Origin of the sequence: Nonomuraea endophytica (assembly GCF_014203235.1) — a bacterium.
Lineage (GTDB): Bacteria > Actinomycetota > Actinomycetes > Streptosporangiales > Streptosporangiaceae > Nonomuraea > Nonomuraea endophytica.
The window spans coordinates 2,735-59,809 of record NZ_JACHIN010000022.1 but is presented as its reverse complement, the minus strand read 5'-3'; the positions used below and the strand labels follow the sequence as shown (position 1 = coordinate 59,809).

Here is a 57,075-nt window from a genome sequence, read left to right as displayed (position 1 = left end):
AGGCCGAAACCTACCAGGGAAGCGGGAGGTTCGTTGAGCGCGTGGTCGAGGGTGATGCGGGCGGCCTCTTCGCCGTACTCGCCGGGGATGTCGAAGATGTAGGCCATCTCCACGCCGTGGTCCTCCCTGGAGGCTGTGGCGGCCAGGTCGAGGGCCTCGGTCACCTCGCGCATCGGCATGCCCATGATCGCGTGGGCGTACGGGGTCACCTGGAGTTCGGCGTAGCGGGCGTTCTGGGCCGACAGGTCGCGGGCCAGGCCCAGGACCAGGGTGGCGACGTCCTCCGGTTCGCGGACCAGGGCGTTGACCGCCTGGTAGACACGGGCGAAGTGGGGGAAGTCGGTGAAGGTGTAGAAGGCGCGGAGTTCCTCCTCGCTGGTGGGCACGCCGCTGCCGGGGTGGCGTCGCGACAGTTCCAGCACCGTGGGAACCGAGGCGGAGCCGACCAGATGGACGTGGAGTTCCACCTTGGGCAGGGCGTCGATGAAGGCGTCGATCGTCATGCGGATGACCATAAGTCGCCCTCAACGGGCAACGACAGGCTTTATCGCGAAATTTCACACAAGAATGTGAGCTTCTGAGGTGCGCGGCTGCGGCCCGGCATCTCACCCCGATAGGCTGCGGCCCGTGACCAACCCCCAGGTGTACGCCCGCGGCTTCGCGAGCCTCACCGCCCACACCGTGGACCCGCTGCTCAACCTCGTCCGCAAGAGCCGCGCCCCACGACTGCTCGACCTCGGCTGCGGCACCGGCGTGGTGACCGCGGCGGCCCTGGCGCTGGGCGCCGACGTCACCGCCGTCGACTCCGACCTGGACATGCTCGAATACACCGCCCGCGCCCACCCCCACGCCGCCGTACGGCTCGCCGCCCTGCCCGAACTCCCCTTCCCCGAGGGCGGCTTCGACGCGGTGGCCGGCAACTTCGTCATCCAGCACGCCCCCGACACCCCGGCCACCCTCGCCGAACTCCACCGCGTGCTGCGCCCCGGCGGCACCCTCGCCCTGAGCTGGTGGAAGCGCGATGAGATGCCCGCGACCACCCTGCTGGCCGACGCCGCCGCCTCCGTAGGACTCCCCAAGGTCCCGGACCCGCCGCGCGACTTCGACCGGTACACCAGCCCCGCGGCCTTCACCGCCCTGCTCAAGCGGAGCGGCTTCTCCGGCGGCGCGGTCGACACCATCCGCTGGCGCCACCGCGTCGACCTCGCCACCTGGTGGGACGACGTCACCGCCGCAGCCGGACCCCGCTTCGCGTTCATCCTCGAACAGGACGCGGCCACCGTGGAGCGCATCCGCCAGGCCTACCTCGCCCTGGCCGCCCCCTACGCCGAGCAGGGCTTCCCGGTCTGCGCCCACCTCGCCCACGCCACCCGCTAGCCGGAACACCGATGACTTTCCGCGCCCGAAGCGGTCTGCCTTGCAGATGAGCCACGACGCAAGGAGGTCGCTTCAGGTGCGAAAGATCGTGTTCCACATGCAGACCACCCTGGACAACCGCATCGCGAACGCCGCGGGTGGGTTCTGGGAGCCGTTTCCGTGGGGTGAGGAGGAGACCGCGTACATCACCGGGCAGTTCGCCCGTGCGGACACCTGGGCGCTCGGCAGGACGGCGTACGAGACGATCGTGCCCTGGTGGGACCGGGTCGCGCGCGGCGAGAACCCCGGGGACGCCCCGCTCACCGCCGCCGACCACGGCTTCGCCCGGCGGCAGCGGGCCATGGCCAAGATCGTCTTCTCCCGGACCCTGCGGTCCACGCCCGAACGCCTGGTCGTCGGCGGCGACCTCGTCGCCGAGCTCACGGCGCTGAAGCAGAAGGACCGCGGGGACGTCATCCTGTCCTGCGGCCCGGACACGCTCGCGCCGCTCGCCGCCGCCCCCGGGCTGATCGACGAGTACCTGTTCGCCGTCACCCCGGCCGTCCTGAGCTCGGGGCCGAGGATGTTCGACGGCCTGACCGCCGACCTCGGCCTGGAGCTCACCGAGACGCGGGTGTTCGACGGCGGCGCGATCGTCGCGCGCTACCGCGTCGTCAGCCCGCTCTAGTTGGCCTTCTCCAGGCGCTGGCGGGCCAGGCGCTCCTCGCGGCGGGCGACGTCGACGCGCTGCTGGCTCTCGTTCCGCTTCTTACGGGCCTTGGTGAGCTTCTTCTCCAGCCTGGCCACCTTCTCCGAGCGCTCGTCCAGCTCCTGTACGGCCAGCGCCAGCGTGTCCCGCCACTCCTGGTAGTCGGACTCGGCCTGGGCCAGTTCCCTGGCCCGGCGTTCCTCGGCCTCGCGCCGCTCCCGCTCCACCTCCTCCGGCGAGCGGGTGGCGCGGCGCGGCCTCGCGGAGGTACGGCCCAGGCCCGGACCGGCCGACGGCAGCCCGGATGGCCCGCCGAAACCACTGTAGCTGAGCGGCTTCACCAGGCGGCCCAGCCGTACGAGGCCGGCCGCCTCCTCGTCCACCACGGCCGCGTCGAGGGTCTGGTCGACCTCCATGGCCGCCGCGCCGGACAGGCCGCCCTGGCGCAGGAGGCGGGCGAGCCTGCCGGTCACCTCGCCGCGCCGCCTGGTCAGTTCGGCGAGCGCGTCGGCGTCGCCCTCGGCCCAGGCGGCGCGCAGGTCCTCCCCTACCGACAGGAGCTCGGCCAGCAGTTCGGGATGTTCCCTGCGGGCGCGGTTGACCGCCCCGGCCGAGACCGTGGGCTTGCGCAGCCCGGCGATCTCGCGCGCCAGCCGTACCTGACCGGACTCCTTCGCCGCGGCGGCCTCCGCGGTGCGTGCGGCGGTGAAGTCGGCAGGCGGGAGGCCATACAGGCGGTCCGCCACCTCGTCAAGATCCACACCTGTCAATTACCCCACATCGGGGGGTTTGTAGCGCATAGTGGAACCAGCCCTCTTAGCCGGGAGGCCCCCGTGTTCGAGCGTTTCACCGACCGTGCCCGCCGCGTGGTGGTTCTGGCCCAGGAAGAGGCCAGAATGCTCAATCACAACTACATCGGCACCGAGCATCTGCTGCTCGGGCTGATCCATGAGGGCGAGGGGATCGCCGCCCTGGTGCTGCGGGAGAACGGCATCGCGCTGCCCGAGGTCCGCATCGAGGTGGAGCAGATCATCGGGCACGGCCAGGCGTCGCCGTCGGGGCACATCCCGTTCACGCCGCGGGCCAAGAAGGTGCTGGAACTGTCGTTGCGCGAGGCGTTGCAGCTGCACCACAACTACATCGGCACGGAGCACATCCTGCTCGGCCTGATCAGGGAGGGCGAGGGGGTGGCCGCGCAGGTCCTGGTCAAGCAGGGCGCGAACCTGAGCGTGCTGCGGGGGAAGGTCGTGGAGAAGACCCGCGGGCGCGGGCCCGAGAGCCTGGCGGACCCGCTGATCGGGCCGAGGGCGACCCATCTGGAGGAACGGCTGACGCGCATCGAGGCCAGCCTGCGGCGGATCGAGCGGCACCTGGGCATCGCCCGTCCGGACGACCCGCCCACCGAGGGCCACAAGCCCGGCGGAGAGGACGACGAGGGCGAAGCCGCATCAGGCTGAGGCCGTTTAGAAATGCCGCCGGGCGTCAGGCTGAGGTCAGGGCGCCGACCGGGAGGCGGGACTCGACCACGCCGGGATCGTCGGTGTAGCCCAGCGTCGCGCCCAGGGAGACGAGCAGGCGGCGCATCCGGACGTTGTCGGAGAGCATCGTGGCCCGCACCTCGGCGTAGCCCTGGTCACGCGCCTCGGTCACCAGCATCCTGGCCAGCGCCGTGCCCAGACCGCGCCCCTGCCAGCGGTCCTCGACCAGGAAGGCCATCTCGGCGATGCCGGGATCCGGGGTGAACATCAGGTTGGCCATGGCCACGACCTGGCCGTCGTGCCCGGCCACGAGGGAGTGGCCGCGGGTGCGGTCGCACAGGCGCTCGAACATGCGCGGCGGCAGCGCCGGCATCGAGGTGAAGTAGCGGAACCTGCGCGCCTCCGGCGAGCACCGGTCGTGCAGGTCGCGTACGGCTTCGCGGTAGATGCCGGTGAGCGGCTTGACCGTGACCTGGGCGCCGTCGGCCAGCCGGATGCCCTGCTCGGCGGTGGCGTGGTCGGGGGCGGGCTGCGCCAGCCGTACGAAGGAGGCGGCCCGCGCCGCCTCGGTCAGCGTGAAGGGCAGGTCCGCGCGGCGCAGCCGTACGGCGCGCCGGGCGGCGACCGGCACCACCAGCCGCGTCGGGTCGGGGAGATCGCTCACCGCTTCACCATAGGTCCATCGGCCGTCGTCCGCGCGCAGCAGCTCGGCCAGCAGCTCGGGCAGGCGCCACGGCATCGAGCGCAGCCGGGAGGCCAGCAGCAGCGCCCTGGTGGGCTCGTCGGTCAGCTCGTGGGCGGTGGCGGGCACCACCTGGACCCGGCGCCCGCCGGCCGCTTCCAGGGCGGTGCGGACGGTCTCGGGTGTGGCGGAGATCTCGGCGACGAACTCGTCGACGGTCCCGTCGGCGTCGGTCTGCACGCTGAGGCCGAGGATGTTGCCGCCCCGGCCGGCCAGGGCTGCGGCCAGCGAGGCGAGACGTCCGGGACGTTCGTCGACCGTGGTGCGGATGCGCAGGAATGCCATGTCTTCCAGCATGCGGGGAGGCTGTTTCGGACAAGCTAACACTCTGTTTCGCTCACACCCCTTTTCGATGCAGCGTGTTACATCCTGGATGCTGGAAGATGGGGTGCTATGAACGCGCGTGTGCCACTATCTGATGACTTCGTCAATGGCGAGGTGTCTTTCTGGTATCGCTCCTCTGGCATACCGGAGCCTGGACCGCGCCTGGACGGCGACCTCCGGGCCGACGTGGTCATCGTCGGCGCCGGCCTCACCGGGTTGTGGACCGCGTACTACCTCAAGAAGGCCCGGCCCGCGCTCGACGTCGTGGTGCTGGAGCAGGAGTTCGCCGGGTTCGGCGCCTCGGGCCGCAACGGCGGCTGGCTGACCGGCGCACTGGCCGGTTCCCACGGCCGCTACGCCAAGACCCACGGCGAGGACGCCGCGCGGGCACTCCAGCGGGAGATGTACGCCACGATCGACGAGGTGATCGCGGTCTGCGCCAAGGAGGACGTGGACGCCGGCATCGTCAAGGGCGGCGAACTCACCGTGGCCCGCACCAGCGCCCAGGCCGGACGGCTGCGCGAGCTCGTCGCGGACGCGCGCGCGACCGGCCTGCGCGAGGAGGACCTGCGCGTGGTGGACCCGGCCGACCACCTGCGCGTGGCCGGCGCCGTGGGCGCGGTCTGGACGCCGCACTGCGCCCGCATCCAGCCCGCCAAGCTCGTGCGCGGCCTGGCGCGCGTGGTGCGCGACCTCGGCGTGCGCGTCTTCGAGCGCACCCCCGTCACCAGCATCCTGCCGCATCGGGCCATCACGCCGTACGGCACCGCCGAGGCCCAGCACGTGATCCGCGCGACCGAGGGCTTCACCTCCCAGCTCAAGGGCCTGCGCCGCCAGTGGCTCCCGATGAACAGCTCCATGATCGTCACCGAGCCGCTGCCCGCCGCGTTCTGGGACACGGTCGGCTGGCAGGGCGCCGAACTCCTGGGCGACCTGGCCCACTACTACATCTACGCCCAGCGCACCGAGGACGACCGCATCGCCTTCGGCGGCCGCGGCCGCCCCTACCTGTACGGCTCCCGCGTCGACGCCCGTGGCAACACCCACGACTGGACCGTCGAGGCGCTCTGGCAGCTGCTGATCGACTTCTTCCCCGCCGCCGCCTCGTCGAAGGTCGCCCACGCCTGGTCCGGCGTGCTGGGCGTGCCGCGCGACTGGTGCTCGACCGTCCACCTGGACCGTGACACCGGACTCGGCTGGGCCGGCGGCTACACCGGCCACGGGGTCACGACGACGAACCTGGCCGGCCGTACCCTGCGCGACCTGATCCTCGGCGCGGACACCGAGCTGACCGCGCTGCCGTGGGTGGGCAGGAAGGTGCGCGCGTGGGAACCGGAGCCGCTGCGGTGGGCGGGCGTGCACTCCATGTACCGCCTGTACCGTATGGCCGACCAGCGCGAGCGCTCCATGACCCGCACCTCGGCCCTGGCCCGCCTCGCCGACCTCATCACCGGCCACTGAAGGAGAACACTCCCCGATGACGACCCTCTTCCGCGGCGGGCGCGTGTTCACCGCGCTCGGCGGCTTCGCCGAGGCCGTGCTCGTGCGCGACGGCGTGATCGCCGCCGTGGGCGACGAGGCCGACCTGGTACGGCAGGCCCCCCGCCACGAGAGCGTGGACCTGGACGGCGGCCTGCTGGTGCCCGGCTTCACCGACGCGCACATCCACCCGGTCCAGGCCGGGCTGGAGCGCGCCAAGTGCGACCTGAGCGAGGTCTACGGCCTCGACGCCTACGTCGAGGAGATCAGCAGCTACGCCGCCGGCCATCCGGACAAGGAGTGGATCGACGGCGGTGGCTGGGACATGTCGGCCTTCCCCGGCGGCCTGCCCCACCGCGCGCAGCTCGACTTCCTCGACCGCCCCGCCTACCTGATCCAGCGCGACCACCACGCCGCCTGGGTCAACACCCGCGCCCTGGAACGGGCCGGGATCACCAAGGACACCCCCGACCCCGCCGACGGCCGCATCGAACGCGACCCCGACGGCACCCCGAGCGGCGTCCTGCACGAGGGCGCCATGGACCTCGTCGGCCTGCTGACCCCGCGCGCCACCGCCCAGGACGCCGACGACGCGCTCGTGGACGCGCAGGCGCACCTGTTCTCGCTGGGCATCACCGGCTGGCAGGACGCGATCGTCGGCTCGTACGCCGGCTCCGACGACCAGTTGCCGACCTACCTGTCGGCGGCCCGCTCAGGACGGCTCAAGGCCCGCGTGGTGGGCGCGCTGTGGTGGGACCGCACCCGTGGCGCCGAGCAGATCCCCGGCCTGGTGGAGCGCCGCGCCTCCGCCGAGGGGCTGGAGCGCTTCCGCGCCACCTCGGTGAAGATCATGCAGGACGGCATCACGGAGAACTTCACCGCCGCGACGCTGGAGCCGTACTGTCTGTGCGGCGGCACCGGCCTGTCCTACGTGGACCCGGGCAAGCTCAAGGAGTACGTGCGCGAACTGGACCGGCTCGGCTTCCAGGTGCACTTCCACGCCATCGGCGAGCGGGCGGTGCGCGAGGCGCTGGACAGCTTCGAGGGCACCGATCCGGCCAACCGCCACCACATCGCCCACCTGCAGGTCATCGAGCCGTCGGACGTGCCGCGCTTCGCCGCGCTCGGCGTCACCGCCAACCTGCAGCCGCTGTGGGCCACCCACCACGCCCAGATGGACGAGCTGACGCTGCCCTTCCTCGGCGAGCCGCGCTCGTCGTGGCAGTACCCCTTCGCCGACCTGCTCGGCCACGGCACCCGCTTCTGCGCGGGCAGCGACTGGCCGGTCTCCAGCGCCGACCCGCTGCAGGGCCTGCACGTGGCGGTCAACAGGACCGAGCCCGGCGGCTCGGTGCACGCCGACTACCCGACCGCGCGGACGCCGTTCCTGCCCGGCCAGCGCATCGGGCTGACCGAGGCGCTCATCGCTTACACGGCCGGATCGGCGTGGATCAACCGCTCCCCGGCCGGCGTCATCGAGCAGGGCCGTCCCGCCGACCTGGTGGTGCTCGACCGCGACCCGTTCACGCTGCCCGAGAGCGAGATCTGGACCACCCGCGTGCGCCGCACGTTCGTGGACGGCGAGCAGGTCTACTCCGGCTGAGCACGGGAGCGTTGTCCGCGCCTTCACCGAAGGTTCCCCTCGTGTCGTCGTCGCGGACACGGACGGTGTGAAGGATCGGGCTGCGCGTCCACAACCCCGGAGCGCGCACGCCGGGAACACACGGAAGCCCCCGCGAGGGCGCGGGGGCTTCCGTCGGACCGGGTAAACGTCTACCAGGGCGACTTGTTGTTGCGCAGGCGCTCGAGCGCCTCCTCCAGAATCGCCTTGCCGTCCTTGTCGCTCCGGCGCTCCTTCACATAGGCCAGGTGCGTCTTGTACGGCTCGTTCTTCGGAGGAGCGGGCGGGGCCGCCTCGTCCTGCCCGGCCGGGAGGCCACAGCGCGGGCAGTCCCAGTGCTCGGGAACGGCCGCGTCACTGGCGAAGCTGGGTCGCGTCTCATGCATGTTGGCGCACCAGAACGAGACCCGCACTCTGGGAGCTGCCTCGCCGCGCTCGGCCTCCCCCATCGGGCCGGCGCCGACACGGCTGCCACGGATCGCGTTGCCACTACCCACGGATGAACTCCTTGCTCGATCGCCCCGCGAGCGGCGGGGGGAGAATCACTGTCACGCGTCGCCGGGAAGCTCAGGGCTTGAGCAGCAGGCCGAGCGCGATGATGCAGACGAACCAGACCACGCCGGTGATGACGGTCAGCCGGTCGAGGTTGCGCTCCACCACGGACGAGCCGCCGAAGTTCGACGAGAAACCGCCGCCGAACATGTCAGACAGACCGCCACCCTTACCCTTGTGGAGCAGGACGAGCAGGATCATGAGAAGGCTCGCCAGGATGAGGGCGATGGAGATTCCGATTTCCACGGTATGCCTGTTCCTTCAATCCACTGTTACGCGTGACGATTCAAACTTGCTTCTAGAGGGTACGACCTGGTGTCAAGTCGCACCCCCTGAACGACCCAGTTAGCCGGACAATTCGCCGAATCGGCAGATCTTGACGTACTCCCCGGCGTCGATGCTGGCGCCGCCCACGAGCGCGCCGTCGACATCGGGCTGAGCCATGATCCCGGCGATGTTGCCTGACTTCACCGATCCTCCGTACAGGATACGGACCGCGGCGGCCACTTCGGCGTCGTAGAGCTCAGCGAGTCGTCCTCGCAGCGCTCCGCAGACCTCCTGCGCGTCCTGCGGGGTGGCCACCTCGCCGGTGCCGATCGCCCAGACCGGTTCGTAGGCCACCACTATCGATTTTGCCTGCTCCGGCGTGATTTTGCGCAGAGCGGCATCGAGTTGTGACACGGAATACGCCACCTGGCCGCCCGCCTGCCGCACCGGCAGGCCCTCGCCCACGCACAGGATCGGCGTGATCGAGTGCCGGTAGGCGGCCCTGACCTTGGCATTGACCAGCTCGTCGTCCTCGTTGTGGTACTCGCGCCGCTCGGAGTGGCCGACGGTGACGAACGTGCAGCCCAGCTTGGCGAGCATGGCGCCGGACACCTCGCCGGTGTAGGCGCCGCCGTCGTGCTGGCTGATGTCCTGCGCGCCGTACACGATGCGCAGCTTGTCGCCGTCGACGAGCGTCTGCACGCTGCGCATGTCGGTGAACGGCGGCAGCACGGCCACCTCCACCTTGTCGAAGTCCTTGTCGTTCAGGGCGAAGGCGAGCTTCTGCACCAGAGCGATGGCCTCAAGGTGGTTGAGGTTCATCTTCCAGTTGCCGGCGATGAGCGGCTTTCTCACTGAAGGGCCTCCAGCCCGGGAAGGGTCTTTCCTTCGAGGTACTCGAGGCTAGCGCCACCACCGGTCGAGATGTGGGAGAAGCCGTCCTCGGGCAGGCCCAACCTGCGCACCGCCGCGGCGGAGTCGCCACCGCCCACGACCGTGAAGGCCTGCGAGCGGATCAACGCCTCGGCCACCGCCCGTGTTCCCCCGGAGTATTCCTCGAACTCGAAGACGCCCATCGGGCCGTTCCAGAAGACGGTGCGCGCGTCGGCGAGCTTGGTCGCGAACAGCTCGCGGGTCTTCGGGCCGATGTCGAGCCCCTGGCGGTCGGCCGGGATCTCGGTGGCCGCCACGACCTCGTAGGGCGCGTCCTCGGCGAAGTGCGTGGCCGCCAGCACGTCCACCGGGAGCACCAGCTCCACGCCGCGCTTGATCGCCTCGGACAGGAAGCCGCGCACCTGGTCGAGCTGGTCCTCCTGCAGGAGCGACTGCCCGACCTCGTAGCCCTGCGCCTTGAGGAAGGTGTACGCCATGCCGCCGCCGATCAGCAGCCGGTCGACCTTCGTCAGCAGGTTGGCGATGACGCCGAGCTTGTCGGAGACCTTTGCGCCGCCCAGGATCACGACATAGGGGCGCTCGGGGTCCTCGGTGAGCCGCTTCAGCACCTCGACCTCGGCGGCCACCAGCCCGCCCATGACGTGCGGCAGCAGTTCCGGCACGTCGTAGACGCTGGCGTGCTTGCGGTGCACGGCGCCGAAGCCGTCGCCGACGTAGAGGTCGGCCAGGCCCGCCAGCTTCTGCGCGAAGGCGCGGCGGGCGGCGTCGTCCTTGGACTCCTCGCCCGGCTCGAACCGCAGGTTCTCCAGCAGCGCCACGTCGCCGTCCTTGAGGCCGTCGACGAGCTCCTCGTCCACGACCTTCCCGGAGAAGGCGACCTCGCGGCCCAGCAGCTCGCCCAGGCGGGCGGCGACGGGCTTCAGCGAGTACTTCTGGTTGGGCTCGCCCTTGGGGCGGCCCAGGTGGGCGCAGACGACGACCTTGGCGCCCTGCTCGGCCAGGGCCTTGATCGTCGGCACCGAGGCGCGGATGCGCCCGTCGTCGGTGATCGTCTCGCCGTCCAGCGGCACGTTGAGGTCGGCGCGCACCAGCACGCGCCGACCCCTGACGTCGGTCTCTGCGAAGGTCACAGGTCCTTGCCCACCAGCTCGATGAGGTCGGCCAGGCGGTTGGAGTAGCCCCACTCGTTGTCGTACCAGCCGATGACCTTGACCTGGTTGCCGATCACCTTGGTGAGCCCGGCGTCGAAGATGCAGGAGGCCGGGTCGGTGACGATGTCGCTGGAGACGATCTCGTCCTCGGTGTAGGTCAGGTAGCCCTTGAGCGGGCCCTCGGCGGCGGCCTTGTAGGCGGCCTTGACCTCGTCGACGGTGACGTCGCGACGGACCTCGACGGTGAGGTCGGTGGCCGAGCCCGTGGGGATCGGCACGCGCATCGCGAAGCCGTCGAGCTTGCCCTTCAGCTCGGGCAGCACCAGGCCGATCGCCTTGGCGGCGCCGGTCGAGGTGGGCACCACGTTGAGGGCGGCGGCGCGGGCGCGGCGCAGGTCGCCGTGCGGGCCGTCCTGCAGGTTCTGGTCCTGCGTGTAGGCGTGGATGGTGGTCATCAGGCCCTTCTCGATGCCGAAGGAGTCGTTGAGCACCTTCGCCAGCGGGGCCAGGCAGTTGGTCGTGCAGGAGGCGTTGGAGATGACCGTGTGGTTGGCCGGGTCGTAGGTGTCGTGGTTGACACCCATGACGACGGTCACGTCCTCGTTCTTCGCCGGGGCGGAGATGATGACCTTCTTCGCGCCGTTCTCGGCGTGCACCTTGGCCTTGTTGGCGTCGGTGAAGAAGCCGGTCGACTCGACCACGACGTCCACGCCCAGGTCGCCCCAGGGCAGCTTGGCCGGGTCGCGCTCGGCGAAGGCCTTGATGGTCTTCCCGTCGACGACGATCTCGTCGGCAGTGGCCTTCACCTCGTACGGCAGGCGGCCCAGGATGCTGTCGTACTTCAGCAGGTGGGCGAGCGTCGCGTTGTCCGTCAGGTCGTTGACGGCCACGATCTCGATGTCCTTGCCGCTGGCGGCGACCGCGCGCCAGAAGTTACGACCGATGCGGCCGAAGCCGTTGACGCCTACGCGGATGCTCACGGGAACCGATCTCCTCGAACGTGATGGCGGGCTGAAACCTCAATCACGAACCCTATCGGACCCAAATTGGTTTAGACCACTGCAACCCCCGGCCTGTGTATGACAGATCTGGAAGCGCACTTTGCGGCATTCAAGTAAAGTGCCCGACTCGTCGGAGTAAATTCGCGACATTCTCTGGGGGCTGAGATGTCACAACCACGATCCGGCCTGGTACGAGGGCTGTTCGCCGGGTTCGTCGCCATGCTGGTCGCCGGGGCCGCCTATAGCGCGGGCGCCTACGGCTTCGCCCTGCTGCCGTACGACGTGAGGTGGTTCACAGGCGACCAGCGCCTTTTCGCCCACACCGTCCTCGGCCTGGTCATCGCGGTGATCATCTGGCTGACCCTGTGGCTCACCCGCCCGCGCAGCCTCATCGTGCCCGTCCTGGCCGCCCTGTTCGCGTTCGGCGCCCGCACGATCGGCTCGGTGGGCTCCGGACTCGCCACCTCCGTCAAGTCGGGCTTTCCGCTCTCGTCCCTGGACGACCACGCCCTGACCATCGCCGGGGAGTTGCCCGAGCTTCTCCGCGCCTCCACAACCTTCTGGCAAGGCGTCGCAGTAGCCGCCACCCCAGCCTTCCTCCTCACGCTCCTCCGCGTCCTCCGCCTACGCCGCCACGACCGCGTCGCAGCCGCCCCCACGCCCACCACCCCCACACCCACCACCCCCAAAGCCGACCACCCCGGAACCCCCGCCACGCTCGCCCAGACCGCTACGTCCGCCCATCCGGGAGAGCCGACCACGCCCGCGCACTCCGCCTCGCCCACCCAGGACCTCTTCACCCCGCAGCCTGCCCCGGACCCCTTCTCGGCGCAGTCCGCGCAGGACCCGGCGACCTCCGAGTGGGCCGACGCCGCACGGGCGGTGGCGGACCCCGAGGCGTTCCGCCGACCTGGGGACGAGCCCGAACCCGCCCAGCGGCGTGCCGACAACCGTGAGCACACCCAGCGGCGTGGCGAGGAGCGTGAGCACACCCAGCGGCGTGCCGACAAGCCTGAGCACACCCAGCGGCCGGCCGAGGAGCGCGGGGCGTTCGAGCCGCTCCAGCCGCCCGCGCGCCGCCCGGTCCCCGACATGTTCGCCCCGCCTCGAGAGCCGGGAGAATCCTGATGCGTGCCCTGATCTTCGGCTTCCTCGCCATGGCCGTCAGCGCCACGGCCATCGCCAGCGCCAAGCTCTTCGGCGACCGCCTGCCCCCGGTCATCACGCAGACGGCCGACGGCCTGCCCTGGACCGCCGCCCTGACCCTGCTACCCGGTCTCGTGGTGGGCCTCACCCTGCGCACCGGCCGCCCCCGCAGCCGGCTGGTCCCGCTCCTGGCCCTCCTGTACGCAGCCGCCGCCATGGCCCTGGGCCTGATCATCGGCTCCGCACCCACGGCCTACGTGGTCTCCACCACCCCGGCCCAGGAACGCCTGATCACCCTGGACGCCATCCTCGGCGGTTTCCAGCAGGCGGCCATGGCCTACGCGGAGCCGATCCAGTATTCCTGGCCCTACTGGACGCTCACCACGATCCCCGCCCTGCTCGCCTTCACCCTGGTCGCCTTCAAGGTCCGCCGCACACGCGGAAACACCCTCGCCACCGTCACGAGCGCCCCAGAGGATCACAGCACCGCGGACCAACGCGGCGCCTTCGACCCCGTCCAGCCGCCGGAGCAGCGCGGAGCGTTCGAGCCGGTCCAACCACCCGAGAAGCGCGGCGCGTTCGACCCGGTCCAGCCGCCCCGCCCGGCCGGCGCCCCCTTCATGCCGCCCCAGGACCGACAGCCATAACCCACCGGCCATCAGCACCGTCGCCACGCGTGACAAGGTCGCCGCGGCCGCCGGTGAGCATGGCGCTCGTCACGGCGAGCAACCCCGTGGGCCCTCACGACCGGCCAGGACAGAGGCCCGCCCACGTCGGCGCGTGCGCGGTGGCGGGGCGGGAGCCGTAACGGACACAAGGCCCGAAACAGCCCGAAACAGCCCGAAACAGCAACAAACACGCAGACAGAAACCGCTACGAGCTAGAACAGGACGACTAGTTGGGTGGTCACTGGGCGAGCATGTCGGAGGTGAGGTTGGCCTCGGTGCTGGGGATGCCCAGGTCGGAGGCGCGTTTGTCGGCCATGGCCAGCAGCCGGCGGATACGGCCGGCGATCGCGTCCTTGGTCAGCGGCGGGTCGGCGATCTGTCCGAGTTCTTCGAGGGAGGCCTGCTTGTGCTCCACCCGCAGCCGCCCGGCGATCACCAGGTGGTCGGGCGCGTCGTCGCCCAGGATCTCCAGGGCCCGCTGCACCCGCGCCCCCGCCGCCACCGCCGCGCGGGCCGAGCGGCGCAGGTTGGCGTCGTCGAAGTTGGCCAGCCGGTTGGCGGTCGCGCGCACCTCGCGGCGCATGCGGCGTTCCTCCCAGGCCAGCACGCTGTCGTGCGCCCCGAGGCGGGTCAGCAGCGCGCTGATCGCGTCGCCGTCACGGACCACGACGCGGTCGACGCCGCGCACCTCGCGGGCCTTCGCGTGGATCTTGAGCCGGCGGGCCGAGCCGACCAGGGCCAGCGCCGCCTCCGGTCCCGGGCAGGTGACCTCCAGGGACATCGAACGCCCCGGCTCGGTCAGCGACCCGTGCGCCAGGAACGCCCCACGCCAGGCCGCCTCCGCGTCGCAGGCGGCCCCCGCCACCACCTGACGCGGCAGGCCGCGCACCGGCCGGCCGTGGTTGTCGATCAGCCCGGTCTGGCGGGCCAGCGCCTCGCCGTCGCGGTAGACGCGCACGACGTAGCGCGAGCCCTTGCGCAGGCCCGCCGGCGCGAGCACCAGCACCTCCGCCTTGTGCCCGAACACCTCGCCGATGTCCTTGATCAGCCGACGGGCGGTGGCGTTGGTGTCGAGCTCGGCCTCGATCACGATCCGCCCTCCCACCAGGTGCAGGCCGCTGGCGAACCGCAGCAGCGTCGAGACCTCCGCCTTGCGGCAGCACGGCTTCAGCACCGGCAGTCGGCTCAGTTCGTCCTTGACCACACCTGTCATCGCCATAAGCGTTAGTCCTCCCCCATTCAGACCGGCCTCACAGCAGTCTCTCGCACCTTTCGGGCCGCCGCCCCCGATAGGTGGCCTTGATCAGCGCTTCTGGAGGAAAATCTCGTCCAGGACGGAGGCAAGTCGGCGTGGGTCGTGCCTGGGCGAACCGTCGGAGGCCGCCACCTCGGCCATCACCAGCCGGCCGCCGAGCGCCGCCACCGCCTTCTCCAGGGCGTCGCGGTCGTCGACCACCCCGGTGTCGGCGAGTACGACATCTACCGAAAGATCGGGCGCGTGCTGCCGGAGCACCTCCAGGTGCTGCTGCGGCGAGAAGTCATCCGTCTCCCCCGGCTGGGGCGCCAGGTTGAGCGTGACCAGGCGGCGGGCCCGCGTCTCGTGCAGCGCCCTGGCGAGCTCCGGCACCATCAGGTGCGGCAGCACACTGGTGAACCACGACCCGGGCCCGAACACCACCCAGTCGGCCTCCCGCACCGCCGCGATCGCCTCGGGCCGCGCCGGAGGATCCTCGGGCACCAGCGAGACGGCCTGAACCCGCCCCGGCGTCAGCGCGCAGGCGACCTGCCCGCGCACGATCGAGATGTTCCCGTCGAGCTCCACCCGGGCCACGATGTCCAGCGGCACCGAAGCCATCGGCAGCACCCGGCCGTGCGCCTTGAGCAGCCTGCCCACCCAGTCGAGCCCGGCCACCGGATCGCCGAGCAGCTCCCACAGCGCCACGATCAGCAGATTGCCGACCGCGTGCCCGTGCAGGTCACCCTCGGAACGGAAGCGGTGCTGCACCACCTCGCTCCACGTGCCGCCCCACTCGTCGTCGCCGCACAGCGCCGCCAGCGCCATCCGCAGGTCGCCCGGCGGCAGCACGCCCAGCTCACGCCGCAGCCGCCCGCTGGACCCGCCGTCGTCGGCCACGGTCACCACCGCGGTCAGCTCGCCGGTCACCCCGCGCAGCGCCGACAGCGACGCGTAGAGCCCGTGCCCGCCGCCCAGCGCCACCACCCTCGGCCCGTCACGCCGCGGCCCGCCGCCCCGCCCGCCGCTCGCCGCCGGCACGGAGATCTGCCCCTCCATCCGGTACGGCACCGCCGCCCCATCCCCCAGCAACACCCCGAGCACATCGGAAGCAGCCAAAGACCCGGACCCGGCGAGCGGATACGCCGAACGGGCGCCGGAAGCCGCCGTGGAAGCGTGCCCCGCGCCCGGAAGTTCATCAGTCACTCGCGGCCCACATCCCGGTGGCTCACCTGGATCTCCATCCCGCGGTCGCGCAGCCGGGCGGCGACCTGCTCGGCCATGGCCACGCTGCGATGCTTGCCGCCCGTGCAGCCCACCGCCAGCGTCGCATAGCTCTTGCCCTCGCGCACGTAGCCGGCGGCGACGACCCCCAGCACCTCCTCGTACGCGTCGAGGAACTCCTTGGCACCCGGCTGGCTGAGCACATACTCACGCACCGGAGCGTCGAGCCCGTTCATCGGACGCAGGTCGGGCACCCAGTGCGGGTTGGGCAGGAACCGGCAGTCGACCACGAGGTCGGCGTCGACGGGCAGGCCGTACTTGAAGCCGAAGGAGAGCACGTTGACCCGCAGGCCGGGCCGGTCCTCCCCGCCGAAGTAGGCGACGATCTTGTTGCGCAGCTCGTGCACGTTGTGCGCGGAGGTGTCGATGACCAGGTCGGCGTTGGCCCGCACCTCGCGCAGGATGCCGCGTTCGCGGGCGATGCCGTCGACCAGGCGGCCCTCGCCCTGCAGCGGGTGGGGGCGGCGGACGTTCTCGAAGCGGCGGACCAGCTCCTCGTCGCTGGCCTCCAGGAACACCACCCGGACCCGGACGCCGCGGCCTTCGAGCTCCTCGATGGCGGCGTTGAGGTCGGTGGTGAAGGCCAGGCTGCGCACGTCGACGACGGCCGCCACCTTGTCGGCGGCGAGCTTGACCTTGCCGGCCTCCTCCGCCATGGCGAACAGCAACCCGGGCGGCAGGTTGTCGATCACGAACCAGCCCAGGTCTTCCAGTGCCTTGGCCGCTGTGCTGCGCCCCGCCCCCGACATGCCGGTGACGATCACGAACGCCGGCTCGGTGGTGCTCACTGTCCTTCCCCCTTCAGCCTCGACACGATCATCTCCGCGGTCGCCTCGCCGATGCCGGGGACCTCGCGGATCTCGGCCACCGTGGCTTCCTTGAGCTTCTTGACCGAGCCGAACCTCTTGAGCAGCGCCTGCTTGCGCGCCGGGCCGAGGCCGGGCACCGCGTCGAGCGCGCTCTCCTTCACGCTCTTGGACCTCTTGGCTCGATGGTAGGTGATGGCGAAGCGGTGTGCCTCGTCTCGCACCCGCTGCAGCAGGTAGAGGCCCTCACTTGAACGCGGCAGGATGACCGGCTGGTCGTCGGCGGGCAGCCAGACCTCCTCCAGCCGTTTGGCCAGGCCGCACACGGCCACGTCGTCCACGCCGAGCTCGTCGAGTGCCCGTTGCGCCGCCGCGGCCTGGGGGCCGGCGCCGTCGACCACGACGAGGTTGGGCGGGTAGGCGAACTTGCGCGGCCTGCCGGTCTCGGGGTCGATCGGGCCGGAGGCGACGCCCTCCTCGTCCTCGCCCGCCTCGGGCGTCAGCTCGCCGGTGTTGGAGCGCTCTTCGAGGTAGCGGCGGAACCGCCGCTTGATCACCTCGTAGATCGAGGCGACGTCACCTTCCTTGGTCTTCACCGCGAACCGGCGGTATTCGCTCTTTCTGGCCAGGCCGTCCTCGAAGACGACCATGGAGGCCACGACGTTCTCGCCCTGCAGGTGGGAGACGTCGTAGCACTCGATGCGCAGCGGCGCCTGGTCGAGGTCGAGCGCGTCGGCGATCTCCTGCAGCGCCTTGCTGCGGGTGGTCAGGTCGCTGGAGCGGCGGATCTTGTGCTGGGCCAGCGACTCCTTGGCGTTGCGCTCGACGGTCTCCATCAGCGACTTCTTGTCGCCCCGCTGCGGCACGCGCAGCTCGACCCGGGCGCCGCGCTGCTCACACAGCAGCTCGCTGACCGCCTCCGGCTCCGGCGGCAGCTCGGGGACCAGCACCTCACGCGGGATCTCGCCTTCGGAGTAGATCTGCAGCAGGAAGTGCTCGACCAGCTCGCCCGGCGTGGTCTCCTCGACCTTGTCGACCACCCACCCCCGCTGCCCGCGAATGCGCCCGCCACGCACGTAGAAGACCTGGACTGCCGCTTCGAGCGGATCCTCGGCCAGCGCGATCACGTCGGCGTCGGTGGCGTCGCCGAGCACCACGGCCTGCTTCTCCAGCGCCCGCTGCAGCGCCTGGATGTCGTCGCGCAGGCGCGCGGCCCGCTCGTATTCCTGCTCGGCGGCGGCCTGGCGCATGTCTTGCTCAAGGCGCTTGATCCAGCGGGTGGTGTTGCCGGCCATGAAGTCGCAGAAGTCTTCGGCCAGCTCGCGGTGCTGCTCGGGGGTGACCCGGCCGACGCACGGCGCCGAGCACTTGTCGATGTAGCCGAGCAGGCAGGGGCGGCCGATCTGGCCCGCCCGCTTGAACACCCCGGCCGAGCAGGTGCGCACAGGGAAGACGCGCAGCAGCAGGTCGACGGTCTCGCGGATGGCCCAGGCGTGGGAGTAGGGGCCGAAGTAGCGGGTGCCCTTCCGCTTGGCGCCCCGCATGACCTGCACGCGGGGGAAGTCGTCGCCCATGGTGACCGCGAGGTAGGGGTAGGACTTGTCGTCGCGGTACTTGACGTTGAAGCGCGGGTCGAACTCCTTGATCCAGGAGTATTCGAGCTGCAGCGCCTCCACCTCGGTGCTGACGACCGTCCAGTCGACGTCGGCGGCGGTGGTGAGCATCGTCTGGGTACGCGGGTGCAGCCCGGCGAAGTCCGCGAAGTAGGAATTGAGCCGCTGGCGCAGGCTCTTGGCCTTGCCCACGTAGATCACACGGCGGTGCGCGTCCCGGAACCGGTAGACCCCCGGGGAGTCGGGGATCGAGCCGGATCGGGGGCGGAAGCTGAGTGGGCTGGGCACGGATAGAAGCCTAGCCCGCCCGACCGACAACCTCATGCGGCCCGGGGTTCGCGACGACGGGACGGCCCGCCGTACACAATGCACGACGGGCCGCTCCGGCGCTGTCAGGCGAGCCTGATCTGATCGCCGTCGACCGTGACGTCCTTGGCAGGCAACGGCTGCGTCGCCGGCCCCTTGACCACCGCGCCGTCGGCGATGGCGAACTTGCTGCCGTGGCACGGGCAATTGATCGTCCCGTCGGAGACGGAACCGACGGTGCACCCGCTATGCGTACAGGACGCGCTGAAGGCCTTGAACTCGCCGGCCTTCGGCTGCGTCACCACGATCTTCTCGGACGCGAAGATCTTCCCACCGCCGACCGGCACGTCGGCCGTAGCGGCCAGCCCGCCCGCCGGCGGCGCGGCGGAACCCGACGTCGCGGGCGCGCTGGACGGCGCGGCGGAGTCCGAGGTCGCCGGTGCGCTGGAAGGCGCGGCCGCCGTGTCGGCGCCGCCACCGCCGCAGGCCGCCAGCGCGAGCGTCAGCCCGCCCGCGCCGACGCCGGCGATCATCGTTCTACGGCTCTGAAGGTCATCTCCCATGCGGGCCAGACAACCGCACGCGTGTGAGAATTACATGAATCAACTCGCGTCACGCGAGCTTGATCTGGTCTCCGTCCACCGTGATCTTCTTCTTGGGCAACGGCTTCGGCGCCGGGCCGCCGGTCACTGAACCGTCGGAGATGTCGTACTTGCTGCCGTGGCAGGGACAGTTGATCGTGCCGTCCGCGACGTCGGCGACCGTGCAGCCCGCGTGCGTGCACGTCGCGCTGAACGCCCTGAACTCCCCCGCGGTCGGCTGCGTCACCACGATCTTCTCGCTCTCGAAGACCTTGCCGCCGCCTTCGGGGATGTCGGCGGTGGCCGTCAGCGCCTTGCCGCCGGCGGCCGGCTTCTTGCTCTTCTTCGGCTCCGTGGCGCCGTAGCTCGGCGCCTCCGAACTGGGTGCGGCCGCGTCCTCCCCGGCTGGCTGTCCGTATCCCGCGCACGCGGTCAGCACCGCCGCGCCGGCGCCCAGCACCACGGCCCTGCGTGTCGTCTCCGCCATATCCGGTCCTCCCAGGTCGTTTGCTCACTTCAGGTACGGCCGGCGTACCGGCACCGGTTCAGCCTGAGGCGTGCGGATCCTGGGAACCACGCACAATTACCGGTTCAGACGATGATGATCCCGTCGCCCTGAACCTTGACCTGGTAGGCGGCCAGCGGCGCCGTGGCCGGCCCCTTCAGGCACTTGCCGTCGTTGGCGTCGAACTCGCTGCCGTGGCACGGGCAGGTCATGACGCCTTCCTTGGGCGAGGCGACCGCGCAGCCCTTGTGCGTGCACGCGGCGCTGAACGCCTTGTAGACGCCGGCCGTCGGCTGGGTCACCACGATCTTCCACCTGGAGATCACCTTGCCGCCGCCCACGGGGACGTCGGCCGCCTTGGCGATCTCCTTGCCCTTGATGCCGGGCGCCGCGCTCTCGGCCTCGCCGCCGCATCCGGCCAGCGCCACGCCGCACGCGGCCACGCCGGCCGCGCCCAGCACCGTCCGGCGGCCGATTTCCGGCATGGCGACATCGCGCTCAGAACTTGTCATTTCCCGACCCTTCCGCGTCGCCCGTGACCCCCAACAGGCCAGGTCGTTACCCGTCGCACCAATCTATTGGCCGCACAGGGCGGTCCCGTCAGCGGGTGGTAGGCGGACGGTCAGCGCCCGGCCCGACTCTGAACGCGAACACCGCGTCCCCTCCAGCGTCCGGTCGCCGGGCACCGGACCTCAACCCCAGCGACCCCCTAAGGAGTTGCCGTGACCGACATCATGAGCCCGCCACAGCCACCGGCCCCGCCGCGCGTGCGCTGGTGGCGCCGGCCCTGGATCGCCCCTCTTGTGGTGGTGGCGGTGGCGTTCATCGCGTTCTCGCTGCCCCCGTACGCGACCTTCGACGAGGCCGGCTCCAGGGTGCCGGCGCCGGACTTCTTCCCGCCGCACTTCCCCCTGCTGGCGTCGCACGTCATCTTCGGGTCCATCGCGATGATCACGTGCTGCCTGCAGATCTGGCCGTGGTTCAGGGGCCGCTATCCGAAGGTCCACCGCTACACGGGCCGCGTGTACGTGCTGGCCGGGGTGCTGCCCGCCGGGCTGCTGGGCCTGGTGGTGGGCGCGGCGACGCCGTTCGGGCACGTGGCGCGGGCGAGCAACGTCCTGCTGGCCCTGCTGTGGCTGGGGTGCACGCTGGCCGGCTGGCGCATGGCCAGGCAGCGGCGCTTCACCGACCACCGGCGCTGGATGATCCGCAGCTTCGCGCTGACCATGTCCATCATCACGAACCGGATCTGGGGCGGCCTGGTCGTGGCGTTCGTGCCCCTGGAGTCTCTGGGCAGCACGCCGCAGCAGATCGGCGAGACGGTCGCCGGTCTGACCACGTGGGTGGGGTGGGTGCTGCCGCTGCTGTTGGCCGAGTGGTGGCTGGAGCGCTCGGCCGCCAAGCGCCGCCGCCGTCCCGCCCCCGCCTGAACCACGGAAGGCGCCTCCGCGCCCAAATTACGGAAGGCCCCTGTGCGGCTCGCGCCGGCCGCACAGGGGAGGTTTCCCCGTCAGACGGACTTTCGTCGTCAGGCGGACAGGATCTTGCGCAGGAAGCGCCCGGTGTGGCTTTCCTCCACCGCGGCGACGTCTTCCGGCGTCCCCTCCGCCACCAGCGTGCCGCCCCTGGACCCGCCCTCCGGGCCCATGTCGATCACCCAGTCGGCCGTCTTGATGACGTCGAGGTTGTGCTCGATGACGATCACCGTGTTGCCGCCGTCGACCAGCCGTCCGAGGACCCCGAGCAGGCGGCGGATGTCCTCGAAGTGCAGACCGGTGGTCGGCTCGTCGAGGACGTAGATCGTCCGCCCGGTCTGGCGGCGCTGCAGCTCCGAGGCGAGCTTGACCCGCTGGGCCTCGCCGCCCGACAGCGTGGTGGCGGGCTGGCCGAGCCGGACGTAGCCGAGGCCGACGTCGTTGAGCGTCTGCAGGTGGCGCTTGATCGCCGGGATCGCGTCGAAGAACCCGAGGGCCTCCTCGATCGGCATGTCCAGCACCTCGGAGATGGTCTTGCCCTTGTAGTGGACTTCCAGCGTCTCGCGGTTGTAGCGGGCGCCGTGGCAGACCTCGCACGGCACGTAGACGTCCGGCAGGAAGTTCATCTCGATCTTGATGGTGCCGTCGCCCGCGCACGCCTCGCAGCGCCCGCCCTTGACGTTGAAGCTGAAGCGGCCCGGCTGGTAGCCGCGCACCTTGGCCTCGGTCGTGGCCGCGAACAGCTTGCGGACGTTGTCGAAGACCCCGGTGTAGGTGGCCGGGTTGGAGCGCGGGGTGCGCCCGATCGGCGACTGGTCGACGTGGACGACCTTGTCGACCTGGTCCATGCCGTTGATCCGGGCATGGCGGCCGGGCACCGTGCGGGCGCCGTTGAGCTCCTTGGCCAGGGCGTTGTAGAGGATGTCGTTGACCAGCGTCGACTTGCCCGAGCCGGAGACGCCGGTGACCGCGGTGAACACGCCGAGGGGGAAGTCGATGTCGACGCCCTTGAGGTTGTGCTCGCGGGCGCCCTTCACCGTGATCTGGCGCTTCTTGTCGCGCTTGCGGCGCTTGGGGGGAATGGCGATGGACCTGCGGCCGGACAGGTAGGCGCCGGTCATCGACTCCTCGCTGGACAGCAGGTCCTGGACGGTGCCGGAGACGACCACCTGCCCGCCGTGCTCGCCCGCGCCGGGACCGATGTCGACCACCCAGTCGGCGGCGGCGATCGTGTCTTCGTCGTGCTCGACGACGATGAGCGTGTTGCCCATGTCGCGCAGCCTGATGAGGGTGTCGAGCAGGCGCATGTTGTCGCGCTGGTGCAGGCCGATGGACGGCTCGTCCAGGACGTAGAGCACGCCGACCAGGCCGGAGCCGATCTGCGTGGCCAGGCGGATGCGCTGAGCCTCGCCGCCCGCGAGGGTGGCGGCGGCGCGGTCCATGGACAGGTAGTCGAGGCCGACGTCGAGCAGGAAGCCCATCCGGGCGTTGATCTCCTTGACCACCCGCTCGGCGATGTGCATGTCGCGGTCGGACAGCTTCAGCCCCGCCAGGAACTTCGCGCACTCTCCGATGGACATGCTCGCCACGTCGGCGATCGACATGTCGGCGACCGTGACGGCCAGCGTGACCGGCTTGAGGCGCTTGCCGTCGCAGGCCGGGCACGGGATCTCGCGCATGTAGCCCTCGAAGCGCTCGCGCGTGGCGTCGCTCTCGGCCTCGGCGTGGCGGCGCTGCACCCACGAGATGACGCCCTCGTAGGTGGTGTAGTAGGAGCGCTGGCGGCCGTAGCGGTTGCTGTAGCGGACGTGAACCTGCTCCTCGTGGCCGAACAACAGCGACTTCTGCGCCTTCTTCGGCAGCTTCTCCCAGGCCGTGTCGAGGGTGAAGCCCATGGTGTGGCCGAGCGCCTCGGTCAGGCGGATGAAGTATTCGCTGGTGTGGCCGCCCGACCACGGGTGCAGCGCGCCGTCGCCCAGCGTCTTCTCCGGGTCGGGCACGACCAGGTCGGGGTCGACCTCCATCTTCGTGCCCAGACCCGTGCACTCGGGGCAGGCGCCGAAGGGCGAGTTGAAGGAGAACGAGCGCGGCTCCAGCTCCTCGAACGACAGGTCGTCGTAGGGACAGTAGAGGTGCTCGGAATAGAAGCGCTCGCGGCCGGGGTCGCCTTCGGGCAGGTCGACGAACTCCAGCGTGATCGTGCCGCCGGACAGCTGCAGCGCGGTCTCGACCGAGTCGGTGAGCCTGCGCCGCGCCGAGTCCTTGACCGACAGGCGGTCGACGATGACCTCGATGTCGTGCTTCTCGTACTTCTTCAGCGTCGGCGGCTCTTCCAGCCTGATCACGGTGCCGTCGACGCGGGCCCGGGCGAAGCCCTTGGTCTGCAGCTCGCGGAAGAGCTCGGCGTATTCGCCCTTGCGGCCCCTGATGACCGGCGCGAGCACCTGGAAGCGGGTGCCCTCCTCCAGGTCCATCACGCGGTCGACGATCTGCTGCGGCATCTGCCGGGCGATCGGCCGCGCGCAGACCGGGCAGTGGGGCTTGCCGATGCGCGCCCACAGCAGGCGCAGGTAGTCGTAGACCTCGGTGATCGTGCCGACGGTCGAGCGGGGGTTTTTGCTGGTGGCCTTCTGGTCGATGGACACCGCGGGCGACAGGCCCTCGATGAAGTCGACGTCGGGCTTGTCCATCTGGCCGAGGAACTGGCGGGCGTAGGCCGACAGGGACTCGACGTAGCGCCGCTGGCCCTCAGCGAAGATCGTGTCGAAGGCCAGGCTGGACTTGCCCGATCCGGACAGGCCGGTGAAGACGATCAGCGAGTCTCGCGGCAGGTCCAGCGAGACGTCCTTGAGGTTGTGCTCACGTGCTCCACGCACGATCAGGCGGTCAGCCACGGCGATCCCGGAAGTCGATAAACGGATAGGTCCACGGGGATAGTAGATGGGGGCACCGACAATTTCGGTGGCCCGCTCCCCGGCCTCCGAAAATCCGTCCCTCTCAGACTACGGCCTCCCGCCGCGAGGGCAGGCGCTCTTTGGAGGTCAACCGCGCGACCTGCGCCTTTATGCCCGCGTACGGCGGCAGCCGCTGGTGAACAGACCCCCGCCCCTGCTGGAATAGCGGCCATGACGGTCATCCCCGCGCTCCATTCCGAGATCACGGCGGCCACCAACCGTCTCCTGGCCACCGCGGCCGGCCTGTCGCCCGCCGAGCTGTCCGCCCCGTCGAACCTGCCCGGCTGGACCCGCGGCCACGTCCTGGCCCACCTCGCCCGCAACGCCGACGGCCTGCTCAACCTGCTCGCCTGGGCCAGGACCGGGGTCGAGACGCCCCAGTACGCCTCGCTCGCCGACCGGATCGCCGGCATCGAGGACGGCGCCGGCCGTACCCCCGCGGAACATCTCGCCGACCTGGAGGACGGCGCGGTACGGCTCGCCCGCGCCATCCGCGAGCAGCCCGCGCAGGCGTGGAGCGGCATGGTCCGCGCGCTGCGCCCGCCCTGGCACCCCGCCTGGTACGTCCTGGTCAGGCGGGTCAGGGAGTTGGAGATCCACCACGCCGACCTGGGCGCGGGCTACGGCCCGGCCGACTGGCCGGCCGCGTTCGTCCGGCGCGAGCTGCACGACTGCCTGGCGAGCTGGCCGCACGATAAGAGCACGGTCGCCGAGATCACCCTTCTGGGCGACCCCCCGGACACCTGGCGCGACCTCGGAGGAACCGGGAGGAGTCTGCCCGCGGTGGCGGGCGGACCGGTGGACGTGCTCGCCTGGCTCACGGGTCGCTCGCGTGGCGAGGGGATTAGGGTGGTGCGCGAGGGGCACGCCGTTCCTGAGCCGCCGCCCTGGCTGAGCCTTCCGGCCCCGCCCGGCCTTCCGGCGGCGCCCCCCGACGACTATCCGTGATCGGGCCCCGAGGAGATCTCATGACCTACACCGGCGACGTCACGGTCGGCGGTCCTGCCGATGTGCGGCAGCTACCCGAGCTGAGCATCGCCAAGCTCGCCGTCGGCCCGTTCGACAACAACGCCTATCTCTTGCGCTGCGCCGCGACCGGCGACGGCCTGCTCATCGACGCGGCCGCCGAGGCCGACCGGCTGCTCGCGCTGGTCGACGAGCAGCCGATCAGCACGATCGTCACCACCCACCAGCACGGCGACCACTGGCAGGCGCTGGAGCAGGTGGCCAAGGTCACGGGCGCCCAGGTGATCGCCCACCCGCTCGACGCGCCCGCGCTGCCCGTCGAGCCGGCCCGCCTGGTCGAGCACGGCGACCGCATCACGGTCGGCGAGGTCACGCTGGAGGTCATCCACCTGCGCGGCCACACGCCGGGCTCGATCGCGCTGCTCTACGACGGCGGCGCGACGACCAAGCACCTGTTCACCGGTGACTCGCTGTTCCCCGGCGGCGTCGGCAACACCTGGGACGACGCCGAGCGCTTCACCCAGCTCTACACCGACGTGACCGAGCGGGTCTTCGACCGGCTGCCCGACGAGACCTGGGTCTACCCGGGCCACGGCAAGGACACCACGCTGGGCACCGAGCGCCCGTCGCTGCCGGAGTGGAAGGCCCGGGGGTGGTGAGCTGAGCTACGGGATCGGCCCGAGGATCCTGGCGATCCGGTCGGCGGCCTCGGCGGGGTTGGTGGTCGACTCCACCACCTCGCCCCAGGACCAGCGGTAATACCAGCCTTCGGCGATCGGAACGCAGTCGACCGTCTCGGTCAGCAGCCGGGCACCGGGGTCGCCGACCCGCAACGAGGGCGGGTCGGCACGCAGCGTGGCATCGAGGCCACGGAACTCCAGCTCCCTCGCCAGCTTGCCGAGGAAGTACGTGCGAGTGTGTTCGCGCGCCATGCCTCCATCAAAGCCGAAGACGCCCGGCTTGAGGAGGCTCAGTTGTCGACGCGGTGGGCTTCCTTGCGCTGCTCGCGCTTGTAGAAGAGCATCCGCAGCGGGATCGCCGCCACGAGCGCGATCTGCATGGTCGCGCCGATCTTGATCGGCAGGTCGCCACCCTGGGGGAAGGCCACCCAGAACGTCAGGAAAGCGACGTTGACCATGATCCAGCCGAGGACGACGGCGGCGAGCTGACCCTTGGGCTTCGGGTATTCCACACGGCTGACCATCAGCCAGGACACGCCGAGCACGGCCAGCAGCGACCAGACGTTCGCCTCGAACAGCATGACGATCGAGATGACGGTCATACAGCCCATGGGGATGGGCAGGCCCATGAAGTCGCCGCTCTTGGTCTTCACGCAGGCGAAGCGGGCCAGCCGTACGACACCGGCGATGAGCACGGAGGCGGCGGCGGTCAGCACCCACCAGATGGGCACGGTGCCGTTGAAGCCACCCCAGATCACCACCATGAAGGCGGGCGCGAAGCCGAAGCTGATGACGTCGGCGAGGTTGTCGAGCTCGGCGCCCATCGCCGAGGCGCGGAAGCGCCGCGCCACGAGACCGTCGAACAGGTCGCAGGTGGCACCGATGAGCAGCAGCACCACGGCAGTCGCGAAGAAGCCCGGCTGGATCACCAGGCCCTTGTTGGCCTGCAAGGAGGAGACGGCCGAGGTGGCCAGCACGCACACGGCCAGGAAGCCGCAGAGCGCGTTGCCCAGCGAAAGGGAGTCTGCGGCGGAAAGGCGGAATGCCTTGCCGACGGGCCCACGGGGGTCCTCGTCGTCGGCTTGCCAGCCGCCTGCGTCAGCCGTGGTCAATTCGGGTCACCCCCGCAACCGTCTTCTCACCCACGGAGACCGCGGGCGTGATGCCTTCGGGAAGGTAGATGTCCACGCGCGAGCCGAACCGGATCAGCCCGATCCGCTCGGTCTGGGTGACCTTGGCCCCCGCGCTCAGGTATGGCACGATCCTGCGCGCCACCGCGCCCGCGATCTGCACCATCTCGATGTCGCCGAGCGCGGTCTCGAAATGCCACACCACGCGCTCGTTCTGGTCGCTGTCCTTGTTGAATGCCGGCAGGAACCCACCCGCCACATGCTGCACGGAGGTGACGGTTCCCGCAAGGGGTGCCCGGTTGACGTGCACGTTCAGCGGACTCATGAAGATCGCCACCCGGGTCCGGCCGTCCGGCCACGGGTCGATGCTCTGCACCACGCCGTCGGCGGGCGACAGGACGCGCCCCTGACCGGGCGTCCGGTCGGGGTCGCGGAAGAACCAGAGCATCCCGCCGGTGAGTGCGGTCAGCGGCACGGCGGCCAGCGCCCAGCGCTTGTCCTTGCGGGTGAGCAGCGTGGTCGCGGCGGCTGCCGCCACGGTCGGGAGGAGCCACGGGGACACCCCGCGCGCGAGGCGCACGCGGGCGGTCTTAGCTGAATCGTCTGACACGGACAACCTTTGGAGTGGTGAACGAACCGGCGCTTTGCCGTGATGTTACAGAACTTGCAACTATGACACGACGCAACTAGACACAGCAAAGCGCCTAGAACGCCTTTTAGCTAGCCCCGCTCTGGCTTGCGCTCTTCACGCCCTTGCGCGCGTCGCTGCGGGACTTGAGCAGGCTGGCGACGGTGGTGACGACCATCGTGGCGCCGATGACCGCGAGCGAAAGCTGGATGGGCACGGTGGGCGCCCAGGAGACTTCGCTGGCGTGCAGAGCCTCCAGAACCAGCTTAACCCCGATGAAGCCGAGGATGAACGCCAGGCCGTAGCTGATGTAGACCAGGCGCTGGAGGAGCCCGCCGAGCAGGAAGTAGAGCTGGCGCAGGCCCATCAGGGCGAACGCGTTGGCGGTGAAGACGATGAACGGGTCCTTGGTGAGCCCGAAGATGGCGGGGATGGAGTCGAGCGCGAACAGCAGGTCGGTGGTGCCGATGGCGACCATGACGATGAGCATCGGGGTGACCATGCGGCGGCCGTGGATCTTGACCATGACCTTGGAGCCGACGTAGTCGGGGGTGGTCGGGAACGCCCTGCGCACCCACCGCAGCACCGCGTTCTCCTGGAAGTCCTCGTCGTCGCCCTTGAGGTGCTGGCGGACGATGTTGATCGCGGTGTAGACGAGGAAGGCGCCGAAGACGTAGAAGAGCCAGCTGAACCGTTCGAGGGCGGCCGCGCCGAGCGCGATGAAGATGCCGCGCATGACCAGCGCCATCAGGATGCCGACCAGCAGCACCTTGTGCTGGTACTGCTTCGGCACCGCGAAGCGGCTCATGATGATGAAGAAGATGAAGAGGTTGTCGACGCTCAGGCTGTATTCGGTGATGTAACCGGCGAAGAACTCACCGGCCTTGCCGCCCCCCTCGGTCACCCACAACAGCACGCCGAAAGCGATGGCGAGCGCGACGTAGAAGGAGACCCAGTACGTCGCCTGCCGCATGGAGAACTCGCGGGCTTCGCCCCTGTCGACGATCCACAGATCGATGGCGATGACCAGGAGGAGCCCGCCGATCACGGCGATCCAGGCCCACACGGGTACGGTCACGTTTTCCTACCTCCGGCACGCATGACTGACAGCCGGAGGTCTCTCCCGCCGGCCTTGATCGGCCGACCGGCAGCCCCGGGGGCCCCGTGGAGCGGGGCTACACCGTGATGACGAGGCTGCCGCGAAGGGATACTCCCCTCCCCTAACCAACGCAGTATAGGAGAACGCGGAGTCGCGACCTAATCTTCCCGGGGATCATCACACGTTGTAGACGCCCAGCACAGCGGCCACCGCGTCGTCGTCGCGGGGCAGCGCCGCGCCCCTTTCCGCGGCCGCCCGAGCCTGCCGCTCCGCCGCTCCGGGCTCCTCCAGCAGCGCCCGTACGGCCGCGCGCGCCGCCCCCACATCCCCGTACGGCACCAGCGTCCCGGCGCCCCCCAGCAGGTCAGGAATGCCGCCCACCTCGGTGGCCACCACGGGACGGCCGGCCATGAGCGCCTCGCTGAGGCTGAGCGGCTGCCCCTCCCAGCGGCTCGGCCAGAACACGACGTCGGCCGCGGCCAGCAGATCGGGCACGTCGTCGCGGTTGCCCAGCAGCCACACGGGCAGCTTCTCCTTCTCTATACGTTCCTGGAGCTCCCGCTTCAGCGGCCCCTCCCCCGCGATCGCGAACATCGGCTCCCGCGCGCCCCAGGGACCGGCCGCCACGTCCAGCAGGAACTCCAGCCCCTTCTGCTGCGCCAGCCGCGCGACCGTCAGCACCACGGGCCGCTCCCCGGCGCCGAGCTCCTCGCGCACCTGGGCGGCGGTGGGTGACGGCGGCCTGGGGACGGGCGCGGGCACCACGGCCGGGCGCACGTCCCCGGCGCCGAGCGCGGTCATCCGCTCGCCCAGGTCCGGTGAGACGACCAGCACCCGGTCGGCGCCCCGTGCCACGATCCGCTCCAGCACGCCGTAGACGGCGCCGACGAAGCCTCCGGCGGTGAGCGCGTTGTGCAGCGTCACCACCAGCGCCGGGCGTCCGGCTCTCCTCACCGCGGAAGTCCGGGCAGACCGGGGCCGGGACCGGCCGAGCCCGGCCAGGACGGCGAGGGCGCCCGCGCGCAGCCCGTGAGCGTGCACGACGTCGGCCTCGCGGGTGATGCGGCGGATCTGGGCGACCGCCGCCAGGTCGCGGGCCGGGTGCGGCCGGTCGGAGACGGCGACCGGGACGAACCGCGCCCCTGCCGCGCCGAACCCGAACGTCTCGCCGACGGCCGAGGGCGCGGCGACGACCACCTGGTGCCCGCGGCGTACCAGGCCTTCGGCCAGCATGAGCACGTGCCGCCCGGTCCCGCCGGACGTGGTTCCGAGCACGAAGACCACCCGCACGCCGCTTCTCCTCTCAACCATCCGCATTACCGGTCCGCTCGACGCCGCGTGGCCATCGCGGCCAGGGCGTGGGCGTCGTCGCGGTCCAGCAGCGCCGCCACCGCGGCCCCCGCCACGATCGCGACCGCCCCGCCCAGCACCGTGGCTCCCAGCCGGGGCCACAGTCCTTCGGCGCCGACCAGTCCCGCCGCCCACGCGCCCGCCAGGAATCCCGCCGCCCCTCCGGCCACCGCCGCGAACGCCGCCCTGACCAGCCCGGCGGCCGCCGCCCCGCCACGCGCCCGCAGCACCGCCACCAGCAGCCAGATCCCGCCCACGGTCATCCCCACGCTCATCCCGAGCGCCATCCCGGCGATCTCCCACCCGTCCGGCAGCACCAGCACGAACCCGGCCTGCGCCGCCATCACCACCAGCCAACCGGCCACGGTCCCGGCGGCCGCCTCCCGGCCCTTGCCCGCCGCGTACAGCACCCGGCTCAGGTGCGCGATCAGCCCGTACCCGATCAGGCCCGGCGCGAACAGCGCGATCGTCCGCGCGAACTGCGCGTGCGGCACCGCGGACTCCGACCCCAGCAGGAACACCTCCGCGCCCGGCCCGGACATCGCCGCCAGCGCCCCCGCCGCGAGCCCCGACACCAGCACGACCGCCCGCGTCGTGCGCGCGGCCAGGCCCGCGAAACCCGCCTCGTCGCCGCTCTCCGCCCGCGCGGACAGCCCGGGAAAAGCACTGGTCGCGATGGGTACGGCCAGCACCGCGTAAGGCACCAGGTAGATCGCCCACGCGTAGTTGTAGACCGCGATCGCCCCCACGCCGATCCCGTTGGACAGGTACAGCACCACGACCATGGCCGCCTGCTGGGCCAGCAACCCGGCGATCCCGGCGAACGCCAGCCCGCGCACCTGCGCGGCCACGCCGTCGGGGAAGCGCAGCGTGGGCCGCCACCGGAGCCCGAGCCGCAGAGCGGGCCCGGCGACGGTGAGCACGAGCGCGAGCACGCCCAGGCTGGTCCCGACGGCCAGCACGGTCTCGCCCGGGTCGAGCGGGCTGACCGGCGTGCTCGTGCCGCCGCTGACCGGGACGAAGACCAGGTAGGCGGCGATCACCACGATGCTGGACACCAGCGGCGCGACGGCGGGTCCGGCGAAGCGCTTGTGCGCCTGGAGGACGCCGTAGAGGACGACGGCCACGCCGTACAGGGGAATCTGGGGGGCGAAGACGACCAGCATGTCCGCGGTGACGGCCCGCACGGCCTCGACCTCGCACGGCGGGAGCGCGGAGCCGTAGAAGAGCCCGGCGATGGGGCCCGCCAGCAGCGCGACGGCGACGGCCAGCGGGACCAGCACGACCAGCACCCAGGTGAGCAGCGCCGAGGAGACGCGGCTCACGTAGGCGTGGGCTTCGACGGGTGAGGGCGCCACGGCCTGGGCGCCACGGGCGGCCTCGGGGGAGTCGGGTTCCTCCAGCGGCGGCTCGCCCCACGGGCGGGCGCGGGCGGCGGCGCCCGCGAGGACAGGGACGACCATTCCGGCCAGCGCTCCCCCGACCACCACCTCGAAGACGATGTTGGGGATCTGGTTGGCGGTGAAGTAGGCGGTGGACAGGCAGCCGGTGCCGACGGTCTGGGCGAAGACGTACTGCTTGGCGAAGCCGGTGATGCGCGCGAGGATCGTGATCGCGCCGATCAGAACCGCGCCGCCCGCGACGCCCCGCGCCAGCCGTCCGGTCACGGGGCGGGGCGGCGGCCGAGCATGTCGATGCGGTGGAGCACCGGGTTGCCCGCGATGACCTTGGTGAAGGAGACCTTCTCCGAGGCGGCGGTCAGGACGGCGACGGTGCCGAGCACGGCCAGCCGTCCCGGGCGGCCGAGCGTGGTGACGGCGGCCAGGCCGAGCAGGGCGCCCAGGGCGTTGGCCCCGGCGTCGCCGAGCATGGCGCGCTCGCCCAGGTCGTCGGGCAGCAGCGCGGCGGCGGCGCCCAGCGGGACCGCGGCCAGCGCCGCGCCCGCCGGGGAGCCGCGCAGCAGCGAGGCGGCCAGCAGCGGGCCGCCGGTCAGCAGCGCGACCTTGATGGCCCGGCCGGGCCGCAGGTCGAACAGGTTGGCCAGGTTGGCGGCGCCGGCGATGGTGGCGCCGTTGGCGAGCGTGTCGAGGGGGCCGCGGGAGACGAGCGCGGCGGCGGCCAGGCCGGTGGCGCCGATGCCGAGGATCTTGACCGCGCCGCTGGTCACCTCGCCCTTGGCCAGGGCGCTGAGGTGGCCCTTGAAGCCCTTGGACGAGGTGCTGCCGTAGAGGTCGTCGTAGGCGCCCAGCGCGCCGCTGCCGGCTCCGGCCAGGAGGGCGGCCAGCCGTACGCGGGGATCGAGGCCGGGGGCGAGCGCGGCGGCGGCGCCCGCGCCCGCCACGAACGCGGGGCCTTCGAGCAGGGTGATCGGCTCGCCGCGGTGGTTGCTCCTGGTCCAGGTGGCGGCGGCGCCGAGCCCGCCCGCCGCCACGACCTCGCCGGACGGCGTGGCCGTCTTCTCGGGAGCCTCGGCCACCCGCGAGGTGAAGGCGGAGTAGGCGGCGCGGGCGGCGACGGCGCCGAGCGCGGCTCCGGCGAGCGCGCACAGCAGGGCACGGGCCATGGTTCAGCTCCCTGACGAGGTGGGGACGGGGGTGGGACTGGGCACCGGCGGCTGGAAGTCGGTCACGCCGGTGCCGATGCCGTATTGGCCGGCCCGGCCGGCGATCTGCTCGCGCAGGGCGTAGACGCTGACGACGCGGCCGGCGGGCATGTCGAGGGTGTCGATGCTGGAGACCCGCTGGCCGATGTCGCCGGAGTCGCGCAGTTCGGTGATGACGCCGCCGGGGGCCACCGCGGTCGTGCTGCCCGCGATGAGCGCTCCCCTGCTCCCGGCGTCGAGGCCGGCGGCGAGGGAGACGAGCGCGCCCGCCTGCGCCTCGGCGCGCTCGCCCTCGAAGGGCTTGTCCGGCGCGAACACCACCGCGAGCGTGGCGCGCTTGTCGACGTCGCCTTCGACGCTGATGAAGCCGCCCTTCTCGAACGCGGCCAGCACGGCGGCGGTCTCGGTGTCGGCGGTGCCCGCCTGGGTGGGGTCGGCGGTGGTCAGCGTGGCGGCCAGGAGCTGGGCGACCTTGTCGTAGACGCTCGCGCCGGCGGTGTAGGTGAGGCCGGCGGGCTGGAGCTGGGTCGCCAGGCCGTCGAGGACGGCCTCGCTGTCGAGGGCGAGGAACTTGTCGGTGATCGTCACCCGCTGGCCGACGGTCGCGCCGGCCTGGTCGAGCACCTGCTGCTGCGCCTCGCGCAGGGTGGCGGTGGAGCCGGGCGTGTCGACCAGCAGCACCCGCTGGCCGCTGAGCCCGCCCGCCACCAGGGCCAGCACCGGGGTCATGTCCTTGACGAAGGAGTCGTTGCCGGCCTGGCGCCGGGCCAGGTCGTCCTTCTCGGCGCGCAGCTCGCTGTTGTTCTTGATCAGCCCGTCCGTGGTCTGCTTGGCCACCTGGATGGCCGGATTCTGCAGCAGCGTGGTGCCCATGACGATGCCGACCGCCAGCGCGAGAAAGATGGCGACGATGGAGACGAGGTGATAGCGAAAATCGATCACGAGAAAAGTCCGACCAGCCAGAAGATGAAGGCGTTCCAAAGGTCTTGCTGGCCGTTGAGCCAGGTCTGCCCGATGGGCGAGCTGAACAGGGCGACCCCCATCGTGACGAGCGCGGTGCCCACCAGCAGCAGCAGCTGCTGCGTGGAGATGCGGCTGCGGTAGAGCCGGCTCACGCCCTTGGCGTCGATGAGCTTGCTGCCGATGCGCAACCGGGTGAGGAAGGTGCTGGCCATGCCGGAGCGCCCCTTGTCGAGGAACTCCTCCAGCGTCCAGTGGGTGCCGACGGCGACGATGAGCTCGGCGCCCTTGTCGTCGGCCAGGAGCATGGCGATGTCCTCGCTGGTGCCGGTGGCGGGGAAGATGACGGCCTCGCGGCCGAGCTGGTGCACGCGCTCCAGGCCGGGCGCGCGGCCGTCGCGGTAGGCGTGCACGATGAGCTCGGCGCCGCAGGTGAGGGCCTTGGTGGAGACGGAGTCGAAGTCGCCGACGATCACGTCGGGCAGGTATCCGGCCTCCAGGAGCGCGTCCGCGCCGCCGTCGACGCCGACGAGGACGGGGCGGTATTCGCGGATGTACGGCCGGAGCGTGGCGATGTCCTCTTTGTAGTGGTATCCACGCACAACGATGAGAACGTGCCTGCCCTCGATGGGGGTGCGGATCTCCGGCACGCCGACTCCGTCGATGAGAAGCCTGCCCTCACCACGAACGTACTCCATCGTGTTGACGGCGAAAGCCTCAATCTGCACGGAAAGTCCGGCTCGTGCCTCGGCCATGGCGGCCTCGACGGTCTCCTCGGTCGCGACGTCGCCCTTGCCGACCATCTCCTCGCCGACGTAGACGATCCCGTCGCAGACGCGGACCGGTTCGCCGTCGGACACCCGCTCGAACAGCTCGGGCGTGGCGTTGTCGACGAACGGGATGCCGGCCTCGATCAGGATCTGCGGACCCAGGTTGGGGTAGCGCCCGCTGATGCCCGCCGCGACGTTGACCACGGCGGCGGCACCGCACGCGACGAGTGCCTCCGCGCTGACCCGGTCCACGTCAACATGGTCGATAATCGCAATTTCCCCCGGCCGGAGGCGCTTGGTTAGCCTCTTCGTCCGCCGGTCGATTCTCGCCACTGCCGTGAGGCCGGGAAGGTCACCGACCTTCCTGCCGCGGAGGCCCGGCAACTTGTTCCCCGGTACCTTCATCAAGACCATCCTGCCAGAGCCGGAGAGCCCGGGGGCCACGCACTGCGCGGCGTGTCTGATATGTCACGCAGAGTCGGCAGCGGCGAGCCCGAGCAATTCTTCCGCATGGGCCCTGCCCAGCTCGGAATCTTCCAGGCCTGCCAGCATGCGCGAGAGCTCGCGTACGCGGCCCTCGTGGTTGAGCGTGACGACGCCGCTGCGCACGACGCTGCCGTCACTGGCCTTCTCCACGACGAGATGCTGATCGGCGAAGGCGGCCACCTGCGGGAGGTGGGTGACGACGATGACCTGGGCGGTGCGGGCGAGCCTGGCCAGGCGGCGGCCGATCTCGACCGCGGCCTTGCCGCCCACGCCCGCGTCGACCTCGTCGAAGACGAAGGTGGGCACGGGGTCGGCGCCGGCGAAGACGACCTCGATGGCGAGCATGACGCGGCTGAGCTCGCCGCCGGATGCGCCCTTGTTCAGGGGCAGCGGCGGCGCGGCCGGGTGCGCGGCCATGCGCAGCTCGACCTCGTCGACGCCCTCGGGGCCGAACTCGGCGCTCCGGGAGAGCTGCACGACCACGCGGGCGTGCGGCATGGCCAGCGCGGTGAGCTCCTCGGTGACGGCCTCGCCGAAGCGCTCGGCGGCGGCCTCGCGCACCCTGGTCAGCTCGGCGGCCAGCTCGGTGAGCCGCTCGGTCAGCTCGTCGTGCTCGCGGGTGAGCTCGTCGATGCGCTCGTCGTCGCCTTCGAGCTCGGTCAGCCGCGCCGAGGACTGCTGCGCCCAGGCCAGCAGTCCGGCGCTGTCTTCGGCGTATTTACGGATCAGGCCGGTCAGCTGCGAGCGGCGCTCCTGCACGATCGCCAGCCTGGCCGGATCGGCCTCGATCGACTCCGCGTAGGCGGCCAGGTCGGTGGCCACGTCGGAGATGAGGTAGCCCGCCTCGGCCAGCCGGTCGGCCACCTGGGCGAGCTGCGCGTCGAAGTCGCGCACGCCCTCGACCGCCGAGCGGGCCTCGCCCAGCAGCGAGATCACGTCGTGGGTGCCGTCGGCGGACTCCATCGGGTCGCCGAGCAGCGCCGTGTGGGCGCCGGTGGCCGCGGTGCGCAGCGCGTCGGCGTGCGAGAGCCGCTCCTCCTCCGCGCGCAGCTCGACGTCCTCGCCGGGCTTGGGGTCGACCTTCTCGATCTCCTCCAGGCCGAAGCGCAGCAGGTCGGCCTCCTGGGCGCGCTCGCGCGCCCGGGTCGTCAGCTCCTCCAGCAGCGCGGCCACCTGCTTGTGCCGCTTGTACGCCTGCGAGTACGCCCGCAGCGGCTTGACCAGATCGTCGCCGGCATAGCGGTCGAGCGCGGCGCGCTGCCTGGCCGGCTGCAGGAGGCGCTGCTGGTCCATCTGCCCGTGCACGGCCACCAGGTCGTCGGCCAGGTAGGTGAGCGTGCCGACGGGGACGGTGCGCCCGCCCAGCCAGGCACGCGAGCGGCCTTCGGCCGAGACGGTGCGCGAGATGATCAGCTCGCCGTCCTCGACCTCGCCGCCGATGTCCTCGACCTGCTGGCCGACGCGGCCGCCGGCCTCGATGACCAGCGTGCCCTCGACGGTCGCCTTGTCGGATCCGGGGCGGATGCGCGACGGGTCGGCACGGCCGCCGAACAGCAGGCCGAGCCCGGTGACGACCATGGTCTTGCCCGCTCCGGTCTCGCCGGTGACCACGTTGAATCCCGGCGAGAGCTCGAGAACGGCCTCGTCGATGACACCCAGCCCCTGGATGCGGACCTCTTCGACCCTGGGTCGCACCGGCCACTCCTGTCGCTGCCTGCGTTTTACGGTCGCACCCGGCTTCGGAGCCCACTGTCCGAACACACGTGCGCAAGCGATCCTACGCGCTCCTGAGCCAATTGACTCAGGGACGCACCCTTCCGCGCCACCCCTGCACGGGAAGTTCGAACTTGGCGACCAGCCTGTCGGTGAACGGCGCGCCGGTGCTGTCGATGCCGTGCAGGCGGGCCACGCGCACCGGGTGCTCGCCGCGGCGGACCTCGACGCGGGTGCCGGTCGGCAGGTCGAAGCGGCGGCGGCCGTCGCACCAGAGCACGCCGCCCGGCGTGCCGGGCAGGATCTCGACGGCGAGGGTGGCGCGCGGCGAGACGACCAGGGGCTTGGCGAACAGGGCGTGGGCGCTGATCGGCACCATGAGCAGCGCCTCCACCTCCGGCCAGACGACGGGGCCGCCGGCGGAGAAGGCGTAGGCGGTGGAGCCGGTCGGGGTGGCGCAGATGACGCCGTCGCAGCCCCAGCGCGACAGCGGGCGGCCGTCGACCTCGGCCACGACCTCCAGCATGCGCTCGCGCTTTTCGACGGTGGCCTCGTTGAGCGCCCACGTGTCGGCGATGACCTGGCCGTTGAGCCGGGCGAGCACGTCGATGGTCATGCGCTCCTCGACGTCGTAGTTCCCGGCGACGACGCTGTCGACGGCGGCGGCCAGGTCGTCGACCTCGGCCTCGGCCAGGAAGCCCACGTGACCGAGGTTGACGCCGAACAGCGGGGTGCCGGCCGAGCGGGCCAGTTCGGCCGAGCGCAGCAGCGAGCCGTCGCCGCCCAGGACGATCATCACTTCGGCGTCCTTGGCCGCGCCGGGGTCGCACGGCACCACCTCGGCGCCGACGCAGCCGATCTCCACGGCCTCCTGCTCCAGCACGCGCACGGTGATCCCGGCGTCGACCAGGCGGTTGACGACCAGGCGGGCGCTCTCGACGGCGGCGCCGCGCCCGGTGTGCACGGTGACCAGAACGGTCCGGTTCATTGGGGCCCTTCTTCTACGGCGCGCTGGATCTCGGTGTCGAGGTTGGCGACCGGCGGCTCGCCCTCCCCCTTGCCCAGCCAGAGCAGGTATTCGACATTTCCCGACGGTCCCGGCAGCGGGCTGGCCGTGACGCCGCGCACCGCCAAACCTATGTCCTGTGCCTTGGCGGCCGCGTCGCGGACCGCCTGCGCGCGCAGCGCGGGATCGCGGACCACGCCGCCGGCGCCGACGCGCTCCTTGCCCACCTCGAACTGCGGCTTGACCAGCATGACGAAGTCGGCGGCGGGCGCGGCCACGGCGGCCAGCGCGGGCAGCACGAGCCGCAGCGAGATGAACGACAGGTCGCCGACGATCAGGGTGGGGGCCTCGCCGACCATGTCGGGCGTCAGGTCGCGCACGTTGACGCGTTCCATGACGGTGACGCGCTCGTCGGTCCGCAGCGACCAGGCGAGCTGGCCGTAGCCGACGTCCACGGCCAGGACGTGGGCGGCGCCGTGGCGCAGCAGCACGTCGGTGAAGCCGCCGGTGGAGGCACCGGCGTCGAGGCAGCGGCGGCCCTCGACGCTCAGCGCCTTGAAGGCCTCCAGCGCGCCGAGGAGTTTGTGGGCGCCGCGCGAGACGTAGTCGGGGCCGTCGGGCGACTCGGCCACGACGATGGCGGCGGCGGTGTCGACCTGGGTGGCCGCCTTGCCCGCGACCTGTCCGCCCACGCTGACCCGGCCGGCCTCGATGAGCTGGGCCGCCTGTTCGCGGGAGCGGGCCAGGCCGCGCCGTACGAGCTCGCTGTCGAGCCGGACGCGTCGGCTCACTGCTCGTCCATCGCGGCGAGGGTCTCCTCCAGCCCGGCGTACGCGTCGTCGTAGACGGCGGCGTGCTCGCCCACGGGCAGCCCGGACAGACGCTCCAGACCTGCGAGAACGGCGTCGACCCGCTCGTCGCCCGCCCCCTCCGGGATCTCAGTCATGACACGACCGTAACGCCTGGCGCCGACACCCGGCACCTCGGCAGGCGTGTCACACGTTATGCAGTCGTATGGAACGCTACGGTCCGTGTCAGTGGGGAGAAAGGAAGCGCATCCATGGCAAGCGTCGAGGAGTGCCGGGCCGCTCTGGCCAAGCTCGTCGCCAATTTCGACGAGATCAGCGACGAGGACCGCGCCAAGCACGTCGTCGAGCGGACGGTCAGCTGCCGTGTCTCCGACCTCGACGTCGTCTTCTACGGCCGGCTCAGCCACGACGGCCTGGACCCGTTCACGCAGGAGCCTCCGGCCGACGGCAAGGAGGCCGACGTGAAGCTGACCATCACCAGTGACGACCTGATCGCGCTGGTCGAGGGCGAGCTCGACCTGGCCAGGGCGTTGCTGGGCGGGCGGGTCAAGGTGGACGCCAGCTTCGGAGACCTCCTGCGGCTGCGGAAGTTGCTCTGATATGCTTAACGCATCCGTTAAGTACTTGGGGTGCGTCCATGGGAATGATCATCGACGTGGAGCGGCTCAGCCGCCGCTTCGGGCAGAGCACCGCTGTTGACGAGCTGACCCTCACGGCCGGCGCCGGTGAGGTCGTCGGCCTGCTGGGTCCCAACGGCGCCGGCAAGACAACGACCATCCGCATGCTGGCCACCCTGCTCCCGCCCAGCTCGGGCACGGCGCGGGTGTGCGGCTTCGACGTGGTGCGCGCGGCCGGCGACGTACGCCTGCGCATCGGCTACGTCATGCAGCAGGTCTCCCCGATGGGCTACTACATGCTCACCGGCCGGGAGAAGACCGAGATCGAGGCGGCCCTCTACCACGTGCCCAGGAAGCGGGTGAAGGCCAGGGCCGCCGAGGTCCTGGAGCTCGTGGGCCTGAGCGCCCACGCCGACCGCCTGGTGCAGGCCTACTCCGGCGGCATGCAGAAGCGGCTGGAGCTGGCCTGCGGCCTGCTGCACCGGCCCGAGCTGCTCATCCTCGACGAGCCGACGCTGGGCCTGGACGTGCAGTCGCGCCACCACGTCTGGGACCACATCAGGCAGCTCTGCCAGGAGGGCATGACCGTCCTGCTGGCCACCAACTACATGGACGAGGCCGACCGCCTGTGCGACCGGCTGACCATCATCGACCACGGCCGCGAGGTCGTCTCGGGCACCCCGGCCGAGCTCAAGGCGGCGATCGGCGCCGACAGCCTGGACGAGGTCTTCCTGCGCCACACCGGCCACGCGCTGCGCGAAGAGGCCGCGTGATGTGGGCCCAGGAGGTGCTGGCGCTGTCGCGGCGCTGGCTGCTGATGACCCTGCGCGAGCGGCTGAACCTGCTGTTCAGCGTGCTCCAGCCGGCGGTGTGGCTGGTGTTCTTCGCCGGCTCGCTGGGCGGCGCCATGGACGCCCGGGTCGTGGGCACCACCGACTATCTCGCCTTCGCGGTGCCCGGCATCATCGCCTTCACCGTCGTCGGCAACGGGGTGAGCGCGGCGATGCCGCTGCTGTTCGACAAGGAGACGGGCTACCTCGACAAGCTGATGAGCATGCCGATCAGGCGCAGCTCGCTGATCGTCTCGCGCTTCGTCTTCCAGATGGGCATGAACTCGGCGCAGGTGCTGGTCATCCTGCTCGTCGCGCTCGTGCTGGGGGTACGGCCGGCCACCGGCCTGGCCGGCGTGCTGGCGATCCTGGTCACCGCGGCGCTGCTGACGCTGGCGATGACGGCGGCGGCCATGGCGCTGGCCTGCGCGGTCCCCTCGCACGGCACGTTCTTCGCGGTGACCGGGTTCGCCTCGCTGCCGCTGCTGTTCATGTCCAACGCCTTCGTGCCGCTGACCGCGATGCCCGCCTGGATGCAGGTCGTGGCCAGGGCCAACCCGCTCACGTACGCGATCGAGGCGATGCGGCTGCTGATGCTGGACGGCTGGAGCGCCGGGCTGCCGGTGGCGATGGGCGCGCTGGTGCTGGCGTCCGCGCTGCTGCTCGTGGTGGGAGCGTGGCAGTTCGGACGCCAGACCAGCGAACGCGTCGCCTAGAGGAGCGGCTGCGCCCGGTCCAGGGCGGGCGGGCTCAGCGGCCCGGTGCCGAGGTAGGAGCGCAGGGCCTCGTAGTCGCGGGGCCCGCGCACGGTGTCGGTGTAGCCGGTGAAGGCGGTGTAGCCGTCGGCGCCGATCAGCGTGTAGGCCAGGGCGGCCAGCCGGTAGCCGCGGGCGGCGTCGAGCGGCTTGCCGTCGATGAGCACGTTCTCGACGCGCTCGCCCACCGGCTTCCGCACGTCATACGAGAAGCGGACATTTCCTGAAACGGCCAGCGGGGCGAACCGGACCGTCCCGTCCGGCTGCGTCTGCCACTGCTGCTCCAGCGCCTGATCGACCTGGGCGCCCTTCACCGACACGGTCAGCACCGGGTTGGCGTAGCCCCACGCCGCCCACGCCTGGGCGAAGGTGACCGCACCGGCCTTGAGGTCGCCGCGCAGCGAGTTGGAGCCCTTCACCGGCGCCACCGCGACCATCGCCAGGTCGGCGCCGTCGGAGGCGGCCTTCTCCGCGTCGGCCACGAGGTTGCCCAGCGTGCTCTCGCCGTCGGCGTCGCGCACCCTGGTCACGTCGCCGGTCAGCGTGCCGATCTGGCGGGCGCCGGTGACCTTGGCCTTGCCGTTCCAGTAGTCGACCATCGCGACCATCTCGGGGTCGGCGGGCACGTCGCGGGTGACGGGGTGGTTGCGCGCGGTCGTGGCCGGCCTGATCACGTCGCGGGTGCGGCGGTCGATCTTCAGGTTGATCTCGTTGATGAGCCGGCCGTGGTTGGCCGCCTCCACGACCGGGCGGAGGTTGCCCGCCGGGTCGGGCAGCGAGCAGTTGAAGAACCAGTGCCAGTGGCCGGTGACGATCGCGTCGATGTCGGGCGAGGCGTCGCGGGCGAAGTCCCAGATCGGGCCGCTCTTGGTCGGCCCGCAGCCGTTGAAGTCCTGGCCGGCGGCGCCGCCCTCGTGCACGTTGGCGACGATGGCCTCCACGCCCATCCGCTTGAGGATCGCGGCGTACTTGTTGGCCGTCTCCACCAGCGGCAGGTTGTCCAGCGTGGGCTGGTAGGAGGTCGAGCCGGCGACCGTCGTGGGCGTGGTGAGGTTGATGAAGCCCACCGGCACGCCCTGGAAACGCTTGATCACGAACGGCTCCAGCACCGGCCGGGTGCTGCCCTTGCGGGTCATGTTGGCCGAGGAGATCTCGTAGCGGGCGCCGGGGAAGCGCCTGCCGGAGGAGTCGGTGAAGCAGCTGTCCAGGCCGACCTCGCCGAAGCACCGGCCCTTGCCCATGTGGTCGCGGGTGAACTCCAGCGACCGGTCGAACTCGTGGTTGCCCGCCGCGGTGAACTGCACGCCGATCCGGTTCAGGAACTCGACGGTCGGCTCGTCCGCGTGGTGGGAGACCTCCACGGGCCAGCCGCTGAAGTCGTCTCCGGTGGTGAAGGTGACGGTGTTGCGCTTGCCGTTCCGCAGATTCTTCAGGTGGGTCGAGACGTACGGCGCGCCGCCCACCATCAGCGTGTTGCCCGCGCCGTCCTTGATCGTGCCGTCGGCGGCGTTGTTCTGCGGGGTGATGTAGCCGTGGAAGTCGGTGATGGACAGCAGTTGCACGTCGATGGGCTGGCGCCCGGCGGCGGAGGCGGGCTGCGCGGTGAGCGCCACGAGGGCGGCCGCGCCTATCAGCAGGGGTAAACGACGCATGGAGGATCTATCCCTTCGTTCCGGTGAATGCGATTCCGGCGATGAGCTGCCGCTGCATGATCACGAAGAGCACGATGACGGGCAGCGAGGCGACGATCGATCCGGCGAACAGGATCGGGAAGTTGGTCTGGAACTGGCCGCGCAGCGAGGCGAGCCCGGCGGCCAGCGTCATCTGCTCGGGATCGGTGTTGACGACGAGGGGCCACAGCAGGCTGCTCCACGACCACATGACGCTGAGCAGGCCGAGCGCCAGCAGCCCCGGCTTGACCAGCGGGAGCATGACGTGCCAGTAGATCTGCAGCGGGTTGGCGCCGTCGAGGCGGGCGGCCTCGTCCAGTTCGGTGGGCAGGGTGAGGAAGAACTGCCGCAGCAGGAACGTCCCGAAGGCGCCGAACAAGCCGGGCGCGATGAGCGCCTGCAGCGTGTTGAGCCAGCCGAGGCCCTGCATGATCTCGTAGCGGGGCAGCAGGAACAGCTCCTGCGGCACCATGAGCACGGCCAGGAACACCATGAAGATGGCGCCGCGGCCGGGGAAGCGCAGCCGGGCGAAGGCGAAGGCGGCCAGCGAGCACAGCAGCAGCTGCCCGGCGGTGATCGCGACGGTGACCACGACGGTGTTGAGGAACTGCCGCCCGAGCGGCACCGTCTTGAACACGTCGGCGAAGTTCTCCCACCGCCACGACGGCACGAGCACCGGCGGCACCCGCAGCGAGTCGCTGAGCGTCTGCAGGGAGACGATGAGCTGCCACACGAAGGGCGCCAGCATGACCAGCGCCCCGGCGATCAGCGTCACGTGCGCGGGCCAGGTCCTACGCATAGTGCACCCACCTCTTCTGCAGCCTGAACTGGATCGCGGTGAGCACGAGGATCAGGCCGAGCAGCACGACGGCGATCGCGGCCGCGTAGCCGCGCTGGTTCTTCAGGAAGCCCTGCTCGAAGAAGAAGTAGACGATCGTGCGGGCGCCGGGCAGCGCCGGGCTCTTGAGGTCGAAGATGAGGTAGACGAGGTCGAAGACCTGCAGCGCGTTGATCATGGTGATGACGATGACGAAGAAGGTGGTCGGGGTGAGCAGCGGCAGCGTGATGCGGAAGAACTGGCGCAGCCGCCCGGCCCCGTCGATCTCGGCCGCCTCGTAGTAGTGGCGGGGGATGCCCTGGAGCCCGGCCAGGAACAGCACCGCGTTGTACCCGATGGAGCTCCAGACGCCGACGAGGGCCAGGGCGTAGATCGCCACGTCGGGGTCGGCCACCCAGTACGGGCCGTCGATCCCGACCGCCGCGAGGAGCTGGTTGATCGGCCCGAAGTCGCCGTTGTAGAGGTAGCGCCAGGTCAGGCCCACGGCCGCGGGCATGGTGACCACGGGCAGGAAGTAGATCGTGCGGTAGAAGCCCAGCCCGCGCAGCCCGCGTACGTTGAGCAGCGCCGCGACCACGATCGACAGGGGCACGCCCGCCAGCATCAGCGCCGCGTACAGCAGCGTGTTGCCCAGCGCGCCCGTCATCTCCTCGTCGGCGGCGAGCGCGGTGTAGTTGTCCAGGCCGACCCAGGTCTGCCCGCCGAACACGCCGGACTCGGTGAAGCTGAGGTAGAGCGTCTGCGCGATCGGCCAGACGTAGAACACGGCCAGGCCCAGGGCCATCGGGGCGATCAGCGCGTAGCCCCAGAGCCGTTCTCTGCTTTTCACTCCTTCGCCAGGATCTCGTTCATCTTGACCGCGATGTCCTTGGCCACGTCGGCCGTCGGCCGCTTGCCCGTCCAGGCGTCGACCAGCAGCTTGTTCTGCACGTCCTGCCATTTCGCGGTGTCGAGCGTCACGGGGTACTCCACGCCGTGCGGCATCGAGCCCTCGAACAGGCCCTTCAGGTTGAAGTCGGGGTAGGCCTTGTAGAAGCCGTCCTGGGTGCCCTCGCGGGCCGAGATGGAGGCGCCGCCCGCGTCGCTGAAGATCTTCTGGCCTTCCTCGGAGGCGAAGAAGGCGGCGAAGGCGGTGGCCTCCTTCGGGTGCTCGGTCTTGGCCGAGACCGCGTTGGCCAGCGAGGCCACGATCACGCCTTCCTGGGCCGGGCCCTTGGGCAGCGGGACCAGGTCGACCCGGGACTTCACCTCGGGGTTGGCGGCGTAGGTGGCGGCGAACCAGGACCCGCCGTACTGCATGCCGATCTTGCCGGTCTGGAAGAGCTGCAGCGGCTCGGTGTCGTTGTAGACCTGGGCCTGCGGCGCGACCTTGTCCTTGATCATCAGGTCGGTCCAGAACTCCAGGCCCTGGATGGAGCCGGCCTCGTCGAAGCCGGACTTCTTGCCGTCGGCCGACAGCACGCGCCCGCCGGCCTGGATCATCGTGTTGTAGAACCCGCCCTGGTCCCACATCGGGGTCATGATGCCCCACTGCTTCTTGGCCGGGTCGGTCAGCTTCTTGGCGGCGGCCTTGACGTCGTCCCAGGTCCAGTCGGCGGTCGGATATTTCACGCCGGCGGCGTCGAAGAGCTTCTTGTCGTACCAGAGCGCGGGCAGGCTCACACTGAACGGCAGCGCCCACAGCTTGCCGTCGTAGCGGTATCCGGCGACGGTGGCCGGAGTGAAGCCGGTCGTCTTGCTCTCGTCGGCCGCGGCGATGACGCCGCCCTTGGCGTACATGCGGACGTTGAGGCTGCTCATCCAGAACACGTCGGGCGCCGCCCCGCCGGCCGCCGCGGTCTGGAGCTTGGTCCAGTACTGGTCCCAGGGGGTGATCTCCAGCTTGACCGTGACGCCGGGGTTGGCCTTCTGGAACGCGTCGATGATCTTCTGGGCGGCGGGGGCGTCGTTCTTCTCCCACAGCGCATAACTGATCTCGACGTTCCCGGACTTCTCCGGCTCGCTGGAACCGCAGCCGGACGCCAACAGGGCCAGTCCGAGCAGCCCGGCGATGGGCAGGCGCTTACGCATGGTCGTTCTCCAAACAGGGGGTGTGACTACGGCCATCGAAGGTTGGCCGTCCAGGCGGCGAGCTCTGCGTCGATCTCCGCCCGGGTCCGTGGGTGGCCCGGCGCGTCAGGACGCCGCTGCCAGGGGTGCGGCCCGCCGGCCGGGCGATACTCCACGCCCAGCGCGTCCAGCCGCCTTTCGTGTACGGCGAGGCGGCCGAGGAAGTCCTCGAAGTCGCGCCCGTCGTTCCACACCGCCTCCGCGAACGCGGCCAGGCGGGGGAAGGCCATGTAGTCCAGCAGCCGGGGCGAGTCGATGTGCTCGGTCCACAGCGCCGCCTGCGCCCCCAGCACCCGCTCGCGTTCGGCCGCCGAGAGCCCGGCCGGCACCGGGTCGAACCCGTGCACGGCGCGCAGCCCGGTCACGCTGCCGATCGCGACCGGCTCCTGCTCGCCCTCGGCCTGCCGGAAGTCCAGGTAGGTCTCGGCGAAGGGCGAGACCACCACGTCGTGACCGGCCCGCGCGGCCATGGCCGCGCACGCCTGCCCGCGCCAGGCGGCCACCGTCAGGCCGGGCGGCAGCCCGCCGGCCAGCAGTTCGTCCCAGCCGACGGGCTTGCGGCCGCGGGCGATGAGGTAGTCGGTGAAGCGGCGCACGAACCAGCTCTGCAGTTCCTCGGCGTCGCGCAGGTCCAGCTCGCGGATGCGCTCCTTGGCGGGGACGCTCTCGTTCCACTGGCCCTTGGGCACCTCGTCGCCGCCCACGCACACGTACGGGCCGGGGAAGAGCTCCAGCACCTCGTCCAGGACGTCCTTGAAGAAGGCGATGGTGGCGTCGGCGACGTTGAGCACGTTCTCGCCGACGCCCCACTCGGTGCGCACCGGCAGGGTCGCGTCCAGGTTGCCGAGCTCTGGGTAGGCCGCGATGGCGGCCTGCGTGTGACCGGGCAGGTCGATCTCCGGCACCACGGTGACGAAACGGTCGGCCGCGTAGGAGACGATCTCCCGTATGTCGTCCTGGGTGTAGTAGCCGCCGTGCGGGCGGCCATCCCATCTGCGGTGCTTTTTCGCGCCGAGAGGGGACTCGTGGCGCCAGGCGCCGATCTCGGTGAGCTTCGGGTACTTCCTGATCTGCAGCCGCCAGCCCTGGTCGTCGGTCAGGTGCAGGTGCAGGACGTTCAGCTTGTGGGCGGCCAGCAGGTCGATGTAGCGCAGCAGGTCGTGCTTGGGCAGGAAATGCCGGGCCACGTCGATCAGGCAGCCGCGCCAGCCGTACCGGGGACGGTCCTCGATCGTGACGGCGGGCACCCGCCACGGCCCTTCGGCGGTACGGCCGGCGCGGAAGGCGGCCGGGCCGAGAAGCTGGCGCAGGGTCTGGGCGCCGTAGAAGGCGCCGGGTGCGGTGGCGGCCTCGATGAGGACGCGGCCCGGGGTGGCGGTGAGGCGGTACTCCTCCTCGGCCAGGCCGCTCACCTGGCGGAACTCGATGCCGCCCGGGCCCTCCGGCAGGGATAAGCCGGTGGCGGGAGTGAGCGCCTCGCGCAGCCAGGCGGCGGCGCGGGCCAGGGCGGGGTCGGCGGTGAGCGTGGTGGCCGGGCCCAGGCTGAAGACGCCCTGCCCGGGAACGGCGGCGACGGGCGCGGGGACGAGCGTCACAGGGTCACCACCGTGCCGCTCTCGCGGGCTCTCTCCGCCGCCCACACCAGCAGGTGCCCGGCCAGGGCGTCGGTGGCGTCGCCGCCGAGCCCGCTCTGGTCCCGGGTGGCCACGGCGTCCACGAACGCCTCCACGAGACCGCCGTCGCCGCCGCCGTGCCCGTCGGCCAGCGACGCGCCGCCGCCCGTGGCGTCCACGGTGTGCTCCTCGCCGGTGCGGAAGTCGACGACCCTGATCGATTCGCCGTCGCCCTCGGCGTAGCCGTGCGAGCCGAAGACCCTGGTCTTGCGGTGTTCGAGCGGGGTGAAGGCGGTCATGGTGAAGGCGACCGTCGCGCCGCGGGCGAACTCCACGATCACGACCTGCTGGTCGACCACGTCGTTGTCGGCCGCGTAGACACAGCGCCCGTACGGCCCCGTCTCCAGGGCCCGGGTGACCCCGGCCACGCTGGCGTCGGCGGTCACCGCGCCGAGCGGCCAGAACTCCTTGTCCGGGTCCCCGATCATGTCCAGGTAGAACCGCTTGGCCGAGTACGGGCAGGCCGATTCGATCTCCAGCGGGCACGACACGCAGCGGTCTGCGGCGCCGTCCGGCCGGTTCTCGGGACGGAAGTGGATCAGCGAGCCGAAGGAGGCGACCCGGGCGGGCTCGTCCCCGACGACGTGCAGCAGCCAGTCGAGGTCATGGCACGACTTGGTGAGCAGCATCGGGCCGGATCCGGCCACGTTGCGCCACGCCCCGCGCACGAACGAGTGCGCCTGATGCCACCACCCCACCGGCTCCAGGTGCTGCACACTGGCGATCTCGCCGAGCACACCGGAGGCCAGGACCCGCTTCAGCTCTCTCGTGTACGCCGTGTAGCGCAGCACGTGGCCCACGGCGAACACCACCCCGGCCCGCTCGACCGCCTCGACGATCCGGCGGGCCTCCTTCTCGGTCGGAGCCAGGGGCTTCTCCAGCAACATGTCGTAGCCGAGCGCGGCGAAGGCGACGGCGGGATCGGCGTGCTGGTGATCCTGGGTGGCGATGACCACGGCGTCGGCCAGCCGCGGCACCGCGGCCAGCTCCTCCCAGCCGGGGAAGCAGGCCTCCTCGGGCAGCCCGTGCTCGCGGGCCACGGCCGCGCGGCGCCCCGGATCGGGGTCGGCCACGGCCACGACCCGGGCCCGGCCGGAGGCGGCCGCCGCCCTGGCGTAGATCTGCCCGCGCGCTCCGGCGCCGGCGATCGCGATGGTTACGGTCATCGATGTGTTCCACTCCCGACTTATGTGGGAGTCCATAAATATTCATGGATGGCCGGTCGTGGTCAAGCCCCAGATTTCGGTGTGGCGTAGACGTCGCTGGCCGTACATAATGAGGTTTCCATCAAAAAGGAGGCCCGGACGTGCACGTCAGCGGTGGGGACCTGCAGCGGCTGCGACAGCTGAACTCGCTCAGCAGCATCCGCGCCCTGCGCGACGCGCGCCGCCCGCTCACCCTCACCGAACTCGCCGCCCACACCGGGCTCTCCCGCGGCTCCATCGTCGACGTCGTCACCGACCTGCAGGAACGCGGCTGGATCGCCGAGGTCGAACCCTCCCCCGGCGGCATGGGCCGGCCCGCCCGACGCTACCGCTTCCGCGCCGACGCCGGGCACGTCCTCGGCATCGACATAGGCGTGCACAAGGTCCTGGCCACCATCACCGACCTCAACGGCAGGGCCGTCGCCAGCGGCCGCACCTCCGTCAGCCCCGGCACCCCGCGCGAACAACGCCTCGACGCCATGAACCGGGCCATGGACGCCGCCCTGATCGCCGCCGGCCTCACCTCCGACCAGATGTGGGGCGTGGCCGCCGGCAGCGTCGGCGTCGTCGACCGCGAAGGCGTCATAACCCGCGTCGAAGCACTGCCCGACTGGGCCGGCACCGACCTCGTCGGCCACCTCGCCGCCCGCCTGCCCTGCCCCATCACCATCGAGAACGACAGCAAGCTCGCCGCCCTCGCCGAACAACGCCTAGGTGTAGCCGCAGGCGTACGCGACCTCGTCTACCTCCACGCCGGCCGCCGCCCCGGCGCCGCCCTCATCCTCAACGGGCGCCCCTACCACGGCTTCAGCGGCGCCACCGGCGAGGTGGGGCTGATGGAGATCACCGGCTGGCGTACCATGACCGACCACCTGGAATCCTGCCCGGCCGCCGCCGGGGCGCCCGCGGAGGACGCCGCCGCCCTCGTCTTCGGCGCCGCCCGCACCGGCGACCCCGCCGCCCGCGCCGCCGTCGAGGCCTACGCCCAAGACCTGGCCCTGGGCACCGCCGCCATGGTCCTCACCCTCGACCCCGAAGTCGTGGTGCTGGGCGGCGGCTTCTCCCGTTCGGCCGACGTCCTCCTCGCCCCCCTACGCGAGGCCCTCGCCCCCCACTGCCTGCGAGTACCGGAGATCCGGCCTTCCACGTTGGGCGAGGAATGCGTGGTCCTGGGGGCAGCCTGCCTGGCCCTGGACCACATCGACCACATGTTCTTCTCCCCAGAAGGCGCCCTCTCTCCCCCCACCGCCCCCCAACGGCCCACCCCCGCCTAACCCCCCCACCCAGCACGCTGCCGCGACGCCTGTGCTATCCCACCCGCCACCAACTGGCGACCGCCTCGATGCTGGGCTTCGGCCCGACACCCGTGTTGCCCTATGCCTCGGCCCGCGCCACCGAACCCACGCATCCCCGCACCCCGCCCCTCGGCCACTTACCCCACGCCCCAGCGCCCCCGGCTGGTAGTGCCCAGCGTCCGATCCACCACACGGCGCCCCATCTCGCCTGCGGGCATCCCAAGCCCGAGAGCCGCCTGCCGATCCCGGGTCCCTGAGGTCTGCCGACGTCAGCCGGCCTGGAGGCGTTCCAGCACCGGTTTGACGCTGTCCTCATCCACGCGTCCCGCCCCGGCAGCCTCCCAGGCCGCCTCACAAGCCGTCCGGAGCCCCTCGATCCAGGTCCCGTCACCCTCCAGGCGAAGGCTCCCGTCGACCCAAGTGGCCCGCCAGCCCCGCCGTACCTCGGGATAGTCCTCACCCAAAGCCCGCAGATCCTCCGCGACATAAGTGGGCCGGTGCTCAGGCGCGGCCGTCAGCACGTCAAGCGGGCCCGCCACCCCCGTCAGCACCAGCAGACTGTCCACCCCCGCATTACGCGCGCCCTCGATGTCGGTGTCGAGCCGATCCCCCACCACGAGCGGCCGCTCAGCCCCCGTCCGCAACATCGACTCCCGATGCAACGGCGGCGCCGGCTTACCCGCATAAACAGGCTCAACCCCCGTAGCCGTGGCAATAACCCTCACCATTGCCCCATTGCCCGGCAATACACCCCGCCCGGACGGCATGGTGCTGTCCCCATTGGACGCCACGAACAGCGCTCCCTGCCGCACCGCCAAAGCCCCCTCAGCCAGCAACCCGTACGACAACCCGGCCGCGATCCCCTGCACCACCGCCACAGGCTGATCCATGGCGGTCGTCACCACCCGAAGCCCCTGATCCCGTACGGCCAGCCGCAACCCCGTACCACCCACCACCAGCACCCGAGCCCCAGGCTCGAACCGCTCAGCGATCAACCGAGCCGCCGCCTGCGCCGAAGTGACCACGTCCTCGCGCTCCGCCGGCACTCCCAACTCCCGAAGATGCCCCGCGATGGCAGCGGGAGTCCGCGAAGCATTGTTCGTCACATAAGCCAGCCGAGCCCCCCGCCCCTTGGCCGCCACCAACGACTCAGCCGCCCCAGGCACGGCACGAGCCCCCAGATAGACAACCCCATCAAGGTCAAGCAGCAAAGTGTCGTACCTCTCGACCAGCACCGCATATCCCCTAACCCGCGACCAACACCGCCAGCGACTCTAACCCCGCACCCCTACCCACCCGCCAACCAACCCCGCCGACCACAACCAGCCCGAGGTTCAGAACCGAAGCCGGTGCCAATGCCGGAGAAGAAGGAGCACGCGGCGACGACAGATCGCCCGCAGACGAAACCCAGTAAGAACCGCAGACACAGACCCACACGGACCCTGGGCAGAGCTCCGGAGCGTCAGAAGATCGACGGCCGCCCAGCACCCGCCCGCACATACATCAAGCACCCGCGCAACACCCAGCCCGACCAAGCAGAGAACCGGCACGCCACCGAACCCCTCACATAGCCCGCCGAGCCCGCAACGTCGCCCGCACATTCCGCAAAGCCGTCACATAGTTACGCTCATCCGGCCGCATGGCCACAGCGATAGCAAGCGGCTCCTGAGCCGCTTCCATATCCCCCGTACGCCACAACGACAACCCAAGCCCAAAATAGGCGTAATCCTCAGCCGGATTGGCATCCACAATCCACCGAAAGGTATCCGCAGCCTGCACATACTGCCGCGAGTTGAACTGCGCCCGGGCCAACGCCTCCCGAATGCTGCGCGACTCCGGCTCAGCAGCCACCGCACGTTCCAGAAGCGACGCGGCAGCAGCCGGACTGCCCTCCTGAAGAAGCTTCACCCCACGCTGGTACCAGTCATAAACCTCCCCTGAAGGCACTCCGGGGGAATCATCAGGGACGTTTCTGCCTTGGATCATGCGTGAGGGCTCCTTCATCGAACGACGGCAGTTCCGCGCGATTCCCGGAGAGAACGGGCATCGCCGGGATATGGGGGCAACCCGGGGAAGACTCGGACCTCTATGGGAGCATGCCCGGTATGGGGACTCCTGAACTACCGGTGCCAGATGGGCTAATGCTGCGCCCCTTCCGCGGTGTCCGCTTCGCCGTGGACGACCCCGGGGCGGTCACTTCACCGCCCTATGACCTGATTTCGGACGACGATGTCCAGGCTCTCCTGGACTCCCATCCCAACAATGTCGTCCGCCTCATCCTTCCCCGCCCCCCTGCCCACCCCACCCCCCCACCACCGGCCCCCGCCCCCGCTCCCACCCCCAACCCACCCGGCACACCTTCCAGCGACCCGCCCAACCCACCCGGCGCACCCTCCAGCCACCCAGCCAACACACCCGGCGCACCCTCCAGCCACCCAGCCAACACACCCGGCGCACCCTCCAGCCACCCAGCCGCCACCACCCAGAGCACGCCCCACCCCCCGGCCGCCACCACCGGCCCCCAACCCACGCTCCAACCGCCCCCCGCAGACCCGCACAGCGCGGCCACCGAAGGCCCGCAAGCCACAGCCCCCGCTAGCGAGCAGCCCACGGCCACCGAGCCCCCGCATGCCCCAGGCCCCGCAGACATCCAGCCCAAGGACGCCAAGCCCAGCACGGACAGGGACGCGGACAGGGACACGGACACGGACACGGCAGACCAGCCCAGCGCGGAAACCACAGGCTCGCGAACCACGGACAACGCAGAGCACGGCAGGGACACCACCGACCCGGAGCCCGAGGGCACCGCAGAGCAGCACGGCGCGCACACCGCCGAGCAGCACGGCGCGGACACCGAAGTCCCGCCCAGCACGGCCCCAGCCTCCCTGCCCACCTCCACCGTCCGTGGCCCCGCGGTCTCCGCACGCCTCGACGACGTCAGGCAAGCTTCCGCCCAGCGATACGGCGCAGCCCGAGACGCCCTGCGCACCTGGCTGGCGGACGGCGTACTGGTCCGTGACGACCACCCGGCCCTGTACGTCTACGAGCAGCGAGCCCCAGGCATGCTGCAACGCGGTCTGATCGGCGACGTAGGTCTGGCCGCCCCGGAGCAGCGCATCATCCTCCCCCACGAGAACGTCATGCCCGGCCCCGTAGCCGACCGCCTGGCCCTCATGAGCACCACCCAGGCCAACCTCGAACCCATCCTCCTCCTCTACAACGGCAACGACCCCACCGCGGCCCCAAGCACACACTCAGACCCCAAGGACACCCCGACAGCCGGATACCGGGGCAGCGGAACGTCCGGCTCGGCAGCCCGGCAGGGCAGGGCGAGCCGCCTGGTCGACGAGGTCGCCACCACCCGACGGCCCCTGGTGACCGCCCAGACCACCGACGGCGTACGGCACAGCCTCTGGGCCATCACCGACCGGGCCGAGATCGACGCCGTGAACGCCGATCTCCGCCACCGCCAGGCGCTCATCGCCGACGGCCACCACCGCTACGCCACCTACCGCGAACTCCAACGCGACGAGCACGCCCGCCGTACAACCACCCCCAAACCACCCGAACCAACAGGCCAGCACGCGGCGACCAGCCCAACCCCGGCCCCGAACGCGCCCGACACCACGAACAGACCCGGCACGCCCACCAGCCCGGCCGACACCACGAACAGGCCAGGCACATCGACCGGCCCGGCCGACGCTGGTGACAGACCCGCGTCGCCGAGTAGCCAGGACCGTGCAGACCGCACCTCCGGCACGCAGGACCAGGCCTCCGGCCCATGGGACTTCGGGCTGGCCCTGCTCGTGGACTCCGACGCCTACCCGCCGGATCTCAAGGCGATCCACCGCGTCATCCCCGGGCTCCCCCTCGAAGAGGCGGCCGCCCGAGCCAAGGGCGCATGGCGAGTCCAGGACTTCGCGGACCTGCCCTCCGCACTGGCGGCGCTGCGGGAGGCACGGGAACCGGCGTTCCTGCTGGCCGGAGAAGGCGGCGGCCATCTGCTGACCGACCCGGATCCGGTGCAGCTCGCCCGTGCCATGCCGGCAGACCGCTCGGCGCGGTGGAACGCGTTGAACACCTCTGTCCTGACGGAGTTCGTCATGCCCAGGGTGTGGGGCATGCGGGACGACGAGGTCGACGTCCGAATCGTGCACCACGACGCGCAGGCCGCGGCGGACCTGGCCGCCACCACCGGAGGCACGGCGGTGATCCTCAACGCGCTGGCTGTCGACGACGTGCTCGCGGTGGCGGCCGAGGGTGAGCGGGTGCCGCGCAAGTCCACGTCGTTCGGGCCCAAGCCGCGAACCGGACTGGTGCTGCGTACGCTGGACGCCGACTGATCCGGGCGAGGCGGCTCAGCACGTGACCACCGCCTCGGCCGCGGGGACGGGTGCTCGGGTGGCCGAGGCGACCTCGACCACGTACCGCCAGACCTTGGCATGCGGCGGACCGTAGATGCGGCAGCGGATGGCGCCGCTGACCTCCATGCGGTCGCCGGACGCCAGGCCCTCGACGAACGCGGTGACATCGGGGTCGTACGTCACACACCGGATCGTGTCGACGACCGCGCGCGGCCGTGGCTGCGGGCGGCGGACGACCAGCCGCCAGGCCGTCTGCGTGTCGCCGCTCGGCATCTCCCTGTGCTCCGGCGCGCCGGACAGCTTGCCGGTCAGCTGGACGTCGTTGTGGTCCATCTCGGGCTCCCTCGTCGGTGAACTGGCCGAGATCACTCTTTACGATGAGGGCATGGCCGGATCGGCTCGAGCGCCGTTCTGGGGATTGTGGTGAGCGACTCGGGAGTGCTTGTGGACAACATCACCGCCCTTGGCGGCGACGTGTACGAGATCGACACGAAGATGGCCGGATACTCCGGGATCACCGCAGGCTATTTGATCCTGGGTGACCGGCCATGCCTGGTCGAAACGGGCACCTCGACCTCCGCGCCGGTCGTGCGGGACGCGCTGACCTCGCTCGGCGTGGGACCTCAGGACCTCGCGACGGTCGTCGTCACCCATATCCACCTCGACCACGCGGGCGGAGTGGGGGACATGGCGAAGTACTTCCCGTCCGCGCAGATCGTGGTGCATGAGAAGGGCGCGCGGCATCTGGCCGATCCGTCGAGGTTGATGGCCAGTGCCCGGATGGTGTGGGGCGATCGGCTGGACACGCTGTTCGGCGAGCTGACCCCCACCGAGGCCGAACGCATCGTCGCCCTCGGCGACACCGGCGCCATCGACCTGGGCAACGGCCGCACACTCAGCAGCCACTACTCCCCCGGCCACGCCAAACACCATGTCGGCCTGGTCGATTCGGGCACCGGCGACCTCTATGTCGGCGACGCCGCCGGGGTCTACCTCCCCGAGACCGGCGACCTCCGCCCTGCCACCCCGCCGCCCGACTTCGACCTGGCAACGGCACTCAACTCGATCGCACTGTTCGAGGCGTTGGGGCCGCAACGGCTGCTGTTCAGCCACTACGGACCGGTCGATGCGGTTCAGGAGACTCTGGAGAGGTCCGCGGAAGAACTCCGCGTCTGGGTGGACATGACGCGCCAGGCCCGTTCCGAGGGGATGGACCTGGATCACGCCGTCGCCATGGTCCACGAACGCACCAAGGAGCGCTACCTCGCGCTCAAGACCGACGACGAGACCGCCGAGCAGTTCGAACTGCTCAGCGGCGCGGCCTCCAACGTCGCCGGAATCCTCCACTGGCTCGACCGCGTCTCGCCGTGAAAACGGCGCCGCCCGCCGTACCCCAGAAAAATTCCACGGTACGGCGGGCGGCGCCGCAGGTCAGGACTCGGTCTTGCCGTCCTTGGGCTCCGGCGAGTCGAGAAGGTCGCCGAAGTCCGGCTCGATGAACGCGGGCGTGATACCGGCCGCGGCCGGAGCCTCTTCGTCCGGCTTGTCGGCCTCCGGCTCCGCTTCGGCCACAGGCTCCGTCACCGCCTCGACCAGGTCCGCGGCGTCGTCAGCCGCAGGCTCGTCCTCGACAGCGTCGACGGGCTCGTCGACCTCCTCCGCGGCGGGCTCTTCCACAGACTCGACGTCCGCGGCGGCTTCCTCCACAGCCACGGCCTCGTCGCCCTCGGGCTCGTCCGTGGCCTCGGGCTCGTCGCCGCCCAGCAGGTCACCCGCCTCCGCGAAAGCCGCCGAGTCGGACACCTCCTCAGCCTCGACATCGGTCTCGGCGTCGCCGTCGAGGTCCTCGTCGTCCTCCTCAAGGTCCTCGATGACCGCTCCGGTCAGCTCCGCGTAGCGCTCGGCCGCGTCCGTCTCGCCGTCCTCGTCGAAGGACATGGCCCGCGCGAACCAGTCCGTGGCCGCCTCGCCATGCCCGGCCTCGGCCAGCGCGTCCGCATAGGCGAACGCCAGCCGTGCCGACCAGGGACGCGACTGCGGGTCACGCAGTTCGGGCAGCCGCTGCAGTGTGATGACCGCGGCGTCGTGCTGCCCCAGGTCCCGGCGGGCCCCGGACTCCACGATCGCCAGTTCGATCCGCCCGGCGCGGTCAAGCCGCTCCGCTTCCGGCGAACGCACCAGGTCAAGCGCCCGCTCAGGCCGCCCGAGTCCGCGCTCGCAGTCCGCCATGACCGGAAGGTACGCATCCGACCCGGTCAGCCGCCGCGCCGCCCGCAGATCACTGAGCGCCTCGGCGAAATGCCCGGCCCGATAGGCAACGATCCCCGCGGCCTCCCGCACCACCCCGATCCGGGCCGCGAACCGCCGCCCGACCTTGGTGTGCTCGTAAGCCTGATCCGGGTCGTCCTCACCAAGCGCCCGCTCGGCCGCGACCAGATGCCTGGCCACCAGGTCCGCGAGGTCGACGGGCAGGGCGCGCAGCTCGTCGCGTACCTCCTGGTCGAGCTCGTCCGCGGTGATGTCAGCCGGCATCTCGGGCAGCGGCTCACGCTCGCGCGTCTCTTCCCGCTCGGGCTTGCCGAAGCGCGCCCGCGACCCACTGTCGCCATCGCGCGAGAACGGCCGGGCACGGTCGGAGTCACGCCGCTCCTCGCCGCGCGAGTCCCGCTCGTCACGGAATCCGTCGGTACGGCGGGGCGCCCGGTCATCCCGGTAGCCCCCCTCACGACGCGGCCCACGATCATCGTCACGACGAGGACCACGGTCGAACCCGCCCTCACGGCGCGGACCGCGATCAAACCCGCCCTCACGACGGGGACCACGGTCGTAGCCTCCTTCGCGACGCGGCCCGCGGTCGAAACCGCCCCGGTCATCGCGAGGCGCACTGTCTCCACGCGGACCCCGGTCGTCGCGGCGCGGACCGCGATCGAACCCGCCCTCACGGCGCGGACCACGGTCATAGCCGCCTTCACGACGAGGACCACGATCGTCATCACGACGCGGACCGCGGTCGTAGCCGCCCTCACGCTGCGGACCCCGGTCATCCCGGCGAGGACCGCGATCGTAGCCACCCTCACGACGCGGACCGCGATCGTCATCACGACGGGGGCCCCGATCATCCCGACGGGGACCACGGTCGTAGCTGCCCTCACGCTGCGGACCCCGGTCATCACGACGCGGACCACGATCGAACCCGCCCTCACGGCGCGGACCACGGTCATAGCCACCCTCACGACGAGGACCACGATCGTCATCACGACGCGGACCGCGATCGTAGCCGCCCTCACGCTGCGGACCCCGGTCATCACGACGCGGACCACGATCGAACCCGCCCTCACGGCGCGGACCACGGTCATAGCCACCCTCACGACGAG

Annotated in this window: 55 protein-coding genes and 1 pseudogene (1 of these 56 running past the window's edge); 17 read left to right on the top strand and 39 right to left on the bottom strand. The window is 71.0% G+C overall.

All coding sequences use genetic code 11. The annotated features are described in order from the left end of the window. Positions 1-503, bottom strand: the 5' portion of a protein-coding gene (gene add / locus HNR40_RS48415) for an adenosine deaminase (RefSeq protein ID WP_184974119.1). Its footprint begins 511 nt before the window's first position; only the first 503 of its 1,014 coding nucleotides appear in the window; its start codon is at positions 501-503; its stop codon lies off the left edge, out of view. Positions 504-627: 124 nt separating this feature from the next. Between add and HNR40_RS48410 the strand changes: the two genes are divergently transcribed. Together HNR40_RS48410 and HNR40_RS48405 are read left to right on the top strand one after the other, a co-directional pair. After that, positions 628-1,377, top strand: a complete 750-nt coding sequence (locus tag HNR40_RS48410) for a class I SAM-dependent methyltransferase (protein WP_184974117.1) — start codon at positions 628-630, stop codon at positions 1,375-1,377. Positions 1,378-1,453: 76 nt separating this feature from the next. Beyond that, the gene (locus tag HNR40_RS48405; RefSeq protein WP_184974115.1) at positions 1,454-2,044 is read left to right on the top strand and encodes a dihydrofolate reductase family protein; all 591 of its coding nucleotides are present in this window, start codon (positions 1,454-1,456) and stop codon (positions 2,042-2,044) included. On the opposite strand, the gene HNR40_RS48400 is transcribed toward HNR40_RS48405, so the two are convergent. Further along, entirely contained in the window at positions 2,041-2,826 is a 786-nt protein-coding gene (locus HNR40_RS48400; RefSeq protein WP_184974113.1) for a hypothetical protein, read from the bottom strand. The genes HNR40_RS48405 and HNR40_RS48400 overlap by 4 nt on opposite strands. Before the next feature lie 72 nt (positions 2,827-2,898). Here HNR40_RS48400 and HNR40_RS55745 point away from each other — a divergent pair. Beyond that, positions 2,899-3,330, top strand: a pseudogene (locus HNR40_RS55745) (Clp protease N-terminal domain-containing protein); the annotation flags it as partial. Positions 3,331-3,547: 217 nt separating this feature from the next. On the opposite strand, the gene HNR40_RS48390 reads toward HNR40_RS55745, so the two are convergent. Continuing rightward, a complete protein-coding gene (locus HNR40_RS48390; protein ID WP_246510735.1) occupies positions 3,548-4,582 on the bottom strand; it encodes a GNAT family N-acetyltransferase in 1,035 nt (344 codons plus the stop codon). Between the two features lie 96 nt (positions 4,583-4,678). On the opposite strand from HNR40_RS48390, the gene HNR40_RS48385 reads away from it, so the two are divergent. Beyond that, positions 4,679-6,070 carry an NAD(P)/FAD-dependent oxidoreductase gene (locus tag HNR40_RS48385; RefSeq protein WP_184974109.1) on the top strand — a complete coding sequence of 464 codons (1,392 nt, stop codon included), beginning with the start codon at positions 4,679-4,681 and terminating at the stop codon, positions 6,068-6,070. Between the two features lie 16 nt (positions 6,071-6,086). Then, positions 6,087-7,691: an amidohydrolase gene (locus tag HNR40_RS48380; protein ID WP_184974107.1), complete on the top strand. Its 1,605-nt coding sequence runs from the start codon at positions 6,087-6,089 to the stop codon at positions 7,689-7,691. A 170-nt stretch (positions 7,692-7,861) separates the two neighbouring features. Here the strand turns inward: HNR40_RS48380 and HNR40_RS48375 are convergent, their stop codons facing one another. The 5 genes from HNR40_RS48375 to gap form a co-directional block, all read right to left on the bottom strand. Continuing rightward, positions 7,862-8,206 carry an RNA polymerase-binding protein RbpA gene (locus HNR40_RS48375; RefSeq protein WP_184974105.1) on the bottom strand — a complete coding sequence of 115 codons (345 nt, stop codon included), beginning with the start codon at positions 8,204-8,206 and terminating at the stop codon, positions 7,862-7,864. Positions 8,207-8,276: 70 nt separating this feature from the next. Next, positions 8,277-8,507 carry a preprotein translocase subunit SecG gene (gene secG, locus HNR40_RS48370; RefSeq protein ID WP_184974103.1) on the bottom strand — a complete coding sequence of 77 codons (231 nt, stop codon included), beginning with the start codon at positions 8,505-8,507 and terminating at the stop codon, positions 8,277-8,279. Between the two features lie 99 nt (positions 8,508-8,606). After that, a complete protein-coding gene (gene tpiA / locus HNR40_RS48365) occupies positions 8,607-9,383 on the bottom strand; it encodes a triose-phosphate isomerase (protein ID WP_312896809.1) in 777 nt (258 codons plus the stop codon). Then, positions 9,380-10,552, bottom strand: coding sequence for a phosphoglycerate kinase (locus HNR40_RS48360; RefSeq protein ID WP_184974101.1), 1,173 nt, complete (start codon positions 10,550-10,552; stop codon positions 9,380-9,382). The genes tpiA and HNR40_RS48360 overlap by 4 nt, the downstream gene beginning before the upstream one ends. Further along, positions 10,549-11,553 (bottom strand): type I glyceraldehyde-3-phosphate dehydrogenase, encoded by a 1,005-nt coding sequence (gene gap, locus HNR40_RS48355; RefSeq protein WP_184974099.1) that lies wholly within the window; start codon positions 11,551-11,553, stop codon positions 10,549-10,551. Before gap ends, HNR40_RS48360 begins: the two co-directional genes overlap by 4 nt. 186 nt (positions 11,554-11,739) lie before the next feature. Between gap and HNR40_RS48350 the strand changes: the two genes are divergently transcribed. Together HNR40_RS48350 and HNR40_RS48345 are read left to right on the top strand one after the other, a co-directional pair. Then, complete coding sequence (locus tag HNR40_RS48350; RefSeq protein WP_184974097.1) at positions 11,740-12,702, top strand: hypothetical protein; 963 nt, start codon at positions 11,740-11,742, stop codon at positions 12,700-12,702. Next, entirely contained in the window at positions 12,702-13,367 is a 666-nt protein-coding gene (locus tag HNR40_RS48345; protein WP_184974095.1) for a hypothetical protein, read from the top strand. Before HNR40_RS48350 ends, HNR40_RS48345 begins: the two co-directional genes overlap by 1 nt. A gap of 259 nt (positions 13,368-13,626) precedes the next feature. Here HNR40_RS48345 and whiA read toward each other — a convergent pair whose 3' ends face one another. The 7 genes from whiA to HNR40_RS48310 all read right to left on the bottom strand — a co-directional run bounded on the left by whiA (position 13,627) and on the right by HNR40_RS48310 (position 20,229). Further along, positions 13,627-14,607 carry a DNA-binding protein WhiA gene (gene whiA, locus HNR40_RS48340; RefSeq protein ID WP_184974093.1) on the bottom strand — a complete coding sequence of 327 codons (981 nt, stop codon included), beginning with the start codon at positions 14,605-14,607 and terminating at the stop codon, positions 13,627-13,629. Between the two features lie 84 nt (positions 14,608-14,691). Further along, positions 14,692-15,609, bottom strand: coding sequence for a gluconeogenesis factor YvcK family protein (locus tag HNR40_RS48335; RefSeq protein ID WP_184974310.1), 918 nt, complete (start codon positions 15,607-15,609; stop codon positions 14,692-14,694). Positions 15,610-15,824: 215 nt separating this feature from the next. Continuing rightward, positions 15,825-16,694, bottom strand: a complete 870-nt coding sequence (gene rapZ / locus HNR40_RS48330) for an RNase adapter RapZ (RefSeq protein WP_184974091.1) — start codon at positions 16,692-16,694, stop codon at positions 15,825-15,827. Next, on the bottom strand, positions 16,691-18,649 hold the full coding sequence (gene uvrC / locus HNR40_RS48325) for an excinuclease ABC subunit UvrC (protein WP_221341725.1): 1,959 nt from the start codon (positions 18,647-18,649) through the stop codon (positions 16,691-16,693). The genes rapZ and uvrC overlap by 4 nt, the downstream gene beginning before the upstream one ends. Before the next feature lie 68 nt (positions 18,650-18,717). After that, positions 18,718-19,164, bottom strand: coding sequence for a Rieske (2Fe-2S) protein (locus HNR40_RS48320; protein WP_184974086.1), 447 nt, complete (start codon positions 19,162-19,164; stop codon positions 18,718-18,720). A gap of 79 nt (positions 19,165-19,243) precedes the next feature. Continuing rightward, positions 19,244-19,699: a Rieske (2Fe-2S) protein gene (locus tag HNR40_RS48315; RefSeq protein ID WP_184974084.1), complete on the bottom strand. Its 456-nt coding sequence runs from the start codon at positions 19,697-19,699 to the stop codon at positions 19,244-19,246. Between the two features lie 104 nt (positions 19,700-19,803). Continuing rightward, positions 19,804-20,229, bottom strand: coding sequence for a Rieske (2Fe-2S) protein (locus HNR40_RS48310; protein WP_184974081.1), 426 nt, complete (start codon positions 20,227-20,229; stop codon positions 19,804-19,806). A gap of 210 nt (positions 20,230-20,439) precedes the next feature. Between HNR40_RS48310 and HNR40_RS48305 the strand changes: the two genes are divergently transcribed. Continuing rightward, entirely contained in the window at positions 20,440-21,147 is a 708-nt protein-coding gene (locus HNR40_RS48305; RefSeq protein WP_221341723.1) for a DUF2306 domain-containing protein, read from the top strand. 98 nt (positions 21,148-21,245) lie between these two features. Here the strand turns inward: HNR40_RS48305 and uvrA are convergent, their stop codons facing one another. Beyond that, positions 21,246-24,086, bottom strand: a complete 2,841-nt coding sequence (uvrA, locus tag HNR40_RS48300; RefSeq protein WP_184974079.1) for an excinuclease ABC subunit UvrA — start codon at positions 24,084-24,086, stop codon at positions 21,246-21,248. Between the two features lie 231 nt (positions 24,087-24,317). Between uvrA and HNR40_RS48295 the strand changes: the two genes are divergently transcribed. Further along, a complete protein-coding gene (locus HNR40_RS48295; protein WP_184974077.1) occupies positions 24,318-25,094 on the top strand; it encodes a maleylpyruvate isomerase family mycothiol-dependent enzyme in 777 nt (258 codons plus the stop codon). Between the two features lie 20 nt (positions 25,095-25,114). Further along, positions 25,115-25,771 (top strand): MBL fold metallo-hydrolase, encoded by a 657-nt coding sequence (locus HNR40_RS48290; protein WP_184974075.1) that lies wholly within the window; start codon positions 25,115-25,117, stop codon positions 25,769-25,771. Between the two features lie 6 nt (positions 25,772-25,777). Here HNR40_RS48290 and HNR40_RS48285 read toward each other — a convergent pair whose 3' ends face one another. The 13 genes from HNR40_RS48285 to HNR40_RS48225 form a co-directional block, all read right to left on the bottom strand. Next, complete coding sequence (locus HNR40_RS48285; RefSeq protein WP_184974073.1) at positions 25,778-26,044, bottom strand: hypothetical protein; 267 nt, start codon at positions 26,042-26,044, stop codon at positions 25,778-25,780. A gap of 38 nt (positions 26,045-26,082) precedes the next feature. Continuing rightward, on the bottom strand, positions 26,083-26,904 hold the full coding sequence (gene pssA / locus HNR40_RS48280; RefSeq protein WP_184974071.1) for a CDP-diacylglycerol--serine O-phosphatidyltransferase: 822 nt from the start codon (positions 26,902-26,904) through the stop codon (positions 26,083-26,085). Next, positions 26,891-27,532 carry a phosphatidylserine decarboxylase gene (locus HNR40_RS48275; RefSeq protein WP_184974069.1) on the bottom strand — a complete coding sequence of 214 codons (642 nt, stop codon included), beginning with the start codon at positions 27,530-27,532 and terminating at the stop codon, positions 26,891-26,893. The genes pssA and HNR40_RS48275 overlap by 14 nt, the downstream gene beginning before the upstream one ends. Before the next feature lie 106 nt (positions 27,533-27,638). Further along, a complete protein-coding gene (locus HNR40_RS48270) occupies positions 27,639-28,628 on the bottom strand; it encodes a TerC family protein (RefSeq protein ID WP_184974067.1) in 990 nt (329 codons plus the stop codon). 198 nt (positions 28,629-28,826) lie between these two features. Continuing rightward, on the bottom strand, positions 28,827-29,939 hold the full coding sequence (locus HNR40_RS48265) for a glycosyltransferase (protein WP_312896808.1): 1,113 nt from the start codon (positions 29,937-29,939) through the stop codon (positions 28,827-28,829). Positions 29,940-29,965: 26 nt separating this feature from the next. Next, positions 29,966-31,666 (bottom strand): murein biosynthesis integral membrane protein MurJ, encoded by a 1,701-nt coding sequence (gene murJ, locus HNR40_RS48260; protein WP_184974065.1) that lies wholly within the window; start codon positions 31,664-31,666, stop codon positions 29,966-29,968. After that, the gene (locus HNR40_RS48255; protein ID WP_184974063.1) at positions 31,663-32,562 is read right to left on the bottom strand and encodes a hypothetical protein; all 900 of its coding nucleotides are present in this window, start codon (positions 32,560-32,562) and stop codon (positions 31,663-31,665) included. Before HNR40_RS48255 ends, murJ begins: the two co-directional genes overlap by 4 nt. Positions 32,563-32,565: 3 nt before the next feature. Then, on the bottom strand, positions 32,566-33,543 hold the full coding sequence (locus tag HNR40_RS48250) for a copper transporter (protein ID WP_184974061.1): 978 nt from the start codon (positions 33,541-33,543) through the stop codon (positions 32,566-32,568). Then, positions 33,540-34,736, bottom strand: coding sequence for a putative cytokinetic ring protein SteA (steA, locus tag HNR40_RS48245; protein ID WP_184974059.1), 1,197 nt, complete (start codon positions 34,734-34,736; stop codon positions 33,540-33,542). Before steA ends, HNR40_RS48250 begins: the two co-directional genes overlap by 4 nt. 63 nt (positions 34,737-34,799) lie before the next feature. Then, positions 34,800-36,512 (bottom strand): DNA repair protein RecN, encoded by a 1,713-nt coding sequence (recN, locus tag HNR40_RS48240; RefSeq protein ID WP_184974057.1) that lies wholly within the window; start codon positions 36,510-36,512, stop codon positions 34,800-34,802. Between the two features lie 106 nt (positions 36,513-36,618). Beyond that, entirely contained in the window at positions 36,619-37,518 is a 900-nt protein-coding gene (locus tag HNR40_RS48235; RefSeq protein ID WP_184974055.1) for an NAD kinase, read from the bottom strand. Continuing rightward, positions 37,515-38,327, bottom strand: coding sequence for a TlyA family RNA methyltransferase (locus tag HNR40_RS48230; RefSeq protein WP_184974053.1), 813 nt, complete (start codon positions 38,325-38,327; stop codon positions 37,515-37,517). Before HNR40_RS48230 ends, HNR40_RS48235 begins: the two co-directional genes overlap by 4 nt. After that, a complete protein-coding gene (locus HNR40_RS48225; RefSeq protein WP_184974051.1) occupies positions 38,324-38,482 on the bottom strand; it encodes a hypothetical protein in 159 nt (52 codons plus the stop codon). Before HNR40_RS48225 ends, HNR40_RS48230 begins: the two co-directional genes overlap by 4 nt. A 114-nt stretch (positions 38,483-38,596) precedes the next feature. Between HNR40_RS48225 and HNR40_RS48220 the strand changes: the two genes are divergently transcribed. The 3 genes from HNR40_RS48220 to HNR40_RS48210 are packed head-to-tail and all read left to right on the top strand — an operon-like array spanning position 38,597 to position 40,508. Then, positions 38,597-38,944 (top strand): SCP2 sterol-binding domain-containing protein, encoded by a 348-nt coding sequence (locus HNR40_RS48220; RefSeq protein WP_184974048.1) that lies wholly within the window; start codon positions 38,597-38,599, stop codon positions 38,942-38,944. Between the two features lie 38 nt (positions 38,945-38,982). Beyond that, positions 38,983-39,735, top strand: coding sequence for an ABC transporter ATP-binding protein (locus HNR40_RS48215; RefSeq protein ID WP_184974046.1), 753 nt, complete (start codon positions 38,983-38,985; stop codon positions 39,733-39,735). Next, positions 39,735-40,508, top strand: a complete 774-nt coding sequence (locus tag HNR40_RS48210) for an ABC transporter permease (RefSeq protein ID WP_246510742.1) — start codon at positions 39,735-39,737, stop codon at positions 40,506-40,508. The genes HNR40_RS48215 and HNR40_RS48210 overlap by 1 nt, the downstream gene beginning before the upstream one ends. Here HNR40_RS48210 and HNR40_RS48205 read toward each other — a convergent pair. From HNR40_RS48205 to HNR40_RS48180, 6 genes are read right to left on the bottom strand one after another with little or no spacing between them, the layout of a single operon-like run. Beyond that, a complete protein-coding gene (locus HNR40_RS48205; protein ID WP_184974042.1) occupies positions 40,505-42,199 on the bottom strand; it encodes a bifunctional metallophosphatase/5'-nucleotidase in 1,695 nt (564 codons plus the stop codon). The genes HNR40_RS48210 and HNR40_RS48205 overlap by 4 nt on opposite strands. A gap of 7 nt (positions 42,200-42,206) precedes the next feature. After that, positions 42,207-43,016, bottom strand: coding sequence for a carbohydrate ABC transporter permease (locus HNR40_RS48200; RefSeq protein ID WP_184974040.1), 810 nt, complete (start codon positions 43,014-43,016; stop codon positions 42,207-42,209). Further along, the gene (locus tag HNR40_RS48195) at positions 43,009-43,884 is read right to left on the bottom strand and encodes a carbohydrate ABC transporter permease (protein ID WP_312896807.1); all 876 of its coding nucleotides are present in this window, start codon (positions 43,882-43,884) and stop codon (positions 43,009-43,011) included. The genes HNR40_RS48200 and HNR40_RS48195 overlap by 8 nt, the downstream gene beginning before the upstream one ends. Continuing rightward, positions 43,881-45,125: an ABC transporter substrate-binding protein gene (locus HNR40_RS48190; protein ID WP_184974036.1), complete on the bottom strand. Its 1,245-nt coding sequence runs from the start codon at positions 45,123-45,125 to the stop codon at positions 43,881-43,883. The genes HNR40_RS48195 and HNR40_RS48190 overlap by 4 nt, the downstream gene beginning before the upstream one ends. Before the next feature lie 26 nt (positions 45,126-45,151). Then, entirely contained in the window at positions 45,152-46,759 is a 1,608-nt protein-coding gene (locus tag HNR40_RS48185; RefSeq protein ID WP_184974034.1) for a beta-N-acetylhexosaminidase, read from the bottom strand. Beyond that, entirely contained in the window at positions 46,756-48,003 is a 1,248-nt protein-coding gene (locus HNR40_RS48180) for a Gfo/Idh/MocA family protein (protein WP_184974031.1), read from the bottom strand. The genes HNR40_RS48185 and HNR40_RS48180 overlap by 4 nt, the downstream gene beginning before the upstream one ends. Positions 48,004-48,143: 140 nt before the next feature. Between HNR40_RS48180 and HNR40_RS48175 the strand changes: the two genes are divergently transcribed. Next, positions 48,144-49,316, top strand: coding sequence for an ROK family transcriptional regulator (locus tag HNR40_RS48175; RefSeq protein ID WP_184974030.1), 1,173 nt, complete (start codon positions 48,144-48,146; stop codon positions 49,314-49,316). A 290-nt stretch (positions 49,317-49,606) separates the two neighbouring features. On the opposite strand, the gene HNR40_RS48170 is transcribed toward HNR40_RS48175, so the two are convergent. After that, the gene (locus HNR40_RS48170; RefSeq protein ID WP_184974028.1) at positions 49,607-50,572 is read right to left on the bottom strand and encodes an HAD-IIA family hydrolase; all 966 of its coding nucleotides are present in this window, start codon (positions 50,570-50,572) and stop codon (positions 49,607-49,609) included. A 328-nt stretch (positions 50,573-50,900) separates the two neighbouring features. Beyond that, complete coding sequence (locus HNR40_RS48165) at positions 50,901-51,323, bottom strand: tetratricopeptide repeat protein (RefSeq protein WP_184974026.1); 423 nt, start codon at positions 51,321-51,323, stop codon at positions 50,901-50,903. Between the two features lie 110 nt (positions 51,324-51,433). Between HNR40_RS48165 and HNR40_RS48155 the strand changes: the two genes are divergently transcribed. Next, entirely contained in the window at positions 51,434-53,680 is a 2,247-nt protein-coding gene (locus HNR40_RS48155; protein WP_312896806.1) for a DUF1015 family protein, read from the top strand. A gap of 15 nt (positions 53,681-53,695) precedes the next feature. Here HNR40_RS48155 and HNR40_RS48150 read toward each other — a convergent pair whose 3' ends face one another. Next, positions 53,696-54,034 carry a single-stranded DNA-binding protein gene (locus tag HNR40_RS48150; protein WP_184974024.1) on the bottom strand — a complete coding sequence of 113 codons (339 nt, stop codon included), beginning with the start codon at positions 54,032-54,034 and terminating at the stop codon, positions 53,696-53,698. 111 nt (positions 54,035-54,145) lie between these two features. Between HNR40_RS48150 and HNR40_RS48145 the strand changes: the two genes are divergently transcribed. Then, positions 54,146-55,072, top strand: a complete 927-nt coding sequence (locus HNR40_RS48145; RefSeq protein WP_184974023.1) for an MBL fold metallo-hydrolase — start codon at positions 54,146-54,148, stop codon at positions 55,070-55,072. 60 nt (positions 55,073-55,132) lie between these two features. Here HNR40_RS48145 and HNR40_RS48140 read toward each other — a convergent pair whose 3' ends face one another. Next, positions 55,133-56,233, bottom strand: coding sequence for a hypothetical protein (locus HNR40_RS48140; protein WP_246510732.1), 1,101 nt, complete (start codon positions 56,231-56,233; stop codon positions 55,133-55,135). On the opposite strand from HNR40_RS48140, the gene HNR40_RS48135 reads away from it, so the two are divergent. Beyond that, on the top strand, positions 56,138-57,075 hold a 938-nt coding region (locus tag HNR40_RS48135; protein ID WP_221341755.1), incomplete at its 3' end, for a hypothetical protein. The genes HNR40_RS48140 and HNR40_RS48135 overlap by 96 nt on opposite strands.

Excerpts from the sequence above, each read along its gene's own strand:
- HNR40_RS48390 (WP_246510735.1), bottom strand. The coding sequence starts at position 4,582 with ATGCTGGAAGACATGGCATTCCTGCGCATCCGCACCACGGTCGACGAA.
- HNR40_RS48385 (WP_184974109.1), top strand. The coding sequence starts at position 4,679 with ATGAACGCGCGTGTGCCACTATCTGATGACTTCGTCAATGGCGAGGTG.
- HNR40_RS48380 (WP_184974107.1), top strand. The coding sequence starts at position 6,087 with ATGACGACCCTCTTCCGCGGCGGGCGCGTGTTCACCGCGCTCGGCGGC.
- HNR40_RS48350 (WP_184974097.1), top strand. The coding sequence starts at position 11,740 with ATGTCACAACCACGATCCGGCCTGGTACGAGGGCTGTTCGCCGGGTTC.
- HNR40_RS48345 (WP_184974095.1), top strand. The coding sequence starts at position 12,702 with ATGCGTGCCCTGATCTTCGGCTTCCTCGCCATGGCCGTCAGCGCCACG.
- whiA (WP_184974093.1), bottom strand. The coding sequence starts at position 14,607 with ATGGCGATGACAGGTGTGGTCAAGGACGAACTGAGCCGACTGCCGGTG.
- uvrC (WP_221341725.1), bottom strand. The coding sequence starts at position 18,649 with ATGAGGTTGTCGGTCGGGCGGGCTAGGCTTCTATCCGTGCCCAGCCCA.
- HNR40_RS48320 (WP_184974086.1), bottom strand. The coding sequence starts at position 19,164 with ATGATCGCCGGCGTCGGCGCGGGCGGGCTGACGCTCGCGCTGGCGGCC.
- HNR40_RS48315 (WP_184974084.1), bottom strand. The coding sequence starts at position 19,699 with ATGGCGGAGACGACACGCAGGGCCGTGGTGCTGGGCGCCGGCGCGGCG.
- HNR40_RS48310 (WP_184974081.1), bottom strand. The coding sequence starts at position 20,229 with ATGACAAGTTCTGAGCGCGATGTCGCCATGCCGGAAATCGGCCGCCGG.
- HNR40_RS48295 (WP_184974077.1), top strand. The coding sequence starts at position 24,318 with ATGACGGTCATCCCCGCGCTCCATTCCGAGATCACGGCGGCCACCAAC.
- HNR40_RS48290 (WP_184974075.1), top strand. The coding sequence starts at position 25,115 with ATGACCTACACCGGCGACGTCACGGTCGGCGGTCCTGCCGATGTGCGG.
- HNR40_RS48285 (WP_184974073.1), bottom strand. The coding sequence starts at position 26,044 with ATGGCGCGCGAACACACTCGCACGTACTTCCTCGGCAAGCTGGCGAGG.
- HNR40_RS48255 (WP_184974063.1), bottom strand. The coding sequence starts at position 32,562 with ATGGCCCGTGCCCTGCTGTGCGCGCTCGCCGGAGCCGCGCTCGGCGCC.
- steA (WP_184974059.1), bottom strand. The coding sequence starts at position 34,736 with ATGAAGGTACCGGGGAACAAGTTGCCGGGCCTCCGCGGCAGGAAGGTC.
- HNR40_RS48235 (WP_184974055.1), bottom strand. The coding sequence starts at position 37,518 with ATGAACCGGACCGTTCTGGTCACCGTGCACACCGGGCGCGGCGCCGCC.
- HNR40_RS48225 (WP_184974051.1), bottom strand. The coding sequence starts at position 38,482 with ATGACTGAGATCCCGGAGGGGGCGGGCGACGAGCGGGTCGACGCCGTT.
- HNR40_RS48220 (WP_184974048.1), top strand. The coding sequence starts at position 38,597 with ATGGCAAGCGTCGAGGAGTGCCGGGCCGCTCTGGCCAAGCTCGTCGCC.
- HNR40_RS48215 (WP_184974046.1), top strand. The coding sequence starts at position 38,983 with ATGGGAATGATCATCGACGTGGAGCGGCTCAGCCGCCGCTTCGGGCAG.
- HNR40_RS48210 (WP_246510742.1), top strand. The coding sequence starts at position 39,735 with ATGTGGGCCCAGGAGGTGCTGGCGCTGTCGCGGCGCTGGCTGCTGATG.
- HNR40_RS48205 (WP_184974042.1), bottom strand. The coding sequence starts at position 42,199 with ATGCGTCGTTTACCCCTGCTGATAGGCGCGGCCGCCCTCGTGGCGCTC.
- HNR40_RS48200 (WP_184974040.1), bottom strand. The coding sequence starts at position 43,016 with ATGCGTAGGACCTGGCCCGCGCACGTGACGCTGATCGCCGGGGCGCTG.
- HNR40_RS48190 (WP_184974036.1), bottom strand. The coding sequence starts at position 45,125 with ATGCGTAAGCGCCTGCCCATCGCCGGGCTGCTCGGACTGGCCCTGTTG.
- HNR40_RS48180 (WP_184974031.1), bottom strand. The coding sequence starts at position 48,003 with ATGACCGTAACCATCGCGATCGCCGGCGCCGGAGCGCGCGGGCAGATC.
- HNR40_RS48165 (WP_184974026.1), bottom strand. The coding sequence starts at position 51,323 with ATGATCCAAGGCAGAAACGTCCCTGATGATTCCCCCGGAGTGCCTTCA.
- HNR40_RS48155 (WP_312896806.1), top strand. The coding sequence starts at position 51,434 with ATGCCCGGTATGGGGACTCCTGAACTACCGGTGCCAGATGGGCTAATG.
- HNR40_RS48150 (WP_184974024.1), bottom strand. The coding sequence starts at position 54,034 with ATGGACCACAACGACGTCCAGCTGACCGGCAAGCTGTCCGGCGCGCCG.
- HNR40_RS48140 (WP_246510732.1), bottom strand. The coding sequence starts at position 56,233 with ATGCCGGCTGACATCACCGCGGACGAGCTCGACCAGGAGGTACGCGAC.